Origin of the sequence: Paraburkholderia phytofirmans, assembly GCF_046028095.1 — a bacterium.
Classification (GTDB): domain Bacteria; phylum Pseudomonadota; class Gammaproteobacteria; order Burkholderiales; family Burkholderiaceae; genus Paraburkholderia; species Paraburkholderia phytofirmans_A.
In genome coordinates this window covers 916,386-973,665 of sequence record NZ_JAQQDJ010000001.1, presented here as the reverse complement: position 1 = coordinate 973,665, position 57,280 = coordinate 916,386, and the positions used below count along the sequence as shown (strand labels likewise).

General features: G+C 63.2%; 52 protein-coding genes, 1 tRNA gene, 1 pseudogene and 1 riboswitch (2 of these 55 only partly in view). Of the genes and pseudogenes, 31 read left to right on the top strand and 23 right to left on the bottom strand.

Going from position 1 to position 57,280, the window contains the following annotated elements:
- The 3 genes in view from fahA to PQR54_RS04425 are tightly spaced (at most 34 nt apart) and all read right to left on the bottom strand, a layout consistent with a single transcriptional unit that may run on beyond the window.
- Positions 1-766 carry the 5' portion of a fumarylacetoacetase gene (gene fahA / locus PQR54_RS04435; protein WP_408244222.1) on the bottom strand. 545 nt of this gene lie to the left of the window's left edge, so the window shows 766 of its 1,311 coding nt (coding positions 1-766); its start codon is at positions 764-766; its stop codon lies off the left edge, out of view.
- Positions 763-2,109 (bottom strand): homogentisate 1,2-dioxygenase, encoded by a 1,347-nt coding sequence (gene hmgA / locus PQR54_RS04430; protein ID WP_408244221.1) that lies wholly within the window; start codon positions 2,107-2,109, stop codon positions 763-765. The genes fahA and hmgA overlap by 4 nt, the downstream gene beginning before the upstream one ends.
- Before the next feature lie 34 nt (positions 2,110-2,143).
- Entirely contained in the window at positions 2,144-3,508 is a 1,365-nt protein-coding gene (locus PQR54_RS04425) for an MFS transporter (protein ID WP_408244220.1), read from the bottom strand.
- 357 nt (positions 3,509-3,865) lie between these two features.
- On the opposite strand from PQR54_RS04425, the gene PQR54_RS04420 reads away from it, so the two are divergent.
- Positions 3,866-4,699, top strand: a complete 834-nt coding sequence (locus tag PQR54_RS04420; RefSeq protein ID WP_408244255.1) for a diguanylate phosphodiesterase — start codon at positions 3,866-3,868, stop codon at positions 4,697-4,699.
- 44 nt (positions 4,700-4,743) lie between these two features.
- Here the strand turns inward: PQR54_RS04420 and PQR54_RS04415 are convergent, their stop codons facing one another.
- Positions 4,744-5,529, bottom strand: coding sequence for an IclR family transcriptional regulator (locus PQR54_RS04415; RefSeq protein ID WP_408244219.1), 786 nt, complete (start codon positions 5,527-5,529; stop codon positions 4,744-4,746).
- 104 nt (positions 5,530-5,633) lie between these two features.
- On the opposite strand from PQR54_RS04415, the gene PQR54_RS04410 reads away from it, so the two are divergent.
- Positions 5,634-6,824: an acyl-CoA dehydrogenase gene (locus PQR54_RS04410; RefSeq protein ID WP_408244218.1), complete on the top strand. Its 1,191-nt coding sequence runs from the start codon at positions 5,634-5,636 to the stop codon at positions 6,822-6,824.
- 150 nt (positions 6,825-6,974) lie between these two features.
- Here PQR54_RS04410 and PQR54_RS04405 read toward each other — a convergent pair whose 3' ends face one another.
- On the bottom strand, positions 6,975-7,613 hold the full coding sequence (locus PQR54_RS04405) for a peroxiredoxin (RefSeq protein ID WP_116119029.1): 639 nt from the start codon (positions 7,611-7,613) through the stop codon (positions 6,975-6,977).
- 340 nt (positions 7,614-7,953) lie between these two features.
- On the opposite strand from PQR54_RS04405, the gene PQR54_RS04400 reads away from it, so the two are divergent.
- The 3 genes from PQR54_RS04400 to PQR54_RS04390 all read left to right on the top strand — a co-directional run bounded on the left by PQR54_RS04400 (position 7,954) and on the right by PQR54_RS04390 (position 9,378).
- Entirely contained in the window at positions 7,954-8,256 is a 303-nt protein-coding gene (locus tag PQR54_RS04400; protein ID WP_011486909.1) for an ElaB/YgaM/YqjD family protein, read from the top strand.
- 134 nt (positions 8,257-8,390) lie between these two features.
- Positions 8,391-8,777 (top strand): phage holin family protein, encoded by a 387-nt coding sequence (locus PQR54_RS04395; protein ID WP_408244217.1) that lies wholly within the window; start codon positions 8,391-8,393, stop codon positions 8,775-8,777.
- Positions 8,778-8,898: 121 nt separating this feature from the next.
- Positions 8,899-9,378, top strand: a complete 480-nt coding sequence (locus PQR54_RS04390) for a DUF3318 domain-containing protein (RefSeq protein WP_408244216.1) — start codon at positions 8,899-8,901, stop codon at positions 9,376-9,378.
- Positions 9,379-9,442: 64 nt separating this feature from the next.
- On the opposite strand, the gene PQR54_RS04385 is transcribed toward PQR54_RS04390, so the two are convergent.
- From PQR54_RS04385 to glyA, 7 genes are all read right to left on the bottom strand, one after another.
- Positions 9,443-9,871 (bottom strand): type IV pilin protein, encoded by a 429-nt coding sequence (locus PQR54_RS04385; protein ID WP_408244215.1) that lies wholly within the window; start codon positions 9,869-9,871, stop codon positions 9,443-9,445.
- 10 nt (positions 9,872-9,881) lie between these two features.
- Positions 9,882-10,361: a pilus assembly PilX family protein gene (locus PQR54_RS04380; protein ID WP_408244214.1), complete on the bottom strand. Its 480-nt coding sequence runs from the start codon at positions 10,359-10,361 to the stop codon at positions 9,882-9,884.
- A gap of 137 nt (positions 10,362-10,498) precedes the next feature.
- A complete protein-coding gene (locus PQR54_RS04375; protein ID WP_408244213.1) occupies positions 10,499-11,311 on the bottom strand; it encodes a PilW family protein in 813 nt (270 codons plus the stop codon).
- Positions 11,308-11,754: a type IV pilus modification PilV family protein gene (locus tag PQR54_RS04370; protein WP_408244212.1), complete on the bottom strand. Its 447-nt coding sequence runs from the start codon at positions 11,752-11,754 to the stop codon at positions 11,308-11,310. Before PQR54_RS04370 ends, PQR54_RS04375 begins: the two co-directional genes overlap by 4 nt.
- The gene (locus PQR54_RS04365) at positions 11,751-12,311 is read right to left on the bottom strand and encodes a GspH/FimT family pseudopilin (RefSeq protein WP_408244211.1); all 561 of its coding nucleotides are present in this window, start codon (positions 12,309-12,311) and stop codon (positions 11,751-11,753) included. Before PQR54_RS04365 ends, PQR54_RS04370 begins: the two co-directional genes overlap by 4 nt.
- A gap of 204 nt (positions 12,312-12,515) precedes the next feature.
- Positions 12,516-12,998 (bottom strand): transcriptional regulator NrdR, encoded by a 483-nt coding sequence (gene nrdR / locus PQR54_RS04360; protein ID WP_012431825.1) that lies wholly within the window; start codon positions 12,996-12,998, stop codon positions 12,516-12,518.
- Between the two features lie 6 nt (positions 12,999-13,004).
- Positions 13,005-14,252, bottom strand: a complete 1,248-nt coding sequence (gene glyA, locus PQR54_RS04355) for a serine hydroxymethyltransferase (protein ID WP_012431824.1) — start codon at positions 14,250-14,252, stop codon at positions 13,005-13,007.
- Positions 14,253-14,418: 166 nt separating this feature from the next.
- Positions 14,419-14,527, bottom strand: a riboswitch (ZMP/ZTP riboswitch).
- A 241-nt stretch (positions 14,528-14,768) separates the two neighbouring features.
- Here glyA and ydfG point away from each other — a divergent pair.
- The 11 genes from ydfG to PQR54_RS04300 all read left to right on the top strand — a co-directional run bounded on the left by ydfG (position 14,769) and on the right by PQR54_RS04300 (position 23,244).
- Entirely contained in the window at positions 14,769-15,515 is a 747-nt protein-coding gene (gene ydfG, locus PQR54_RS04350) for a bifunctional NADP-dependent 3-hydroxy acid dehydrogenase/3-hydroxypropionate dehydrogenase YdfG (RefSeq protein ID WP_408244210.1), read from the top strand.
- 81 nt (positions 15,516-15,596) lie between these two features.
- The gene (gene ybgC / locus PQR54_RS04345; protein ID WP_408244254.1) at positions 15,597-16,076 is read left to right on the top strand and encodes a tol-pal system-associated acyl-CoA thioesterase; all 480 of its coding nucleotides are present in this window, start codon (positions 15,597-15,599) and stop codon (positions 16,074-16,076) included.
- Positions 16,077-16,231: 155 nt separating this feature from the next.
- Positions 16,232-16,909 carry a protein TolQ gene (gene tolQ, locus PQR54_RS04340; protein ID WP_012431821.1) on the top strand — a complete coding sequence of 226 codons (678 nt, stop codon included), beginning with the start codon at positions 16,232-16,234 and terminating at the stop codon, positions 16,907-16,909.
- A 10-nt stretch (positions 16,910-16,919) separates the two neighbouring features.
- A complete protein-coding gene (tolR, locus tag PQR54_RS04335) occupies positions 16,920-17,366 on the top strand; it encodes a protein TolR (protein WP_012431820.1) in 447 nt (148 codons plus the stop codon).
- On the top strand, positions 17,363-18,382 hold the full coding sequence (gene tolA / locus PQR54_RS04330; RefSeq protein ID WP_408244209.1) for a cell envelope integrity protein TolA: 1,020 nt from the start codon (positions 17,363-17,365) through the stop codon (positions 18,380-18,382). The genes tolR and tolA overlap by 4 nt, the downstream gene beginning before the upstream one ends.
- 140 nt (positions 18,383-18,522) lie before the next feature.
- A complete protein-coding gene (tolB, locus tag PQR54_RS04325) occupies positions 18,523-19,815 on the top strand; it encodes a Tol-Pal system beta propeller repeat protein TolB (RefSeq protein WP_408244208.1) in 1,293 nt (430 codons plus the stop codon).
- 32 nt (positions 19,816-19,847) lie between these two features.
- The gene (gene pal, locus PQR54_RS04320; RefSeq protein ID WP_408244207.1) at positions 19,848-20,357 is read left to right on the top strand and encodes a peptidoglycan-associated lipoprotein Pal; all 510 of its coding nucleotides are present in this window, start codon (positions 19,848-19,850) and stop codon (positions 20,355-20,357) included.
- Positions 20,358-20,376: 19 nt separating this feature from the next.
- Positions 20,377-21,126, top strand: coding sequence for a tol-pal system protein YbgF (ybgF, locus tag PQR54_RS04315; RefSeq protein ID WP_408227155.1), 750 nt, complete (start codon positions 20,377-20,379; stop codon positions 21,124-21,126).
- Positions 21,127-21,311: 185 nt separating this feature from the next.
- Positions 21,312-21,387, top strand: a tRNA-Lys gene (locus tag PQR54_RS04310).
- A 351-nt stretch (positions 21,388-21,738) separates the two neighbouring features.
- Positions 21,739-22,197: a hypothetical protein gene (locus PQR54_RS04305; RefSeq protein ID WP_408244206.1), complete on the top strand. Its 459-nt coding sequence runs from the start codon at positions 21,739-21,741 to the stop codon at positions 22,195-22,197.
- 234 nt (positions 22,198-22,431) lie between these two features.
- Positions 22,432-23,244, top strand: a complete 813-nt coding sequence (locus PQR54_RS04300) for a mechanosensitive ion channel family protein (protein WP_408244205.1) — start codon at positions 22,432-22,434, stop codon at positions 23,242-23,244.
- Between the two features lie 129 nt (positions 23,245-23,373).
- On the opposite strand, the gene PQR54_RS04295 is transcribed toward PQR54_RS04300, so the two are convergent.
- The gene (locus PQR54_RS04295; RefSeq protein WP_408244204.1) at positions 23,374-24,045 is read right to left on the bottom strand and encodes a DedA family protein; all 672 of its coding nucleotides are present in this window, start codon (positions 24,043-24,045) and stop codon (positions 23,374-23,376) included.
- A 206-nt stretch (positions 24,046-24,251) separates the two neighbouring features.
- Here PQR54_RS04295 and mutL point away from each other — a divergent pair, with 206 nt between their 5' ends.
- The gene (gene mutL, locus PQR54_RS04290; protein WP_408244203.1) at positions 24,252-26,327 is read left to right on the top strand and encodes a DNA mismatch repair endonuclease MutL; all 2,076 of its coding nucleotides are present in this window, start codon (positions 24,252-24,254) and stop codon (positions 26,325-26,327) included.
- Positions 26,328-26,360: 33 nt separating this feature from the next.
- Positions 26,361-27,320 carry a tRNA (adenosine(37)-N6)-dimethylallyltransferase MiaA gene (gene miaA, locus PQR54_RS04285; protein ID WP_408244202.1) on the top strand — a complete coding sequence of 320 codons (960 nt, stop codon included), beginning with the start codon at positions 26,361-26,363 and terminating at the stop codon, positions 27,318-27,320.
- A 71-nt stretch (positions 27,321-27,391) separates the two neighbouring features.
- Here miaA and purM read toward each other — a convergent pair whose 3' ends face one another.
- Entirely contained in the window at positions 27,392-28,459 is a 1,068-nt protein-coding gene (gene purM / locus PQR54_RS04280; RefSeq protein WP_408244201.1) for a phosphoribosylformylglycinamidine cyclo-ligase, read from the bottom strand.
- 160 nt (positions 28,460-28,619) lie between these two features.
- On the opposite strand from purM, the gene PQR54_RS04275 reads away from it, so the two are divergent.
- The 8 genes from PQR54_RS04275 to PQR54_RS04240 all read left to right on the top strand — a co-directional run bounded on the left by PQR54_RS04275 (position 28,620) and on the right by PQR54_RS04240 (position 35,208).
- Positions 28,620-29,696, top strand: coding sequence for an AI-2E family transporter (locus PQR54_RS04275; protein ID WP_408244200.1), 1,077 nt, complete (start codon positions 28,620-28,622; stop codon positions 29,694-29,696).
- A gap of 72 nt (positions 29,697-29,768) precedes the next feature.
- On the top strand, positions 29,769-30,539 hold the full coding sequence (hda, locus tag PQR54_RS04270; RefSeq protein WP_408244199.1) for a DnaA regulatory inactivator Hda: 771 nt from the start codon (positions 29,769-29,771) through the stop codon (positions 30,537-30,539).
- Positions 30,532-31,218 carry a histidinol-phosphatase gene (locus tag PQR54_RS04265; protein ID WP_408244198.1) on the top strand — a complete coding sequence of 229 codons (687 nt, stop codon included), beginning with the start codon at positions 30,532-30,534 and terminating at the stop codon, positions 31,216-31,218. The genes hda and PQR54_RS04265 overlap by 8 nt, the downstream gene beginning before the upstream one ends.
- On the top strand, positions 31,215-32,804 hold the full coding sequence (gene pcnB, locus PQR54_RS04260) for a polynucleotide adenylyltransferase PcnB (protein ID WP_408244197.1): 1,590 nt from the start codon (positions 31,215-31,217) through the stop codon (positions 32,802-32,804). Before PQR54_RS04265 ends, pcnB begins: the two co-directional genes overlap by 4 nt.
- A gap of 48 nt (positions 32,805-32,852) precedes the next feature.
- A complete protein-coding gene (gene folK, locus PQR54_RS04255) occupies positions 32,853-33,401 on the top strand; it encodes a 2-amino-4-hydroxy-6-hydroxymethyldihydropteridine diphosphokinase (protein WP_408244196.1) in 549 nt (182 codons plus the stop codon).
- A complete protein-coding gene (locus PQR54_RS04250) occupies positions 33,398-34,078 on the top strand; it encodes a deoxynucleoside kinase (protein WP_408244195.1) in 681 nt (226 codons plus the stop codon). The genes folK and PQR54_RS04250 overlap by 4 nt, the downstream gene beginning before the upstream one ends.
- Positions 34,079-34,117: 39 nt before the next feature.
- Positions 34,118-34,933, top strand: a complete 816-nt coding sequence (panB, locus tag PQR54_RS04245; protein WP_012431801.1) for a 3-methyl-2-oxobutanoate hydroxymethyltransferase — start codon at positions 34,118-34,120, stop codon at positions 34,931-34,933.
- A 140-nt stretch (positions 34,934-35,073) separates the two neighbouring features.
- Positions 35,074-35,208: a hypothetical protein gene (locus tag PQR54_RS04240; protein WP_408244194.1), complete on the top strand. Its 135-nt coding sequence runs from the start codon at positions 35,074-35,076 to the stop codon at positions 35,206-35,208.
- A 64-nt stretch (positions 35,209-35,272) separates the two neighbouring features.
- On the opposite strand, the gene pabB is transcribed toward PQR54_RS04240, so the two are convergent.
- From pabB to hrcA, 8 genes and pseudogenes are all read right to left on the bottom strand, one after another.
- Entirely contained in the window at positions 35,273-37,189 is a 1,917-nt protein-coding gene (gene pabB / locus PQR54_RS04235) for an aminodeoxychorismate synthase component I (RefSeq protein WP_408244193.1), read from the bottom strand.
- Between the two features lie 25 nt (positions 37,190-37,214).
- Positions 37,215-38,354, bottom strand: a complete 1,140-nt coding sequence (gene dnaJ, locus PQR54_RS04230; RefSeq protein ID WP_408244192.1) for a molecular chaperone DnaJ — start codon at positions 38,352-38,354, stop codon at positions 37,215-37,217.
- 280 nt (positions 38,355-38,634) lie between these two features.
- A complete protein-coding gene (gene dnaK, locus PQR54_RS04225; protein WP_408244191.1) occupies positions 38,635-40,587 on the bottom strand; it encodes a molecular chaperone DnaK in 1,953 nt (650 codons plus the stop codon).
- A 153-nt stretch (positions 40,588-40,740) separates the two neighbouring features.
- Positions 40,741-40,992 (bottom strand): annotated as a pseudogene (locus tag PQR54_RS04220) (thioredoxin family protein); the annotation flags it as partial.
- A gap of 86 nt (positions 40,993-41,078) precedes the next feature.
- A complete protein-coding gene (gene grpE, locus PQR54_RS04215) occupies positions 41,079-41,663 on the bottom strand; it encodes a nucleotide exchange factor GrpE (RefSeq protein WP_408244253.1) in 585 nt (194 codons plus the stop codon).
- 524 nt (positions 41,664-42,187) lie between these two features.
- The gene (locus PQR54_RS04210; protein ID WP_408244190.1) at positions 42,188-42,595 is read right to left on the bottom strand and encodes an RNA-binding S4 domain-containing protein; all 408 of its coding nucleotides are present in this window, start codon (positions 42,593-42,595) and stop codon (positions 42,188-42,190) included.
- A gap of 8 nt (positions 42,596-42,603) precedes the next feature.
- A complete protein-coding gene (hemH, locus tag PQR54_RS04205; RefSeq protein ID WP_116119013.1) occupies positions 42,604-43,674 on the bottom strand; it encodes a ferrochelatase in 1,071 nt (356 codons plus the stop codon).
- 185 nt (positions 43,675-43,859) lie between these two features.
- Positions 43,860-44,879: a heat-inducible transcriptional repressor HrcA gene (gene hrcA, locus PQR54_RS04200; RefSeq protein ID WP_106284494.1), complete on the bottom strand. Its 1,020-nt coding sequence runs from the start codon at positions 44,877-44,879 to the stop codon at positions 43,860-43,862.
- 330 nt (positions 44,880-45,209) lie between these two features.
- On the opposite strand from hrcA, the gene PQR54_RS04195 reads away from it, so the two are divergent.
- Positions 45,210-46,112 (top strand): NAD kinase, encoded by a 903-nt coding sequence (locus PQR54_RS04195; RefSeq protein WP_408244189.1) that lies wholly within the window; start codon positions 45,210-45,212, stop codon positions 46,110-46,112.
- Between the two features lie 71 nt (positions 46,113-46,183).
- A complete protein-coding gene (recN, locus tag PQR54_RS04190; RefSeq protein ID WP_408244188.1) occupies positions 46,184-47,854 on the top strand; it encodes a DNA repair protein RecN in 1,671 nt (556 codons plus the stop codon).
- A gap of 292 nt (positions 47,855-48,146) precedes the next feature.
- Here the strand turns inward: recN and glnE are convergent, their stop codons facing one another.
- Entirely contained in the window at positions 48,147-50,939 is a 2,793-nt protein-coding gene (gene glnE, locus PQR54_RS04185) for a bifunctional [glutamate--ammonia ligase]-adenylyl-L-tyrosine phosphorylase/[glutamate--ammonia-ligase] adenylyltransferase (protein WP_408244187.1), read from the bottom strand.
- Between the two features lie 186 nt (positions 50,940-51,125).
- Here glnE and PQR54_RS04180 point away from each other — a divergent pair, with 186 nt between their 5' ends.
- From PQR54_RS04180 to tldD, 3 genes are all read left to right on the top strand, one after another.
- Positions 51,126-55,313 (top strand): YhdP family protein, encoded by a 4,188-nt coding sequence (locus PQR54_RS04180; RefSeq protein WP_408244186.1) that lies wholly within the window; start codon positions 51,126-51,128, stop codon positions 55,311-55,313.
- 128 nt (positions 55,314-55,441) lie between these two features.
- The gene (locus PQR54_RS04175; protein ID WP_106284499.1) at positions 55,442-56,293 is read left to right on the top strand and encodes a carbon-nitrogen hydrolase family protein; all 852 of its coding nucleotides are present in this window, start codon (positions 55,442-55,444) and stop codon (positions 56,291-56,293) included.
- Positions 56,294-56,401: 108 nt separating this feature from the next.
- A protein-coding gene (tldD, locus tag PQR54_RS04170; protein WP_106284500.1) for a metalloprotease TldD crosses the window boundary here: on the top strand, positions 56,402-57,280 show its 5' portion. Its footprint extends 588 nt past the window's final position; the window shows 879 of its 1,467 coding nt (coding positions 1-879); its start codon is at positions 56,402-56,404; its stop codon lies off the right edge, out of view.

Sequence of the window (57,280 nt, the reverse complement as noted above, 5' to 3'; positions counted from 1 at the left end):
GCGCACTCCAGTCGTTCAGCAGCACCATGCCGAAGATATGCGCTTCCGCATCTGCGCACGCAACCGGCTCGCCCAAGGCATTGCCGGCGCCGATCACGAAGCCCGTTTCCAGTTCGATATCCAGCTTGCGGCACGCGCCGAACACAGGACGATCCTGATCCGGCAGCTTCAACTGTCCATTTGGACGACGCACCGGCGTGCCGCTCACCACCACCGACGACGCCCTCCCGTTGTATCCGATCGGCATCTCCGACCAGTTCGGCAGCAGCGCATTCTTTGGATCGCGGAACATGGAGCCGACGTTCGTCGCGTGCTCCTTCGACGAATAGAAATCGGTGTAGCCGGGAATCTGCACCGGTAGATGCAATTGCGCATCCGCCTGGCGGATCAGTGCGCGACTGCGGAGTTCGACATCGTCGCGCAACGTCGCGTTATCGCGTGACAGCAGCTTGCTCAACTGAATGCGCACGCCGCGCCATGCGTCACGACCGAGTGCGATGAAATCGTTCAACGCGTCGCGCACGAACACGCTGTTGCCCACAGCCGATGAAGGCACGCTCAGCAGCCCCGCGCTTTCGAGCGCGGCCAGATCGACGATGCTGTCGCCTATCGCGACACCCACGCGGCGAGTCGCATTCAGGTGGTCGCTAAAAACGCCGAACGGCAGATTCTGAATCGAAAAATCGCTCGCTGAATGGTTGGCCGACTCGACCCAACTCTTGCGCGACGGATCGAGCGTCGCCTGAAGATCGCTCAATGCGTTCATCGTTGCTCCGGGTTGAAGTGTTTCGTGAGACCTTGCCAGCACTCATAGTAATGCGCCTGCAATTGCGCCGTTTCGAGCGCGAAGCGGGTCGGCTTGATCAGCGTGCGCGTCTCGAACATGAAGGCCATCGTGTCGCCGACTTTCTTCGGCGTCGACGTATCGCTGTGCGAGGCTTTCTCGAACGTCTCCGCATCGGGTCCATGACCCGACATGCAGTTATGCAACGACGCGCCGCCCGGGACGAAACCTTCGGCCTTGGCGTCGTACACGCCGTGCACGAGGCCCATGAACTCGCTTGCCACATTGCGATGGAACCAGGGCGGGCGGAAGGTATTTTCGGCGGCGAGCCAGCGCGGCGGGAAGATCACGAAGTCTATGCTATCGACGCCCGGCGTATCGGTTTGCGATTGCAGCACAAGAAAGATCGACGGATCCGGATGGTCGAAGCTGATCGAGCCGATCGTGTTGAAGCGGCGCAGATCGTACTTGTATGGCGCGTAATTGCCGTGCCATGCGACCACGTCGAGCGGCGAGTGGCCGATGTCCGCGCGCCACAGGTTGCCGTTCATCTTGGCGACGAGTTCGAAGTCGCCTTCACGGTCTTCATAGGCCGCATGCGGCGTGAGGAAATCACGCGGATTGGCGAGACCGTTCGAGCCGATCGGACCAAGGTCCGGCAAACGCAGCAACGCCCCGAAGTTCTCGCAGATGTAGCCGCGCGCCACGCCGTCCGGCAGGCTCACCGCGAAGCGCACGCCGCGCGGAATCACCGCGATTTCGAACGGCTCGACGTCGAGCTTGCCGAGTTCGGTGGCGATGTGCAGGCGCCCTTCCTGAGGCACGATCAGCAATTCGCCGTCGGCGGTATAGAAGAAGCGGTCCTGCATCGAGCGGTTCGCCGCGTACAGGTGAATCGCGCAGCCGGTCATCGACTCGGCCGCGCCGTTGCCCGCCATCGTCACCCAGCCGTCGATAAAGTCGGTCGGCTCGGCCGGCATCGGCAACGCGTCCCAGCGCAACTGGTTGGGCGGCGTCGGCGGCACCTCGGCGAAGTTGGCGACGAGCCGCTCCGAAGGCAGTTGCGTGAACGGCATATGCACCGCCGCCGGCCGAATCCGGTACAACCACGAGCGGCGATTATGGCCGCGCGGCGCGGTGAACGCCGTGCCCGACAGTTGTTCGGCGTACAGACCATAAGCCGCGCGCTGCGGCGAATTGCGGCCTTCCGGCAACGCGCCCGGCAAGGCCTCGGTGGCGAATTCGTTCGCGAAGCCCGACTGATAGCCGGGCTCGATTTCGAGCCGCGATCTGCCAGTGTTCGGCGTACGGGTTGGGGTATCCATGTCAGGTTCTCCGTTGATACTCGATCTCGTCATTTCATGCGGTCCGCGGCTCCGACGGCTGGCCGCGTTGGCGCGTCGCGGCGGCCAGCGCGATCACCAGCAGCGCGGAGCACAGCACCGGCAGGGCCGCCGCATGAAACAGCGCGGCATTCGACCAGTTCAGCGCGATCAGCTGACCGCCGATCAGCGGCCCGATCACCGAACCGATCCGGCCGATGCCGAGGCTCCAGCCGATGCCGGTCGAACGCAGCGTGGTCGGATAAAAATGACCGGCCAGCGCGTTGACCGCCGGTTGTCCGCCGACCACGCAGAAGCCGCCCGCGAACACCACTAGCAGCAGCCACGGCAGTAGGTGCGCCACCGTACCGATCGTGCCGACCGCCAGCGCCGCGCCCGCGAAACACACGAACAGCACGCGCACAAAACCAAAACGTTCGATGAACCAGCCGAGCAGCAAGGTGCCGACCACGCCGCCCGTCTGCAACACCGTGCCGACGATCACCGCCGTGCTCGGCGAATAGCCGGCGTCGCGCATCACGGTGGGCAGCCAGTTCGACAGGAAGTACAGATCGATCAGGTTCATGAAGCTGATCGCCCACAAAATCAAGGTTACCGGACCGCGGCCGGCGCGGAACAGTTCGGCGACCGGCGCGCCGCCGTTGCCCTTCTCACGCACGACGAGCCGCGTGTTCGCATCGATCGGCAGCGCTGGGTTGAACTTCGCGAGCCAGCGCAACGCGCGCTCGCTGCGGCCTTTGAGAACGAGGAATTGCAGCGACTCCGGCAACGCAACAAGCATCGCCAAAGCAAGCAGCAGCGGCACGGCGCCGCCAACCCAGAACACCGCGCGCCAGCCATAAGCCGGAATCAGCGCGGCGCTGATAAAGCCGCCGAGCGCCGCGCCCAACGTGAAGCCGCACGACACCAGCATCATGCGCTTGACGCGATGCGCGGGGGTCGAGAATTCGCCGACCAGCGCCATCGCGTTCGGCATGATGCAGCCGAGCCCGAGGCCGGTGATGAAGCGCAGCGCGATCAGCGCGGGGATCGTGGTGACGAAGGGCGTGGCCAGCATGGACAGCGCGAAGAAGAAGGTCGAGCCGATCAAAACCGGACGGCGTCCGATACGGTCCGCCAGCACCGACAACCCGAGCGCGCCGAGCAGCATGCCGAACAGGCTCGCGCTGAACACTGGGCCGAGCGCCGCCTTCGAGACATGCCATTCGCCGATCACGCTCGGCGCGACGTAGCCCATCGCCTGCGCGTCGAAGCCGTCGATCACGAGGCACAGCCCGCATAGCGCGAGCAGCAACAACTGAAATGCCGGGTGATGCGTCTCGGCGAGCACGTGCTCGACTTCGATCACATTGGCGGCGGCCACGGCCGGTTTCGCGCTCATTGGGTCGTCTCCTGATGCTGGCTGAATGGATTGTTCGTTGGTTGCGATGGGGCTGAACACTGCCAGAGAAGCGCCTGTGATCGGCGCTCGGGCTGCATGCACGGCACAGGCCATCCGCGATCACTGCTCGATCGCAATTTACGTATAGTAAAACGAATTACGAATAGTGAAATTAACGTAAACCCTGAAAAATCGTCTGAAATCTCCGGGCGGCCCGTCGGCACAAGCGTTCGCCGGATAACGTTATGAGCAATTTGTTCATGTGAGCGCGGTGCGGACTGCTACCATCAATGGATGCGGCAATCGCGTCGCGTTGCCGCGCGCCGAGCGCATCACTATCGCCATCCATACGTCTACATGATTCCGCCGACCATCCCCAACCTCATAGCCCGCTCCGCCGATCATCCGTTTCTCGGCGAGCATCTGGTGATGGGGCAAGGCTTGCATCACGACGTCGCGCTGGCGCAATTCGACGGCTTCGAACTCGCCAGTGCCTATGAGCCGATCTTCGATATCAGCGTGCATGCGTTGGCGCAGTCGCTTTCGTCGGGGGTCGAAGGAGTGGACCGTTTCGGCGATGAACTCGGCTTCCAGGCCGTCACGCACCAGGTCGACGCGGCGCCGTTCGATGTGTTCGATCCGTTCGACCGCATCGCCGACGATCAGGAATTGGTCGCGCTCGATCGCATGTCGCGTGCGCTGCACGCCATCAATTTCTTCGGAGCGCAGCGGCATGGACTGCTATTTCTGCGCGTGCACGAACGGCTGCTCAAGAGCGTGAAGTACGACCACGGGCGGCATTTTTCGAGTGTGCTGGTGTCGTTCGGATTGAACCCGTCGCGGGTGGTGATCGAGTTGCCGGCGGCGGCGGTCGCGCATAAGACGTTTCTCGGCTATCTGACCAAGAGCTACCAGCACTACGGCTTCAAGGTGGCGGGCAATCTGTCCAACGCGGGGCAGATTCTGTCGGTGTCGGAGACCGCGCGACTCGACTTCATCAAGATGGATGCCGGCACCGCTTTGCGCGATGCCACGGTTAAACCGCTAGTGGGTTATGCAGGCCGGTTGCGGATCCCGCTGATTTTCAACAACGTGGTGGATGAAACGCAGTTCGAGGCTTTGCAGCAGTACGACGTGCGCTTCGTGCAAGGGCCGTTGTTCAATGCGCATTATCACGACCGGGCAGTTTGAGCAGCAGGTTGCCCTGATGCATTGACGAACGCGCACCGCCCGCTTCAACCGGTATCGCCCAGACGCCGCGCAAGCGCCTTTAGCCGTGGCGCGACGTTGTCACGAAACACATCCTCTCCCATCGACGACGCCGGCCCGCTGCAACTCAGCACCAGCCAGCGCCCTTCGCGCGGCTCGCGAAACGGCACGGCGACCGCGTTCACGTCGTCGTGCCACGCGCGGAACGAATAGCAGCAGCGCTGCTCGCCGAAAGCGGCGATTTCTTGCTCGGCGTCGGCGACCAGTTCGGCGCCTGCCTTGCCGGCCGCTTTTTTCAGTTCCACCAGTAATGCGGCGCGCACGTCGAACGGTTGCACGGCCAGATAGGCGCGGCCCATCGAACTCGTCAGCATCGACAGTTTCGAACCGGACGCCAGCCCAAGCGTCAACGCGGTTTCGCTGCGGATCGTCTCCAGATAAATCATGTCGAGTCCGTCGCGGCAACCGAGCGAAACTGCCGCGCCTACGTCGCGTGCGAATACGCGCATGTGCGGGCGCGCGAGTTCGAGCGTGTCCGTACCCGAAAGCAGCGCGAAACCGAGCGACAACACACCGGCGTCGAGCGCGTATTTGCCCAGCGTTTCGTCGAGCCGCAGATAACCGAGCACAGTCAGCGTATAGGCAAGACGGTTGACGGTTGCCTTGGGCAAACCCGTTCGTTCGACGAAATCGCGATTGCCGAGCATCGTTTCGCCCGGCTTGAACGCGCGCAGCAAATCCAGCCCGCGCGCCAGAGCGACGACAAATTTGCGCTCGTCGAGCGGTTCGGTTGGAGTAGATGTTGGCGTCATGGGGTGATACACTCGGACGTGGTTTGCAAAACATTGTTTCGCATAGCGGAACTCAAGTCAAGCGCAAACACGTTTCCGTCAAGCAAGGAATCAGGAGATAAGCCATGGCCGAGGCCGCGCAGTTTCACTGGGAAGACCCGTTGCTGCTGGATCAGCAGCTCACCGAAGACGAACGCATGGTGCGCGACGCCGCCGCCGCTTACTCGCAGGACAAGCTGCAGCCGCGCGTGCTCGAAGCATTCCGTCATGAGAAGACCGACATCGAGATCTTTCGCGAGATGGGCGAACTCGGACTGCTCGGCCCGACCATTCCTGAGCAATACGGCGGCCCCGGTCTGAACTACGTGGCGTACGGCTTGATCGCGCGTGAAGTGGAGCGCGTCGATTCCGGCTACCGGTCGATGATGTCGGTGCAGTCGTCGCTGGTCATGGTGCCGATCTACGAATTCGGCTCGGAGGCGCAGAAGCAGAAGTACCTGCCGAAGCTCGCCACCGGCGAATGGATCGGCTGCTTTGGTCTGACCGAACCGAATCACGGCTCCGATCCGGGCAGCATGGTCACGCGGGCCAAGAAGGTCGACGGCGGCTATTCGCTGTCGGGCTCGAAGATGTGGATCACCAATTCGCCGATCGCCGATGTGTTCGTCGTGTGGGCGAAGCTCGAAGAAGATGGCAAGGACTCGATCCGCGGCTTCATTCTCGAGAAGGGCTGGAAAGGATTGTCGGCGCCGACCATCCACAGCAAGGTGGGTCTGCGCGCGTCGATCACCGGCGAGATCGTGCTCGACGAAGTGTTCGTGCCGGAAGAGAACCGCTTTCCGGAAGTCAGCGGCTTGCGCGGTCCGTTCACGTGCCTCAACTCGGCGCGCTACGGCATCGCCTGGGGCGCGCTCGGCGCGGCTGAATCATGCTGGCACACCGCGCGTCAGTACGTGCTGGATCGCAAGCAGTTCGGCCGGCCGCTCGCCGCGAACCAGTTGATCCAGAAGAAGCTCGCCGACATGCAAACCGAAATCACGCTCGGTCTGCAAGGCGTGCTGCGCCTTGGCCGCATGAAGGACGAAGGCACGGCGGCCGTCGAGATCACTTCGATCATGAAGCGCAATTCATGCGGAAAGGCACTGGACATTGCACGGCTCGCACGCGACATGCTCGGCGGCAACGGCATCTCGGACGAGTTCGGCATTGCGCGGCATCTGGTGAATCTGGAAGTGGTGAACACCTACGAAGGCACGCACGACATCCACGCTTTGATTCTCGGGCGCGCGCAAACGGGTATTCAGGCTTTTTTCTGAAGGTTTTCTGAAGCGCGAATCGCGCGGGTTGCTCCGATTGCGGCAGGTTTGCGCATCACGACAAAAAAAGCCAGTTCATTGCTGAACTGGCTTTTTTCTTTCGATTCAGAGCACCGCGGCTAGCGATCCGCTTTGTGGCGCATCAGCCGCTTACTTGTTCGGCTGCGGCGTCATGCGCAGATACGGACGCAGCGCCTTGTAGCCCTTCGGGAATTTCTGCTTGATGACTTCCTCGTCCTTCAGCGACGGGACGATCACCACGTCATCACCCTGCTTCCAGTTGCCCGGTGTGGCGACCGAGTGGCTGTCGGTGAGCTGCAGCGAATCGATCACGCGCAGCACTTCGTCGAAGTTGCGGCCGGTGCTCGCCGGATAGGTGATGATCAGGCGCACCTTCTTCTTCGGGTCGATCACGAACAGCGAGCGCACCGTGAGCGTCTCGTTGGCGTTCGGGTGAATCATGTCGTACAACTCGGCGACCTTGCGATCGCCGTCCGCGAGAATCGGGAAGCCGACATTGGCGGCTTGAGTCTCGTTAATGTCTTTGATCCACTCTTTGTGCGACTCGGCGCTGTCCACCGACAACGCGATGGTCTTCACATTGCGCTTGTCGAATTCGTCGGCCAGCTTGGCGGTCAAGCCGAGTTCGGTCGTGCAGACCGGCGTGAAGTCGGCGGGATGCGAGAACAACACGCCCCAGCTATCGCCCAGCCATTCGTGGAATTTGATCGGGCCGACACTCGACTGCTGTTCGAAATCCGGCGCGATATCGCCAAGACGTAGACTCATTGTGCATCTCCTGTAGGTTTGGACATTGCCGCACGAGCATTCACGCGGCGCCCCGCAACGATAAAGCATACGGGAGTGACGGTGTATGTCGAACCAACATCGCGTCACTACTTTATGCGTTTTTGTAATTTTCACCGATTTAGTGGAAACTTTGCGGGACAGATCAACTCCATCTTAAGCAAACTTTGTCTGCACGTTGTGCGGCGGCGGCGTTGTTTGTGGCTATGCTTCAAGCGGGAACGGTTCGTGCGTTGTTGTGAACCAACCGAGCCCTGCGCTCGCCAGCGGCCGTTTCTTTGGTTACGATTCACGCGTGGCGTGAGACGAAGGGGAGCTGTCAATGTCGGAAATCAACAAGGAGAGATTGATGTCGGATATCAAAACCGTCCTCGCGGACGCTGAAGATCTGCTGAAACAGGCCGCGAGCGCCACTGGCGAGCGCGCTTCGGAACTGCGTGAAACGGCGCTGACGCGCCTGAAGCAAGCCAGGGAAAAGGCGGCCGACGTTCAGGTCGTGGTGGTCGAAAAAGGCAAGAAGGCGGCCCGCGCCACCGACGACTACGTGCACGAGCATCCGTGGGCATCCATCGGCATTGCCGCTGGCGCCGGCGTGCTGCTTGGGCTGTTGATCAACCGCAAGTAAAACACTGGCAATGTCGCCGGGCGTGTCTTGTCCGGCGCACCAGCGAATCGAGTTGACCGGCGCACGCCTGGCCGGTCCGCTTCTTCTGGCGCGCGCGCGCGCCGGTTAGGCCTTCACGCGCAACGCCCACAGCCATGACGATCGAAACACAATCGCAGCGCGGAGAACATAGTCCGTTGCGCCGCATAATCGGTTCCGTGTTTGCCATTCTGCAGACGCGGCTGGAACTAGTCGGCATCGAACTCGCCGAAGAGAAGGACCGTTTGCTCGCCGTGCTGTTCCTCGGCCTTGCCGCCATGATGCTCGCCACCATGGCCTTGATCGCGCTGACTGCGCTGATCGCCATCGCGTTCTGGGACACCTACCGCTGGCAGGCGCTGGCAGGCATCACCGCGGTTTATGCGGTTGCGGGATTAGCCTGTGCACTAAAAGCGCGCAGCGGTTTGCGCAATGCGCCAATGGTGTTCGAAGCGACCCTCGCCGAGTTTGAAAAAGACCGCGACGTGTTCCGCAAACCGTGACCCGGAAAACGCAACGGCGAGGCATTCGCGCCCTGCGTTTTTGGTCCTGCGTTTTGCTTAACAAATTCGCGCGATTTGCAGCGCCGTTCCACTGCTCCACCTTCACTGCCGCCGACACGCCATGAGCCAGATCCATTCCGATACCGCGTTCCGCAACAAACGCCACCAGGCCAAAGATCTGAGCGCGCCGCATTTGCGCGCACTGCGCAAGGAGCTGCTGCTGGTGCGCGCGGATGTCGAGCGCATGGAACTCGCTCAGGCGACCATCGAGTTGCGGCAGGCGGTTACGCACTTCAGTTGGCTCAAATTTATTCTGCCGGGCTTCGGCGGCATGCGCGTCGGTAAAGGCTCGACTGCGAGTTTTCTCAACGCGGGCAGCATTGGCGCTTTGCTCAAACAGTATCCGCTCATCAGCTCGATCGCCTCGATCGTGCTTGCCAAGCCGCTGCGCACAACGGTCGCAGCCGGCGCCAAACCCGTGCTCAAGTGGGGCAGCCTTGGGCTTGCCGCGTGGGAAGCCTATCGGATCTGGCAGCAGATGAAACGGGATTCGGCGACGCCATCGGGCAACAAGGTTGAGTCGACGGATAGTGGGTACTGAAAGACGACGCGGCGTGCCGTCTCGCCTTGTTTCAGTCCGATTCGGTTCCGTCAGATCCGGTTCGCTAGCTCGTATTCCAGCAGTCGTTGGTTGCGGCGCTCGAACCGGTTGCGCCGTTTTTGTTGCCGCGTAATCCTGTCGCATCGAGCGTGAAAATGCCGCATGTGTCGTCGTGCATCGGGCCGGACTCGCTCGGCGTTGCCTCGATCGCATAGCCACCGTTTGCATCGTCCGCGGGCAGTACATGCAAGCGATAGACAGCCGTGCCGAATTGCGGCGCCTGATCGAGGCCGGGGGGCAATGTCGGTGCGCTGTCGTTTGTCGCTCCCTCGATGAATTGAGCCGCGCGATAAAGCGCGGACGCGGCGTCGATTCGATGAGTTCGCGCGACATGGCTGCGATACGAAGGCACGGCAAAGACGGCCAGCGTGGCGGCAATCGCCAGCGTGATCATCAGCTCGAGCAGCGTGAATCCGGATGCATGCGGCTTCATGTCGCCTCCGTCAAAATGGCCTGGCGGCAACGCGGCGCCAATGACGTTCGATCTTCTCTCCATCGACCACCAGTTCCATCTGAAGCCATACCTGCGACTCGCTGGTGCGGCCGAAACCTCGCGACGTCAATAGATACGCCTTAGCATCGGCACGAGTGGCGAGACGCCACGCCTCGATCAGACATTGCGGCGCGCGAGGCGATCCTGGCCATTGCGCCACGGGCGTGACGGCCCCTGCTTCGAATGCGGCTGCGAGTTTCCATTGCGCCGGCGCGCCGGATGCGACCGGCAGCGGTGCAGCGGACTGCGTGCTTGCAGCCGCGATGACGCTGCGGGCGCATAAGGTCAGCGCCGAATCCGCGGCGTGAAAGGCCTGCAAGTACTCGCGGACGTTGGTGGTGCCATGCGCTGCCGCCAGTGACGTTTCAAACCAGGCTGCGGAAGTGACCAGCATCATTGTTGAAATCAGCAGGACGATCGGCAGGACCATACCGTGTTGCCTGGTGAGTCGCACGTTGCACCGCGTTCGACTGAGGCCTCCCAGGTTTGCCGGGTTTGCCATCTGACCGTGAAGTCTCATGCACTTCCCCTCCGTACGGCACCGCTGCTTTTCCTTTCGTGGTTTCGTCACAGCGAATCCTCCACGTGATTGCGTATTGCCACACGCCGCCAGAACGCCTGACGCGGTCGTGAATCCGCACCGAGAGCGCTTACGCCATCGCAATCGACATAGCGCGAACGCTGTTGCCCCAGTGGCGCGCCGCGTACAAGCACGCAAAGATCGACGGCGACGATCTTCGCCCATTGATCGGCCATCACGGCCGAAGCGTCGATCGCTGCCAGCCCACCGGCTAGCCAGTACTTGATCCGCAAGCGCTCGATGCCTTCGACCAGCGGCTGCGCGGATCCCGCCTTACCGTTGCCCTCGCAGTAAAGTTCCGGCTCACCGGTCGAACCGCTAACCCTCGCGAAGTACCGGTTGACGACCGCCACGCCCTGGTCGCCGAGTGCGGCGCTGCTGCCGGACACGGCCTGTCCGAGGCAGTCGGTTGTTTGCCCGCTGGCCGATGGCCACGTGGAGACGTTGTCACCGACATAACGGACCGCGACGCCGTCCGAGTGACTGGGCAAGGTCTCGCAGGCGAGGCTATCGTCCGCGCCGGTCGGGCGGCCTCCCGAGCATCCGAACATCGGCGGTGGACTGTTGTACCGCGCGATGTCGGCGGGTACGAAGCCTGCCATTTGCAATTGCTGGCCAATCAGCGTCAGCGCAGTCAGACCGGCTTCGCGAATCCGCATCGCATCGCTCGCGCGTTCGAATGCGCTCCGCTGCGTCGTATAGAGCGAGACAGCACCCGCGGTCACTAGCAGCCCCAGCGCCATGGCGATCACGAATTCGACCAGTGTGTGGCCGCGAGCAGAATTCGAACGCCGCGTCATTTCGCAAACGCCAGCACGACGCATGAAGAGCCCACGGGCAGATCCGCTCCGCCGCAGGGCGCGGGCTTGTCGATCACGTCGTCGGAACGTGGCAAGTCACGTAGTGAGGTCCATGTCACACGCGCAGCGGACACACCGCTGCTGTCACCTACCGAGGCTTCGCCATGCGGTAAAAGTGTCGCTGCCCGTGCGCTCCATTGTCTGATTGCGGAGTCGCCCGAAGTGGGAGCGCACATCGCCTCCGCGACGGAATCGGCTATCCAGGCAGCATGTTCGCGCTGGGACATCGCGCGGGCTTCACGCGCGGTCCACAATTGACCGGCGATCAAGCCAAGCGCGGTGACCGCCATTAAGGCGACAGCCAGCATGACTTCGATCAACGAGTCGCCGCCACACCTGGAATCGCAGCAGCGCGAGCGCGGACTCTGCGAATATCGTCTCATGACGCTACTCCGCATGCGCCCTCGACGATCCGCGCGCGGCCGCCCGCTGCGATGCGAATGCAGCGTCGCCACTTGTCCCCTTGCGTCACCCTCGACGGCGTACGCGGCGCGATATCAAAACTGCGAAACGTACCGATCAATTGCCCGGCCGGCGGCGTGAACGTGAGATTCGTCTGCGTGCCAGTGATACTCACGGCCGCAAGCAAAGGTTGCGCACGCAATAGCGATAGCGTGCCGCCACGGTCGGCCAGAACGGCCCAACCGCACGACCAGTCAGCGACGCCGTTGCCGCACGGCTGCCCCGCCGCAAGACAATGCCGCGCGGCGTCGGTCCGGCACACGGTGACGCGTGCGCCTCGACGTAACGCTTCACTGCGCGCATAAGCGAGCGTCGAGGCAAGCGCCTTCGCGCGGGCGTCGACCTGGTCTCGCACGTGCCACGCTACGAACGACGGCGTAGCCATCACAGCGACCACGGCCAGTAGCGCAATAACGGCCAGCGTTTCGACAAGCGTGAAGCCGCGGTATCGCGGCGGACGGACTGCATTCCAATTCATCTGCATCCCTGATCGATTCGAAGAATGCAGCCAATCTAGCGATTTGCAGATCGCCCAACAATCGGCCGAACGGCCAGGTGGCACTCAGACGCTATCCCGCGCAAAAATGCACGCGACGAACCATAACGGCAGCGGGAGATACGGATGGACGAAACAACGCGGAAGAAAACGGCGACTCAAACGCAACGCGCGATGCGACTGCGTTCAGCGTTTGCGGGAAGGCTTGGGAGGAGAAGAGGCGCGGCGAAATTCTTCAATCACGTCTTCGAATTCGGAGACGTCTTCGAAGCGCCGGTAGACGGAAGCAAAACGAACGTAGGCAATGGTATCGAGCGCACGCAATTCGTTCATCACGAGTTCGCCGAGGCGCTCGCTGCGCACTTCGCGCTCGCCGCTGCCGAGCAGCAGATACTCGATGCGGGCAACCGCGGCGTCGATCGCGTCCGCTGCCACCGGGCGCTTGCGCAGCGCCAGTTGCATGCTCGCGACGATCTTGCGGCGGTCGAACTCGGTGCGGCTACCGTCCTTCTTGACGACCGACGGCAACGCCAGCTCGACCCGCTCATACGTCGTGAAACGTTTGTCGCAGGCCGGGCAGCGGCGGCGCCGGCGAATCGTCGCGCCGTCTTCGGATACGCGCGAGTCGACCACTTGCGTATCGGCGTGACGGCAGAAGGGGCAGTGCATGGCGGCTTAGCGGTAAACCGGGAAGCGCTGGGTCAGCTCAGCGACCTGGCCGCGCACACGTTCGATCGTGGCGGCGTCTTCCGGGTTGTCCAGCACGTCGGCGATCAGGTTACCCACCTGCTCGGCTTCCTTGACGCCGAAGCCACGCGTGGTCATGGCCGGCGAGCCGAGGCGCACGCCGCTCGTCACGAACGGCTTTTCCGGATCGTTCGGAATCGCATTCTTGTTGACCGTGATGTGAGCGGCGCCCAGCGCGGCTTCCGCAGCCTTGCCGGTGATCTTCTTCGCGCGCAGGTCGACGAGCATCACGTGACTTTCGGTGCGGCCCGACACGATGCGCAGACCGCGCTTCACCAGCGTCTCAGCCAGCACGCGCGCGTTCTCGACGACCTGTTGCTGATATGCCTTGAATTCCGGCGACAGTGCTTCCTTGAACGCGACAGCCTTGCCGGCGATCACATGCATGAGCGGACCGCCCTGAATGCCCGGGAAGATTGCCGAGTTGATCTGTTTTTCGAATTCGGCCTTCATCAGGATCACACCGCCGCGCGGGCCACGCAGGCTCTTGTGCGTGGTGGTGGTGACGAAATCGGCGTGCGGCACCGGGTTCGGATAGACGCCCGCGGCGATCAGACCGGCGTAATGCGCCATGTCGACCATGAAGTACGCGCCAACCGACTTGGCGATCTTCGACATGCGTTCGAAATCGATACGCAGCGAGAACGCGGAGGCGCCCGCCACGATCAGCTTCGGCTTGTGTTCCTGAGCGAGCTTCTCGGCAGCGTCGTAGTCGATGTCTTCGGCTTCGTTCAGGCCATAGCTGACCACGTTGAACCACTTGCCCGACATGTTGACCGGCGAACCGTGCGTGAGGTGGCCACCGTGCGCGAGGCTCATGCCCATGATCGTGTCGCCCGGCTTGAGCATGGCGAAGAACACGCCCTGGTTGGCCTGCGAGCCGGAGTTCGGCTGCACGTTCGCGGCTTCGGCGCCGAACAGTTGCTTCACACGATCGATCGCCAGCTGCTCGGCGACGTCGACGTACTCACAGCCGCCGTAATAGCGCTTGCCCGGATACCCTTCAGCGTACTTGTTCGTGAGTTGCGAGCCTTGCGCAGCCATGACAGCCGGGCTCGTGTAGTTTTCCGACGCGATCAGTTCGATATGCTCTTCCTGACGGCGGTTTTCCTGCTCGATGACCTTCCAGAGTTCAGGATCGACGTTGGCGATGGTGCTTTGGGCTCTGTCAAACATACGGATTCCGTTGAATGTGTTCAGGTTGACCGGATCGTGCGCCGAATCTTGCGTAGAGGGTACGCAGCGCTGCTGGCGGCTGGGCCAGCCCTGACGTGGCGGATGGAGAGTCGCCGCACACGCGAGGCAGGACAGCCACCGTCAGCGCAGATCAATGCGCGCGGATCACGGCTGCCCAGGCGAACGGCAAAACGGCACCCTGCGCTTCACGGTGGGTTGTTCCACCTTGAATCCGGTTGCTTGAACCGGTTCTATCGCCAGTCACGCAGGGATGAGCGCGTTAGTTTATTGGAAGCGGATCGAATAGGCAACCGGCTTCCGGCCGCTCCCGCAGACGCCCGTCGGGCGGGCCACAGAGCAGTCTTATGCGGCGCACAAACGTCTGAGGAAAATCCTACGGAAACTCGCGGCGCATCCCTGCCACGGCCTCTCGTGCGGTTGGTTCATCCTTGCCGCAGCGCCGCAATGGAAGTAGGCTTGGGGCCTTTCTCTCTTACCAGCCTGGGAACCACTGCAATGATCGTGTTCGTCACCGGAGCGTCCGCGGGATTCGGCGCCGCCATCGCTCGCGCCTTCGTCAAAGGCGGCCATCGCGTCGTCGCCACCGCTCGCCGCAAGGACCGCCTGCAAGAGCTCGCCGACGAACTCGGCGACGCGCTTCTGCCGTACGAGCTCGACGTGCGCGACCGTGCCGCCGTCGAGGCCGTGCCGGCCTCGCTGCCGGCCGATTTCGCCGCAATCGACGTGCTGGTCAACAATGCCGGCCTCGCGCTCGGCATCGAACCGGCGCAGAAAGCGAGTCTCGACGAATGGAACACCATGATCGAGACCAACTGCACAGGGCTCGTTCAAGTCACGCACGCGCTCCTTCCCGGCATGGTGGAACGCAATCGCGGCCATATTTTCAATCTCGGCTCGGCAGCCGGCAGCTGGCCTTACGCGGGCGGCAACGTCTACGGGGCCACCAAGGCGTTCGTGCATCAGTTCAGCCTGAATCTGCGCGCCGATGTAGCCGGCACCGCGCTGCGGGTGACGAACGTCGAGCCCGGCCTGTGCGGCGGCACCGAGTTCTCGAACGTGCGTTTTCGCGGCGACGACGTCAAAGCCGGCAAAATGTACGAAAACGTGCAGCCGCTGACGCCTGAAGACATCGCCGACTCGATCTACTGGATCGCCACGCGCCCGGCGCACGTCAACGTCAACACGATCGAACTGATGCCGGTGGCTCAATCGTTCGCCGCCTTGTCCGTCCATCGCGGCTGAAATCGGGCTGAAATCCCGGCTGAAGCCCGCCGGACGGGGCACACATCTTGAAACAGACCTGCGGGTGTGCGTTCCGGTAAAATGCGCCGCATGAATCTGTCGACCAGCCAGCCCGGCACGGAAATCGGCTACACGTGGCCGATCCGCGTGTACTACGAAGATACCGACGCCGGCGGCATCGTGTTTTACGCGAATTACCTGAAGTTTTTTGAACGGGCGCGGACCGAATGGCTGCGCGCGTGCGGTGTCGACCAGAATCGGCTCGCGGACGAAGCGGGCGCGATTTTCATCGTCCGCAGCACCGCGGTCGATTATCGGGCGCCGGCCCGACTGGACGACGTGGTCAACGTGGTCAGCCGGATCGAGCGGGTCGGCCGAGCGTCGGTCGATTTCGCACAGGAAGCGTGGCGGGACGGCACGCTGCTTGCTACCGGTTCCATCCGGATCGGCTGCGTGGACCGCACTGCGCTGCGGCCGGCCGCGATTCCTCCGCCGGTTCTCGCCGCCTTACGGCGCGGGCCGGGCGTGAGCGAGCCCGGCGTGTCAACGGACAAAGACTGAGCCCCGTTGTTACGGGGCCAGTGAACTCGTAACGATCAAGCAACACAAAGCATGGTTCGGCTTGCAATATCGCCGATGCTTCCGTTTTGCTCACGGCAAGCTTCGAGCGGCCTTGCAGCCGGACGCCCCCTTCCGGGACGTTAAAACGAACCTTTATGAACACTACACAAGATCTGTCGATCGTTTCACTCGTACTCAACGCAAGCCTGCTGGCGCAGGCTGTCATGGCTCTACTGCTGTTGCTATCGCTGTTGTCGTGGACTTTCATTTTCCGCAAGTGGTTTGCGATCCGCCGGGCGCGCGCGCAAACTGAGCGTTTCGAACGCGATTTCTGGTCGGGCGGCGACCTGCAGGCGCTGTATCAGAGCGCCGCGAACAACCGTCACACGATCGGCGCACTGGAACGGATTTTCGAATCCGGCATGCGCGAATTCCTGAAAGGCAAGGAAAAGCGCCTGAACGATTCGGGCGCGATTCTCGACGGCGCACGGCGCGCCATGCGTGCCGCGTTCCAGCGTGAAATGGACGTGCTCGAAGCCAACCTCGCGTTTCTCGCGTCGGTCGGCTCGGTCAGTCCGTATATCGGTCTGTTCGGCACGGTGTGGGGGATCATGAATGCGTTCCGCGGCCTCGCCAACGTGCAGCAGGCCACGCTGGCCAACGTCGCGCCGGGCATTGCCGAAGCGCTGACCGCCACCGCGATCGGTCTGTTCGCCGCGATTCCGGCCGTGGTTGCCTACAACCGCTACGCGCACGACATCGACCGTCTGGCAATCCGCTTCGAGACTTTCATCGAAGAATTCTCGAACATCCTGCAGCGCCAGGCACAGTAAGGAGTCCACGATGGCAGGCTCTCGCTCCTCCAGCATGCGCGGCAGCCGCTCGCGCCGCGCGATGGCCGACATCAATGTCGTGCCGTACATCGACGTGATGCTCGTGCTGCTCGTGATCTTCATGGTGACCGCGCCGCTCGTGGCCCCGTCGATCGTCAATCTGCCGACCGTCGGCGGCGCCGCGCCGCAACAGCAAACGCCGCCCGTGATCGTCAACATTCGCGCGGACGGCAACATGAGCGTCAAGTACAAGGACGATTCGGGCGCGCAACAGCAGGAGAACATGACGAAAGCCGATCTGAACGGCTTCATCGCCGATCGCGCGCAATCGCATCCTGATCAGCCCGTCGTGATCGCCGCCGACAAGACCGTCAAGTACGAAGTCGTGATGAACGTGATGTCCGAACTGAAAGCTCGCGGCGTCAAGCGCGTTGGATTGCTCGTCAAATCGCAATGATCCGCAAGAATTCCGAATACCCGCTCCAGCCACCGCGTGAACGCGGCACCGGGCGAGCCTTTGCGTTCGCGCTGGTGATGCACGCGCTGCTCGGGTTCTTCCTGTATCACGGCATTCAGTGGCAAAACAGTACGCCGGAAGGCGCGGAAGCGGAGTTGTGGACCGAGGTGCCGGATACGGCGATCCCTCGTCCCGTTCCGCCGCCGCCCGCTCCGGTCGTGGCCCCTCCTCCGCCGGTGCGCGACGAACAGGCAGACATCGCGCTGCAGGAAAAGAAGCGTCAGCAGCAGCAAGCGGCTCGCGAGGCGCAATTAGCTGAACAGCAACGACAGCAGAAGCTGCAGGCGCAACAGGAAGCCGAGGCGAAGCGTCAGCAGCAACTTGCTGCTGACCAGGCGGCGCAACTCGCCGCGCAGAAAGCTGCGGCAGCCAAACAGAAGCAGCAGCAACAGCAGGCTGACAAGCAGAAGCAACAGCAATTGGCCGAGCAGCAAAAGCAGCAGCAGTTGAAAGAACAGCAGCAGGAACAGCAGCAGAAGCAAGCCGAGGCTGAAGCGCAGAAGAAGGCCGACGCTCAGAAGGCAGCGAAAGCCAAGGCTCAAGCCGAAGCCGCGGCGCAAGCGAAGAAAGCGGATGCCGAGCATCGCGCGCGCGTTGCGCAAATGATGCAAGGTTCGGCTGGCGGCACCAGTTCGAACAGCGACGGGCTTGGCAAGAGTGGCACGGGCAGCGGCTCGGGTGGCACGGCGACATCGCCGGGGTACTCCGACAAGGTGCGTCGTGCGGTGCGCCCGAATATCTCGTGGGGCGGCGAAACGAGCGGTCTCGAGACAGTGGTCTCCGTACGCTGCTCACCGACGGGTACCTTGCTTGGCGCATCGATTTCGCGCAGCAGCGGCAACGCGGCGTGGGACGATGCCGCACTGCGCGCCGTCCAGCGTACCGATCCGATGCCTCAGGACATCAATGGCAAGACACCGACCAGCTTCCTGATTACGTTGCGCCCGGCCGGTTGATTCACAGTAGTTCGACAGTCAGTTGACAGTAGACTCCGCGCCCTGCCCACCGGGGCGCGCTCGGGAACGAATTAGTTCTTTTCGGGTCTGTCTGCTGTCTTGAAGCGTTAGTAAAACCGTTTTTGGGGAATCCATACAGCATGAGTTTGATGACCAAGCTAGGCCTGCGAACACTTGTAGCGTCGTGCCTGATCGCCGTCGGCGGCGCCGCCCACGCACAACTCAACGTCCTCGTGACAGGCGTCGGGTCCACCCAGTTTCCGATCGCAACGGCGAATTTCGCCAACGAAGCGAACTCGCCGCAGCAAGTCAGCACGATCGTGCGTCAGGATCTGCAACGCAGCGGCAAATTCACGAACATCGACGCGGGCTCCACGCCGGTTGCCGAAACGGATTCCGTCGACCTCGGCAGCTGGAAGGCCAAGGGCGCCAACGCGTTCGTGTCGGGCAGCGTGAACCGCTTGCCGAACGGCCAGTACGAAGTGCGCTTCAAGCTGTACGACACCGTCAAGGGCGAAAGCCTCGGCGGCCTCGTGCTGGTGAGCCCGGAAAGCGGCCTGCGCATGAGCGCGCACAAGGTCGCGGACTACATCTACGCGAAGCTGATGGGCGGTCGCGGCGTGTTCGCCACGCGCCTGTCGTACGTCATCAAGACGGGCGGCCGTTATCAATTGCAGATCTCCGATTCGGACGGCCAGGACGCGCACATCGCGCTGTCGAGCCCCGAGCCGATCATCTCGCCGGCATGGTCGCCTGACGGCACCAAAGTCGCTTACGTTTCGTTCGAAAAGAAGAAGCCGATCGTCTATATCCACGATCTGCCTACGGGCCGTCGCGTGGTCGTTTCGGACCAGAAGGGCAACAATAGCGCGCCGGCGTGGTCGCCGGACGGACGCACGCTGGCCGTCGCGCTCTCGCGCACCGGCAACACGCAGATTTTCGCCGTCAATGCGGACGGCAGCGGCCTGCGCCGTCTCACGCAAGGCAGCTCGATCGACACCGAACCGTGCTTCTCGCCTGACGGCCAGTCGATCTATTTCACCAGCGACCGTGGTGGTCAGCCGCAGATCTACAGGATGTCGGCGCAAGGTGAAAACGCCGGCGCCGCGCAACGCGTCACGTTCACTGGCAGCTACAACACCAGCCCGCGCGTGAGCCCGGACGGCAAACAGCTCGCTTATATCTCGCGCGTCGGCGGCGGGTTCAAGCTGTATATCCAGGACCTGCAAGGCAACACCGCCACAGGCCTGACGGACACGACACATGACGAATCGCCGAGCTTCGCGGCGAACGGTCAGTACATTCTTTACGCCACACAGGTGAACGGCCGTGGCGTGTTGGCCGCAGTATCGACCGACGGTCGCACTCGGCAGGTCCTGTCCGTTCAGGGTGGCAGCGTACGCGAGCCATCCTGGGGCCCGTTTATGCAATAACGTTGATGCAATAACACAAGGAGAGTACTCAAATGATGTCAAAACTTCGCTTCGCTTTCGCCGTACTGATGCTCGGTGCGCTGGCCGCATGTCACTCGGGCGTCAAGCTCGATGAAAACGCTAACAAGGGTGGTACGGTTTCGGCACAGCCGAACCCGAACGATGTGGCAACGGTCAATGTCGACCCGCTGAACGATCCGAACAGCCCGCTGGCCAAGCGCAGCATTTACTTCGACTTCGACAGCTACTCGGTCAAGGACGACTACCAATCGCTGCTGCAACAACACGCGCAATACCTGAAAAGTCATCCGCAACGCCACGTCCTGATCCAGGGCAACACCGACGAACGCGGCACCAGCGAGTACAACCTGGCACTCGGCCAGAAGCGTGCTGAAGCTGTGCGCCGTTCGCTGTCGCTGATGGGCGTGACGGACTCGCAAATGGAAGCCGTGAGCCTCGGCAAGGAAAAGCCGCAAGCTACGGGTCATGACGAATCGTCGTGGGCACAAAACCGCCGCGCCGACCTCGTGTACCAACAGTAAGTAACGGGTGATGAGCCGAATGACGCATCGTTTCTCCTGGCTGCGGTTTGCCGCAGCGGCCTGCGTCGCAGGCACGGCCTTCGCGGCCGTGCCCGCCCATGCGGGCATTTTCGACGACGATCAGGCCCGTCAGGCTATTCTCGATCTGCGTTCGAAGACCGATAGCCTGTCGAGTCAGTTGTCGGCCGCGCAGCGCACCATCCTCGATCAGTCCAACCGTCTCGACCAGCTGAATCAGCAGGTCGCCACGCTGCGTGGACAGAACGAGGACATGGCCAACCAGCTCGCCACGGTGCAAAAGCAGCAAAAGGACTACTACACCGATCTGGACACACGCCTGAAGAAATTCGAGCCGCAGCAGCAGACGGTGGACGGCGTCCAGGGCGAGGTGCAGCCGGGTGAGACGGAGTCGTTCAACGCGGCTTCACAGCAGTTCCGCAACGGCGACTTCAAGAATGCGGCGGCGTCGTTCCGCACTTTCATCTCCAAGTTCCCGAATAGCCCTTACCAGCCGACCGCGCAGTACTGGCTCGGCAACGCGTTGTATGCACTGCGCGACTACAAGGGTTCGACGGCGACCTGGCAGGGTGTGGTGCAGAAATATCCGCAGCATCCGCGGGCGCCGGAAGCGCTGCTGGCAATTGCTAACAATCAGCTCGAGCAAGGTCAGAAGGCTGCGGCCAAGAAGACGCTGGAGCAGATCGTCGCGCAATACGGCGGCTCGGACGTCGCACAGTCGGCGCAGAGCAAGCTATCGCAGATCAAGTAGTTGTGGTATTGCTCAAGTAGTTGGCAGTAACGCGCAGTGACCGACGTCATAGCCACGCGCGCCTCTCGCTGGAAAGCCCGGGTAGCGATGCCCGGGCTTTTCACTATCTGAAGTGCCGATCGCTCGGATGGCCGCGATGGGTTGACAGCGCAGCGAGGCTATCGCTATAATTTCGCTTCTCTTTTGGGTCGTTAGCTCAGCTGGTAGAGCAGCGGACTTTTAATCCGTTGGTCACAGGTTCGAATCCCGTACGGCCTACCAAAAGATTCAAGGGCTTGCACGCGTTAGCGTGCGAGCCCTTTTCTTTTTGCGGCTCAGGTTGCGCGATGCAACCCCGCGTGGCGCTGCTGCCGTCACCGGCAAAAGTGGCATTCACGCCGACCTCTCCAACCCCTCCGCTCGCGCGCACCGACACCCAGAAAGTCACGCAAAAACGCTCGCGAAATTTATATCACAGCTACATATAACTGCCGATTACGTTGCGGACATTTCCCGCAGCACTCGCCACCATTTCCCACAACACAACCGGCGTTTTCCCGCGCCAACGCTATCGGTACAGACAGGAAACAACGGACTCCGAACCGGACATTTATTGAGACATAAAGACGTGCAATGATCGCCGCCGGTCCAGCGACACACACTGCGACTCTGCGTGAGCAGACGCTTTGCCAACGCCGCAGCCTCCTGCGCTTTCACTACACCGATATGACTAATTTTCTGTTCGACCTGTTCTCGAACTTCGCTCTGCTTGCCTTTGTGCTGGCAGCCTGTCAGCTGTGCAATCGCTTCGTCCCCGGCGCGGCACTCAATGGCTCGCATATATTCGCCGCGCTGGCATCAGCCGCATTCCTGCTCGATGCAGCGCTGACCTTTTTAGTGTTTGCCGACTCGCAGAGCCGCTACGGTCAGTTCAGCACATCGACTGCATTTTTTGAGCGCGGCGGCGCATACCTGCTCGCGATCATCGCCGCTCTCACCTGGCGTCGTACCGCACGCCGCGCAAAAGTCAGCGCCGGCAAAACGCTCGTCATCCACACTTCGCCGTATTCGAAATCGAATCTGCCGATGTGAGGCACGGCAAGCGCCAACACACCGAAAGCGTCCGCCGAACCGCCTGCTTTTCCCGCCAGACATGGCCTATGAGCAACTGGAACGGTCCTTGCGGATGCCCGCGCCGTCGCCTATAACTTCCGAAGACCGAGTGTTACCCCGAGTTACCGTTTGCGCCCGCCGCCGGGCATTTGCCGCTGTATTGCACCACCGCTGTCCAATCAGTCGAAGGCAACTCACCCAGCGAGGAACATCTTGGATCTCGAAACTGTACGCGTCTTCATCATGACCCGAGGCATCGACCTCGGCACCAAGGTCGTCGGGGCGATCGTCCTTTGGATCGTCGGCCGTTGGCTCATCGGCATGATCACCGGACTACTGCGCAAAGTGCTGGCGCGCAACGGCCGGGTCGATCCCACGCTGGCGCATTATCTCGGGTCGATTCTCGGCGCACTGCTGAACCTGCTGCTGATACTCGCGATCCTGCAGGTGTTCGGTGTACAGACGACGTCGTTTGCCGCGTTGCTCGCCGGCCTGGGCCTCGCGATCGGCACTGCCTGGGGCGGCCTGCTTGCCCACTTCGCGGCGGGCGTGTTCATGCAGGTATTGCGGCCGTTCAAGGTCGGCGATTTCGTCACCGCGGGCGGCGTTACCGGCACAGTTTCGGAGTTGGGTCTGTTCGGCACGACCATCGTGACGCCGGACAACGTGACGACCATCGTCGGCAATAACAAGATCTTTTCCGACACCATCTCGAACTACAGCATCCTTCCGGTGCGGCGCGTCGAGCTGACGGCGAAGATCGCCAACGGCGTGGATCCGACGGACGCGATGAACCGGTTGAAGGCGGCCGTCACGCAGATTCCGAACGTGGCCGAGAGTCCCGCGCCGGACATCGAAGTGCTGACCTTCACGCCGGAAGGCCCCCTGCTTTGCGTGCGGCCTTACACGAGCAATGAGCACTATTGGCAGGTCTACTTCGACACCAATCGCGCGATCATCCAGACGTTCAAGGAAGCAGGCTACCCGACGCCGGAAACGCCGCTGGCGCCGCGTGCGGTGACCTGAGCATCGTCGTGAGACGCGGATGTTTCGCGTCGTCAATTGTCAAATCCACGAGATCGGAAGACCAAAAGAAAACGGCGTCGCGAGATTCGCGACGCCGCTTTTCATCTGGATACCTCTACGGCGAAAACCTCAGCGGTTGTTCGCACTCGACGTGGTCTTGCGCATCATCTTCCACAACGCTCCGAGCAGGACAGGCACAACCGCCGCGCCAATACCCACCAGCACGATCACATTCAGATACTGACGGATAAACGGAATGTTGCCGAAGAAGTAGCCGAGCAACGTCAGCAGCAACACCCAGAAAAAAGCGCCGGCAAAGTTGAACAACTGGAACCGGCTCACCGTCATTTCCGATGCGCCCGCAACGAACGGCGCGAAGGTCCGCACCACCGGAATGAAACGCGCCAGCACGATGGTTTTGCCGCCATGCTTCTCGTAGAAGTTGTGCGTCTTCTGCAGTGCGCGGCGATCGAGAAAGCGTTCGAGAAAAGGAATGTGCGAATTGAATACCCGCGGCCCGATGGCCCGCCCGATCATATAGTTGACGGTATTGCCGGCGATGGCCGCCACGAGCAGCAACACGATCAGCAACCCTATGTTCATTTCGCCAGTCGCGCAAAAAGCCCCGCCGATGAACAGCAGCGAATCGCCCGGCAGAAACGGCAGGATCACGAGCCCGGTTTCGCAGAACACGATCAGAAACAGCACCGCGTAGACCCAGGCGCCGTACACATGAATGAAGTCTCCGAGGAACTTGTCGATATGCAACACAAGGTTGACGAAATGTAGCAACGTGTCCAAAGAGAATCCTTTATGAAGCGAATATGACGATGGCAAGAACAGCCGTGTGAACAGGCCTGTTGGCGATGGCGGCGAGCGCTCACTCGCCGCCGGAAATTGACCGCGTCATGATACAGAAAGTGCCCGGCCACAATTAAAAATCTCCCGCACGTGGGTGTGCTTGCGCGCGCTGCGGGCTTGCCGCGCCGAATCGCTATAATTTCGCCATGTCCGAATTCTCCGAAACGCCTGCCGGCCTCGACGCCGCGACCGCGGTTTCCGCCGCCGCGCCCGCCCCACGCCCGTTACGCGCGATCCAGCCCCTTCCCGATCAGTTGATCAGCCAGATCGCCGCCGGTGAGGTGGTCGAGCGACCGGCCTCGGTCGTCAAGGAACTGCTGGAAAATGCGCTCGATGCGGGCGCGCAGTCGCTGCGCATCCTGCTCGACGAAGGCGGCGTCAAGCGCATCTCGATCACCGACGACGGCTGCGGCATCCCCGAAAACGAACTCGTGCTCGCGCTGATGCGCCACGCCACCAGCAAAATCCGCTCGCTTGCCGAGCTGGAAGCGGTGGCCACGCTGGGGTTCCGCGGCGAGGCGCTGGCCTCGATTGCCTCGGTCGCGCAGATGACCATTACGAGCCGCACGGCCGAGGCGGCGCACGCGGTGCGGGTGGACGCGGACACCGGCGTGCTAAGCCCGGCGGCGGGCACTCAGGGCACCACAATCGAAGTCCGCGAGTTGTATTTCAACACGCCGGCGCGCCGTAAGTTTCTGAAGAGCGAGCAGACCGAACTCGGCCATTGTCTCGAACAGATTCGCCGCGCGGCGCTGGCGCGGCCGGATGTCGCGATTTCGGTGCTGCATAACGGCAAGGCGGTCGAACACTGGAACGCCAGCGAGCCGCCAGTGCGGGTCGCGAAGATTCTCGGCGAGACGTTCGCGACGGCCCATCTGCCGCTAGACGAATCCGCGGGACCGCTGGCCGTCTACGGTTGCGCGGGTCTGCCGACCGCGAGCCGTGGGCGGGCCGATCAGCAGTATTTTTTCGTCAACGGCCGCTTTGTGCGCGACAAACTGCTCACCCACGCCGTGCGCGCCGCTTATGAAGATGTCTTGCACGGCGAGCGCTATCCGTCCTACGTGCTGTTCCTCGATCTGCCGCCTGAAGCGGTCGATGTGAACGTGCATCCGTCGAAGATCGAAGTGCGGTTCCGCGATTCGCGCTCGATACACCAGTTCGTCTTTCACGCCGTGCAGCGCGCGCTGGCGCGGCATGCGGGCGCATCGCCGGAAACGACGGCCGGCGGGCATGCGGCGCATCTGGAGCCCGCGGCCGGCGGACCGGTTTCGTTTGGCGCAACGCCGTTGGGCGGCGCGGGCATTGGCGGCGGCGCTTTCGGTGCGGGCAATGGCGCAGGCGGCCTCGGCGGCGGACTGGGTGGCGGCTTCGGTGGCGCATCGGGCGGCGGCTTCGGCTCGTCGCAGCCGGGCCAGCCAGGCAACACGTGGATGCGCCAGGCTCGCATGACGCAGGGCACGCTGCCGGTCGCACAACCGCTCGCGTTTTACGACGCGCTGTTCGGCCGCAGGGACACCAACCCCGGCACGGCAGAAGGCGCCACGCTGTTCGAAGCGCGCGACTCGGCAGCCGAATCGCCGTCGCCGTACAACACGTCCGCACCCTACCCGGCGCCCGCTTTCCACGCCGCCGACGAACAACCGCTCGGCTTCGCGCTCGGTCAGATCCACGGCATCTACGTGCTGGCGCAGAACGCGCACGGACTGGTGATCGTCGACATGCACGCCGCGCACGAGCGCATTCTGTACGAGCAGTTCAAAAACGCGCTGGCCGATCGCACGATTGCCGTGCAGCCGCTGCTGATCCCGCAGTCCATGCAGGCAGACCCGATCGAAATCGGCACCGTGGAAGAAGAGCGCGACACGCTCGACGCGCTCGGCTTCGACCTCGCCGTGCTGTCGCCCACCACGCTCGCGATCCGCGCCGTGCCGGCGCTGCTGAAAGACGCCGATCTGCAGGCGCTGGCGCGCGCGGTCCTCTCCGATCTGCATGCGTTCGGCGGCTCGCGCGTGTTGACCGAACGTCAGCACGAGATGCTCGGCACGCTCGCCTGCCATCACGCGGTGCGCGCGAATCGTCGTCTGACGCTCGATGAAATGAACGCGCTGCTGCGCCAGATGGAAGCCACCGAGCGCGCCGATCAATGCAATCACGGGCGTCCCACGTGGTATCAGTTGACGCTGTCCGATCTCGATCGGCTGTTCATGCGCGGGCAATGACGTGACGCTGCTTCGACGCGCACCCGCTTGCCCATGACCGCGCACACGACGTCGCGCATACCCACGGTCGTCCCGTGCCTGCTCGGCCCGACCGCATCCGGCAAAACCGCTGCCGCGCTGGCGCTCGCCGCGCGCCGCCCGGTGGAAATCATCAGTGTCGATTCAGCGCTGGTCTATCGCGAGATGGATATCGGCACGGCCAAGCCGACCGCTGAAGAACGCGCGGTGGCGCCGCATCATCTGATCGATATCGTCGATCCCACCGACGCCTATTCCGCCGCGCAATTCCGCGCCGACACTTTACGGCTGACCGCCGAGATCCACGCGCGCGGGCGGCTGCCGTTGCTGGTCGGCGGGACCATGCTGTACTACAAGGCGCTCACGCAAGGGCTCAACGATCTGCCCGCCGCCGACCCGGATGTGCGCGCCACGCTCGACGCCGACGCCGCACGCGAAGGCTGGCCGGCCCTGCATGCGCGGCTTGCCGCGCTCGACCCCATAACGGCTGCGCGGTTGGCGCCGAACGATTCGCAGCGGATTCAGCGGGCGCTTGAAATTTTCATGCTGACCGGACAGGCGATGTCCGCGTTGCTGGCTGCGCCCACCAGGCAAGACGACTCCGCGGCCGCATGGCGCTTCGTGCCGGTCGCACTGGAGCCGTCCGAGCGCAGCGTGCTCCATGCGCGCATCGAGAAGCGCTTCGATGCGATGCTGGCCGGCGGTTTCATCGATGAAGTGGTGAAGCTGCGCGAACGCGGCGACTTATTGCCCGAGATGGCGTCCATGCGTTGCGTGGGCTACCGGCAAGTCTGGGAGTATCTGGACGGCGCGGTCGATTATTCGACCATGCGCGACAAGGGCGTCTTCGCGACGCGGCAGTTGTGCAAGCGACAGCTCACATGGCTGCGAAGCATGCCAGAGCGGGTGGTGGTGGATTGCTGCGATCCGCACGCGACGGCGCGGGTGCTTGAAGCGATTGAAGCGTTGCTTTGAGATTGCTGCGAAGTTTTGAACCCGCGAGGTGAAGGTATTCTCACACCACGCGGGTCCCAAAAGCTTTGACTTTAGATCACCACAGTTTGAGCTTCACCGGCCGCGCTTTCGCGAATCACGCCGATTTTCCAGACTTGCTCGCCGGCAGCCGACAGCAGACCGATTGCCGCATCGGCATCAGCAGCCGACACGACCACCGCCATACCGATACCGCAGTTGAACACGCGATGCATTTCCGCATCCGCCACGCCGCCATGCTTTTGCAGCCACGAGAACAGCGGCGGCAACGGCCAGCCACGATGATCCAGTTCGGCCGTCAGGCCTTCACGCAACACGCGCGGAATATTCTCGACGAGGCCACCACCGGTGATGTGCGCCATGCCCTTGACGGCGATCTGCTGCATCAACGCCAGCAGCGGCTTCACATAAATATGCGTGGGCGCCATCAGCGCATCAGCCAGCGAGCGGCCGTCGAAATCCGCGTTCAGATCAGGCTGCGCGCGCTCGATGATCTTGCGCACCAGCGAAAACCCGTTCGAATGGATGCCGCTCGAAGCCAGACCCAGCACGATGTCGCCGGGGGCAATCGTGCTGCCGTCGATAATCTTGCTTTTTTCAACCGCGCCGACCGCGAAGCCGGCCAGATCGTACTCGCCGTCGGGGTACATGCCCGGCATTTCCGCGGTCTCGCCGCCGATCAACGCGCAACCCGACAGTTCACAGCCATGCGCGATGCCCTTCACGACCGTTGCCGCCGTGGCGACGTCCAGCTTGCCGCAGGCGAAATAGTCGAGGAAGAACAGCGGCTCGGCGCCCTGCACGAGAATGTCGTTCACGCTCATCGCCACCAGATCCTGGCCGACGGTGTCGTGTTTGTTCAGTTGAAACGCGAGACGCAGCTTGGTGCCGACGCCGTCGGTGCCTGACACCAGCACCGGCTCCTTGTACTTCTTCGGCACTTCGAACAGCGCGCCGAACCCGCCGATGCCACCCAGCACGCCGTCGCGCATCGTCTTTTTGGCAAAGGGCTTGATCGCGTCGACCAGGGCGTCGCCCGCGTCGATGTCCACGCCGGCGTCGCGATACGACAGACCTTGGGCCGAATCAGTTGAATTCGGGGCGGATTTCGGTTGATTCATGGGGAAGAGCTCGAAGGTCGGTAAAATGCGATTTTACCCGATGCCGACCAGAGTTGGCGCTTCAGCGCTTACTCTGGTCCCATACAGAGTTGCGGGCCGACTGGCTGGAATTTGCATCATCCTGAATGATCCGGTCGCGACGACACCTGGAAAAACAACCTTGCAAGAGAACTCTTCGATACTGACGCCTGTTCAGCGCCGCGCCTTCATCTGGCTGGCTATCGCGCTGGGCGTCGGCATTCTGCTCTGGCTGCTGAGTCCGGTTCTCACGCCGTTTCTGCTCGGCGCGATTCTCGCGTACATTCTGCAGCCGGGCGTGGCGTGGATGGTGCGCCGGCGCGTGCCGCGCAGTCTGGCCGCCTTGCTGATGATGCTGCTGTTCACGCTCGTAATGACGCTGCTCGTGCTGCTGGTTCTGGCTGTCATCCAGAAAGAAGCGCCGCAACTCAAGCAACAGGTGCCTGTATTCTTTGCACACGTGAACGCCTGGCTGCAACCCAAGCTGGCCATGCTGGGACTCGCCGATTCGCTCGATTTCGCCAGCATTCGCGATCTCGTCATGGGACAACTGGAAGGCAGCGCGCAAACCGTTGCGGTTTACGCGTGGACCTATATCCGCACGAGCGGCAACGTGATGGTGACCGTGGTCGGCAACGTCGTGCTGGTGCCGCTCGTGCTGTTCTACCTGCTGTACGACTGGAACCGCATGCTCGCGCGTGCGCAGATCGTCGTGCCGCGCCGCTGGCTCGACAAGACGCTGCAACTCGCCCGTGACATGGACCAGATGCTGTCGCAATACCTGCGCGGCCAGTTGCTCGTGATGGGCGTGCTGGCGGTGTTTTACGCGGTGGCGCTGACTATCGCGCGCTTCGAGATCGCCTTGCCGGTCGGTATTTTTACGGGGCTCGCGGTGTTCATCCCGTACATCGGTTTCGCAACCGGCCTCGCGCTGGCGCTGCTCGCGGCGCTGCTGCAATTCGGCGACTGGTACGGCTTCGGCGCGGTCGCGGTGATTTACGGTGTCGGCCAGATCCTGGAGAGCTTTTTTCTCACGCCGCGGCTGGTGGGCGAACGGATCGGCCTGCACCCGCTCGCGGTGATTTTCGCGTTGCTCGCGTTCGGGCAGCTGTTCGGCTTTTTCGGTGTATTGCTGGCGTTGCCGGTCAGCGCGATTCTGTCGGTCGCCGTGCGCGAGTTGCGGCAAAGCTATCTGACGAGCACGCTCTATAACAACTGACTGCTCCTTGACTATTTCGGCCCGTCATACGGCCATTTGCGGCCCAAGCCTCATTTTCGGCATTCACCTACTGTGCTTCGTCAACTGACGCTCGATCTCGGCACCCCGCCGCCATCGACATTCGACAATTTCTTCGCCGGCGCCAACGCCGAGCTGGTCACGCGCCTGCGCGAGCTCGAGAACGCGCTCGCCGCCGGGCCGGTCGCCGATCGCACGTTCTACCTGTGGGGCGAGTCCGGCAGCGGCCGCACGCACCTGTTGCAGGCGCTCGTGCACGAAGCATCGCCGGGGCATGCGCGTTTTGCCGGCCCGCAGAGCAGTCTCGCCGCGTTCAGCTTCGACCCGCGCGTCGCGCTCTATGCAATCGACGATTGCGACGCCTTGTCGGCCGCGCAGCAGATCGCCGTCTTCAACCTGTTCAACGAAGTGCGCGCGCATCCCACCAGCGCACTGGTCGCCGCGGGCAACGCGCCGCCCATCGGCATGACGGTGCGCGAGGATTTGCGCACGCGCCTCGGCTGGGGGCTCGTGTTCCATCTCGCGCCGCTGCCCGACGAAGGCAAGGCCGCAGTGCTGAAACACGCGGCGCGCGAGCGCGGCCTCATGCTCGCCGACGACGTGCCGGCCTACCTGCTCACGCATTTTCGCCGCGACATGCCCAGTCTGATGGCGCTGCTCGACGCGCTCGACCGCTTCTCGCTCGAACAGAAACGCGCGGTCACGCTGCCGCTGTTGCGTACCATGCTGGCTTCCCCCGACGCCGAAGAACGGCGCGGCGCGCCGAGCTCGGCGGCCTCATCCGCGTCATCCGCCGCTTCAAGTAAAATAGGCCCCCATGGCTAACCTTGCACTCTTCGATCTCGACCACACGCTCATCCCCACCGACAGCGACCACGAATGGGGCCGCTTCATGGTGAAACACGGCATGGTCGACGCCGAAAATTTCGCCCGTGAAAACGACCGCTTTTTCGCCGATTACAAAGCCGGCAAGCTCGACATTCACGCCTATCTGATCGCGATGCTCACGCCGCTGTCGAAGTACACGCGCGCGCAACTCGCCGACTTTCACGCGCAGTACATGCACGAAGTCATCAAGCCGGCGATCTTTCCCGTCGCACTGGAACTGGTGAAGCAGCACCGCGAAGCCTGCGACCTGTGTTGCGTGGTCACCGCCACCAACGAATTCATCACCCGCCCGATCGCTCAGGCATTCGGCGTCGACGCGCTGATCGCCTGCGAAGCGGAAACCGTCGACGGCGAGCCGCATTCGCCGTACACCGGCCGCCCCACCGGCACGCCGAGCTACAAGGAAGGCAAGATCGTGCGCACCGAAGCGTGGCTCGCCTCGCTCGGCAAGACGTGGAGCGACTTCGAGCACAGCTATTTTTATAGCGATTCGCACAACGACATTCCACTGCTCGAAAAAGTTACAGACCCGATCGCGACCAATCCCGACGACACATTGCGCGCCCATGCGCAGGCCAAAGGCTGGCGCATCCTCGAACTCTTCCAACCCTCGTGATCAAAAAATTTATCCGCAAGCTATTCGGCCAGGACGCGGCACCCGCTGACGACACCCTGCCCGCCGAAGCCGAAACAGACGAAACCGGCAGCGCGCCCGCGCGCACTCCGTCAGGCGCGAGCAAAGCGCGCCGCAAACCCGCCCGTTCCAGCGCGCCCGTCAAGACCGTGCGCGATCCGGACGTGCCGGTCATCATTCCGCACGACGTGCACGGCATCGACCAGGCGCTGATCTCGAGGAACGCGATTCGCGTGACCGAAGGTCTGCAACAGGCGGGGCACCGCGCGTTCATCGTCGGCGGGGCGGTGCGCGATCTGCTGCTCGGCATCAAGCCGAAAGACTTCGACGTCGCCACGGACGCCACGCCCGAACAGGTGCAAAAGCTGTTCCGCCGCGCGCGCATCATCGGCCGGCGGTTTCAGATCGTGCACGTGCAGTTCGGTCAGGAAATCATCGAGACCTCGACGTTCCGCGCGCTGGTCGATCCGCCCGCGGCCGACGCGCCTCCGGCTCGCCGCCTGAAACGTGACGAACTCGACCGCCGCACCCACGCGGTGGACGCGAGCGGCCGCGTGCTGCGCGACAACGTGTGGGGCGAGCAGCACGAAGACGCCACGCGCCGCGACTTCACGATCAACGCGATGTATTACGATCCGGCCACGCAAACCGTGCTGGACTATCACAACGGCATGGCCGACATGCGCGCGCGTTTGCTGCGCATGATCGGCGACCCGGCCACGCGTTATCGCGAAGATCCGGTGCGCATGCTGCGCGTGGTGCGTTTCGCGGCGAAGCTCGACTTCGAGATCGAGGACAGCACCCGCGAGCCGATCGCCAACATGGCCGATCTGATCAACAACGTGCCCGCCGCACGTCTGTTCGACGAGATGCTCAAGCTGATGCTGTCGGGCCATGCGCTCGCGTGCTTGAAGCGCCTGCGCCAGGAAGGCCTGCATCATGGCCTGCTGCCTTTGCTCGACGTGGTGCTCGAGCAGCCCATCGGCGAAAAATTCATCACGCTCGCGCTGAACAATACGGATGCCCGCGTGCGCGCCGGCAAGCCGGTGTCGCCGGGCTTCCTGTTCGCCACGCTGTTGTGGCACGACGTGCAGCAGCGCTGGCAAAAATTTGAAGCGAACGGCGAATATCCAGTGCCCGCGCTGCATCGCGCGATGGACGACGTCCTCGACATGCAAACGGAGAAACTCGCGATCCACAAACGCTTCTCGTCGGATATGCGCGAGATCTGGGGCCTGCAATTGCGCCTCGAAAAACGCTCCGGAAGAAGCGCGCTGAAGCTGCTGGAACACCAAAGATTTAGAGCGGGGTATGATTTCCTCCTGTTGCGCTGCGAATCGGGCGAACTCGACGAGTCGGTCGGTGCGTGGTGGACGGAGTTCATAGAAGGAGACATCGCCGCGCGTGAGGCATTGCTCACGCAAGGCGGGAAGGACCGAAGCCCCAGAAAACGACGGCGGCGCAGCAGCGGCGGTAGAAACCGCAAGCCGGGGGACGGATTGGAGGGCGGCACGCCAGCCGAACGCACAGCCGACGACGCGAGCCAAGACGGCCCGCACGAAGACTGACACAGCGTTGGCTGTTGCCGTCGAACGATAGTTGCAGGAAGTTATGCCATGACGGTTGCTTATCTCGGCCTCGGCGCGAATCTCGGGGACGCGCGCCAGACCCTGAAAGACGCAGTGGTGTGCCTCGCACAACAGCACACCATCTCCGTGCTCGCCAAGTCGAGCCTGTATCGCACTGCCCCGATCGACGCGGGCGGTGACGATTATTTCAACTGCGTCGTGAAGATCGATACGACGCTCCCCGTGCGGCATCTGCTGGCGCTCTGTCACAAGATCGAGCATCAGTTCGGCCGCGAGCGGCCGTTTCGCAATGCACCGCGCACGCTCGATCTGGACATCCTGCTATTCGGCGATCAATCGATCGATGAAGCCGATCTGATCGTGCCGCATCCACGTCTGGTCGAACGGGCATTCGCGCTGGTGCCGCTCGTCGAGATCGATCCTTCGCTCGTCATCCCGCAACACGGCCGCGCCGAAGCGCTGCTCAGCGGTGTGACCGATCAGCGCATCGAGAAAGTGAAGGGGCCTTGCCAGTGCCCTATGCTCAATGCATTGGCCGCAGGTGAAAGCGCCACCCCTAAAGGCGGTTGCGAATGAATTCAACGCCGCTTACCGTCACGGCGCCGCAACTGCGGCCTCCGTTCGGCTATCTCGCGATCGAAGGACCGATCGGCGTCGGCAAGACCTCGCTCGCACGGCGCCTCGCGCAACGCTGGTCGATGCAGGAACTGTTCGAACGGCCGCAGGACAATCCTTTCCTCGAACGCTTTTATCGCGACACTGCGCGTTACGCGCTGCCTACGCAATTGCACTTCGCCTTGCAGCGCGCGCAGCAGGCTCAGGACGTGAGCGCGGCACACGTGTCGGGCACACCGCTGGTCGCCGATTTCATGACGCAGAAGAACGACATCTTCGCGCGTCTGACGCTGCAGGAAGACGAGTGGCAGTTGTATCGCGCGCTCGCCGCGCGCATCGACGTCAATGCGCCGGCACCGGACTTCGTGGTCTATCTTCAGGCGAGCCCGGAAGTGTTGTTCGCGCGAATCCAGAAGCGCGCGGTGCCGATGGAGCTGCAGATTTCCGACGCGTATCTGCACGCCCTGTGCGACGCGTACAACGAGTTTTTCTATCACTACGACCGCACGCCCGTGCTGACGGTCAATGCCGAACATCTGAATCCGCTCGACTCGGACGCGGACCTTGCGCTACTCGCCGAACGCATCGAAACCATGCGTGGCCGCAAGGAATTCTTTGTCAAAGGCACGTCGCTGTAAGCGGCGCGGCCACCTCTCTTTTCTCAACGGATTGACCCCATGACCTATTTGCAGGAAGCGAGCCGGAACGCCATCACCGTGCCGAAACTGCAGGCAATGCGCGATGCCGGCGAAAAAATCGCCATGCTCACCTGCTACGACGCGAGCTTCGCCGCGCTGCTGGACCGCGCGGGCGTCGACGTGTTGCTGATCGGCGATTCGCTCGGCAATGTGCTGCAAGGCCAGACGACCACCCTGCCCGTGTCGCTCGCCGACATCGCGTATCACACGGCTAGCGTGGCGCGCGCGCGGCCCGCGGCGCTGATCGTGGCCGACTTGCCGTTCGGCACCTACGGCACGCCGGAGGACGCGTTCAGAAGCTCCGTGGAATTGATGCGCGCCGGCGCGCAGATGGTGAAGCTCGAAGGTGGAGAATGGCTGGCGGACACGGTGCGCTTCCTGGTGGAGCGCTCGATTCCTGTATGCGCGCACGTCGGTCTGACGCCGCAATCCGTGCATGCGTTCGGTGGCTTCAAGGTGCAGGGCAAGACCGAAGCAGGCGCGACGCAGTTGATGCGCGACTCGCTCGCCGTGCAGCAGGCCGGCGCGCAATTGATCGTGATGGAAGCGATTCCGACGCTGCTCGCCAGCGACGTCACGAAGCAGTTGCGTATTCCGACGATCGGCATCGGCGCGGGCCTGGATTGCTCGGGTCAGGTGCTGGTGCTGCACGACATGCTGGGCATTTTCCCCGGCAAACGCCCGCGCTTCGTGAAGGATTTCATGCATGGACAGCCGAGTATTCTGGCGGCGGTCGAAGCGTATGTAGCGGCGGTGAAGGACGGTTCGTTTCCTGGGCCGGAGCACACGTTCTGAGTTTCAAATCGATCGAGTTTGCGGCAAAGCGGGCGGCTTCGTGCCCGTTTTGAGATCGATCCGATATTGCATGCAAAGCCGGTTGTCTATCTTCGTCTTCCTGTTTATGCGGCCTCGCCGCGAGCCGAGGAGAGACCGCCATGAGCCCATTCTGCCTGATCGACGTAGCGGGAATCCGCGATCACGCCACCGTGCCGCATGACGTGCGCGAGTCGGGTTTGCATGCGAGCTTGAGCGCCTGGATGATTCGGCTGCTGCGTGTATTTCGCGGTTGAGGCGTGGGCGGCGGCCCCGCTTCGCATTGATTGCCGCAGTTAGCGGCTTGCGCTCTCACCTCTATCAGCCCACGATCCGCGCCGGTACCGCGCCTCGCAGTGCATTGCACACCATTAGCGCTTCGGCGTTTTGCAGATCGGTCCGCGTCAGCACACGTTCGCCCGCCTGCAGTTCCGACGCGTCCTCAAGCAAAACGCTACGCATCACGCCGGGCAGCACGCCCGATGCGAGCGGCGGCGTCCACCAGCGTCCAGCCAGTTTCACAAACACATTCGAGCGGCCGCCTTCGGTCAACTCGCCTTGCGCGTTGAAGAACAGCGTGTCGAATGCGCCCTTCGCTTCGGCTTCGCGCCAGCCGCGATCGTATTCGGCGCGGCGCGTGGTTTTGTGGTGCAGCAGCGGGTCGGCGGCGTCGGTTGCCGGGAATGCGTGATCGGGTCCAAGCAGCACGCCGGCGGTCGGTTCGGCTAGCGGCGTCAACACTGCAGCCGTGATCTGAATCGTGCCGTTTTTGCTCAGCGCAAGCCGCATGCGATGCGGCGTATGCGCGGGCAGCGACGCGCATTTCGTAGCGATCTCTGAGCTAATGGCGTTTGCGTCGTCGAACTTGAAGCCGAGCGTCGCGGCGCTCGATGACAGTCGCGCGAGATGGCGAGACAGGTGCCGTACGCCCTCTTCGCGCGTCGCATACATCGTTTCGAATAGCTCGAAACCGGGCTCGGCGCCGGTCAGAAAGCTGGCCTTCAATTGGCACTCCGCATATTCGTCGGCGGCGACGCTGTCGAGCACGATGCCCGCGCCGACGCCCATCTTGCCCTCCAGACGACCGGTTTGCGTCGACGGGCTCAACGTCAGTGTGCGGATCGCGACGGACAAGCAGAAGTCGCCGCAATCGGTCTGGTTTGCATCGCGCGTGGTCGCCGCCGCGGTGTCAGCGCACGATGAAGGCGCGTCCAGCCAACCAATCGCGCCGGTGTAGAGTCCGCGCGGCGTGCTCTCGAGTTCATCGATCAACTGCATCGTGCGATGCTTCGGCGCGCCGGTGATCGAGCCACAGGGAAACAGCGCGCGCAACGTCTGAGCGAACGACGTGGCGGGCTTTAGCGTTGCCTCCACTGTCGAGGTCATTTGCCACACCGACGCATATGGCTCGACCGAGAACAGCGCCGGCACCTTGACCGAACCCGTTTGCGCCACCCGCGACAGATCATTGCGCAACAGGTCGACGATCATCACGTTTTCGGCGCGATTTTTCGGATCGTTGCCGAGGAATTCGGCGGCGCGCCGATCCGCCGCCGGATCGTCCGAGCGCGGGGCCGTGCCTTTCATCGGCCGCGCACGCAACGTCGCGCTCTGCTTCTCGATGAAGAGTTCCGGCGAACACGACAGCACCCACTGTCCACCGGGCAATGCAATCAGCGCGCCATACGGCACCGGCTGACGCGCCCTCAACCGTCGATACAGCGCGGTGGGCGAGCCGAATACATCGAAACCGAGCCGGTACGTGTAGTTGACCTGATAGGAATCGCCGGCGCGCAGAGCCGAGTGAATCGCATCGATCGCCGCGTCGAACTGCGCCGGGTCGACGCTCGCGCGCACGTTCACCGTGCCCGCCACCGATGGCTCGGCCGCGCCTTCATCGCGCGCCATGAGCCACGCGTCGACCTCTTCACGACTGAGCTTCTCGCAACGTTCGAACAATAAAAAACGCAGCGTGGCATCGCCACGCTGCGTTTTCAAAGACCGGTTCAAATCTCCGTCGAGAAGATTCCGGCCGAACTCATAGTCGGCGAGCACGACGGCATGCAAACCACGCTGCGTCTGCGCGGCCACGGTTTCGCACACGGCTTCGAGCTGCGCGGCGTCCGCACATACCCGTTCATGCACAAAACCCGCGTACAGACGACTCGACCGGCGCGCCGCCGTCGCGTCGCAATCGTCGAGCAACGCGAACACTGCGCCGCGCTCATCTGCCGTCATACCTACCGCCAACTTCAAACCGCCATTAATCGAAGAAGCTCTTCACCCGGTCGAACCAGCTCTTGCTTTGCGGGCTATGCCGCGAGCCGCCTTCAACCAGCGCCTTTTCGAACTGCTTGAGCAGATCGCGCTGCGGCTCGGTGAGTTTGACCGGCGTTTCGACTTGCACGTGCACGTACAGATCGCCGGCAATGCTCGAACGCAGCCCCTTGATGCCCTTGCCACGCAAACGGAACGTCTTGCCCGACTGCGTGCCTTCCGGCACGGTGAAGCTGGCGCGGCCCGCGAGCGTCGGCACTTCGATTTCGCCGCCGAGTGCCGCGGTGGTGAACGGAATCGGCATCTGGCAATGCAGGTCGTCGCCGTCGCGTTCGAACACCGAGTGCTGCTTGATGTGAATCTCGACGTACAGATCGCCCGACGGGCCGCCGTTGATACCCGGTTCGCCGTTGCCGGCGGAACGAATCCGCATGCCGTCGTCGATACCTGCCGGGATCTTTACTTCCAGCGTCTTGGTTTCCTTCACCTTGCCCGCGCCGTGGCAGTGCGCGCACGGGTCAGGAATGTAGGTGCCGGTGCCGTGACACTTCGGGCAGGTTTGCTGAATGCTGAAAAAACCTTGCGACATCCGCACCGAACCCGAACCGCTACAGGTCGGGCAGGTTTCCGGCTTGGTGCCGGGCTTGGCGCCCGAACCATGACAGATTTCGCACGAGACCCAGCTCGGCACGCGAATCTGCGTGTCGTAGCCGTGCGCGGCCTGTTCCAGCGTGATTTCCATGCTGTAGCGCAAGTCGGCGCCGCGGTACACCTGCGGACCGGCGCGGCCGCCGCCGCGTGCGGCGCCACCGGCCGCCTGGCCGAAGATGTCGCCGAAAATATCGCCGAATGCGTCGGCAAAGCCGCCGAAGCCTTGCGCCCCGGCACCGCCCATGTTCGGATCGACGCCTGCGTGGCCGTACTGATCGTACGCGGCACGCTTTTGCGAGTCCGAGAGCATTTCATAGGCTTCCTTCACCTCTTTGAAATGCCCTTCCGCATCCTTGTTGCCCGGATTGCGGTCGGGGTGGTGCTTCATCGCCAGCTTGCGATAAGCCTTCTTGATTTCGTCGTCGCTCGCGTTCTTTGCGACGCCCAGAACCTCGTAGTAATCCCGTTTCGCCATATCGGTTCAACGCCACTCGCGCAATGCGCACGGTGGCTCCTCTTGAATGCTGGAGTCTCACGACTCGTCCGGCCGCTGTTTCATGCCGCCTGAATGCGGCTCAAAACAACGCCCTCCATAAAACAAATGTGCCCGGAGAGCCTAAAAGGCTCGCCAGGCGAGATAACCGCTCTTGCACGTTTGCTGTCCCGCTGTCTGACAAGACGGGGGCGCAGTCTCTGGTGCAGCCGGGCCGCACACAGGGTTGTGTGCGGCTTTACGGTCGAAACGCGACCTGGCTTTAGTCTTTCTTGACTTCCTTGAACTCGGCGTCGACCACGTCGTCCTGCTGCTGGCTCGCGCCACCCGCCGTTGCACCCGGACCTGCCGCGCCGGCTGCCGCAGCTTCGGCACCTTGCGCCGCCTGCATGTCGGCGTACATCTTCTCGCCCATCTTCTGCGAGGCGGTGGCCACCACTTCGATCTTGGCTTCGATCGCGGCCTTGTCGCTCGAACCGCTCTTCAGCGTTTCTTCGAGGTCCTTCAGCGCGGCTTCGATCTTTTCCTTCTCGGCAGCTTCCAGCTTGTCGCCGTATTCGGTCAGCGCCTTCTTCGTGCTGTGGACCAGCGCGTCGCCCTGGTTGCGAGCATCGGCCAGTTCACGCAGCTTGTGATCTTCCTCAGCGTTAGCTTCGGCGTCCTTCACCATCTTCTCGATTTCGGCTTCGGACAGACCCGAGTTTGCCTTGATCGTGATGCGGTTTTCCTTGCCGGTCGCCTTGTCTTTCGCGCCGACGTGCAGAATGCCGTTCGCGTCGATGTCGAAGCTCACCTCGATCTGCGGCGTGCCGCGCGGTGCCGGCGGAATGCCTTCGAGGTTGAACTCGCCCAGCAGCTTGTTGCCGGCTGCCATTTCGCGTTCGCCCTGGAACACCTTGATCGTCACGGCGCCCTGATTGTCGTCAGCCGTCGAGTAGACCTGTGCGTGCTTGGTCGGGATCGTGGTGTTCTTGTTGATCATCTTCGTCATCACGCCGCCGAGCGTTTCGATGCCGAGCGACAGCGGGGTCACGTCGAGCAGCAGAACGTCTTTGCGGTCGCCCGACAGAACCTGGCCTTGAATCGCGGCGCCCACGGCCACGGCTTCGTCCGGGTTCACGTCACGGCGCGGATCCTTGCCGAAGAACTCTTTGACCTTTTCCTGCACCTTCGGCATGCGGGTCATACCGCCGACCAGAATCACGTCGTCGATTTCGCCGACCTTCACGCCCGCGTCCTTGATCGCCACGCGGCACGGCTCGATCGTGCGTTCGATCAGCTCTTCAACCAGCGCTTCCAGCTTGGCGCGCGTGATTTTCAGGTTCAAGTGCTTCGGACCCGACGCGTCGGCCGTGATGTACGGCAGGTTGATTTCGGTTTGCTGGCTCGACGACAGTTCGATCTTCGCCTTTTCAGCCGATTCCTTCAGGCGTTGCAGCGCGAGCACGTCTTTCGACAGATCGACGCCCTGTTCCTTCTTGAACTCGGCAATGATGTAGTCGATGATGCGCTGGTCGAAGTCTTCACCGCCCAGGAACGTATCGCCGTTCGTGGACAGCACTTCAAACTGCATTTCACCGTCCACATCTGCGATTTCGATGATCGACACGTCGAACGTACCGCCGCCCAGGTCATACACCGCGATCTTGCGGTCGCCCTTTTCGGCCTTGTCCAGACCGAATGCCAGAGCGGCTGCGGTCGGTTCGTTGATGATCCGCTTCACTTCCAGACCGGCGATGCGGCCTGCATCTTTGGTGGCCTGACGCTGGCTGTCGTTGAAGTACGCGGGAACCGTGATCACGGCTTCCGTGACCGGCTCGCCGAGATAGTCTTCAGCGGTCTTCTTCATCTTGCGCAGCGTTTCCGCCGAGATTTGCGGCGGCGCGAGCTTCTGATCGCGCACTTCGATCCATGCGTCGCCGTTGTCGGCCTTCATGATCTTGTACGGCATCAGCGCGATGTCTTTCTGAACTTCTTTTTCTTCGAAGCGGCGGCCGATCAGGCGCTTGACCGCGTACAGCGTGTTCTTCGGGTTCGTGACCGACTGACGCTTCGCAGGCGCGCCGACGAGAATCTCGCCGTCTTCCATATAAGCGATGATCGACGGCGTGGTGCGCGCGCCTTCCGAGTTCTCGATCACCTTGACCGAATTGCCTTCCATGATCGCCACGCACGAGTTGGTCGTGCCGAGGTCGATACCGATGATTTTGCCCATTTTTACTATTCTCCTAACTTTGATCGCTGCGGGAAGCGCCTTGTTTGCCCTGCCGGCGGTAAGGCGATCCGCTCTCAATTCCTACCTGCACTCAACATAAGTGCGTCCGCATCGTTTTCAAGACCTCTTTTACGATGCGGTCTTTAATTTTTTTCAATCGGGCGAACTTTTGCCCGAAATTGTTCTATCGGCCTGAGCGCCGCTTGCGGCGTCGGCCATTTTGCCCGCTTGGGCTGCCCGAATCTTCTCCCGTGCGGCGGTGACCGCGGCCGCAGCTTTGATTTGCTCAAGGCCTTACTAGCCGAGTCGTTTGCCGCGGTAGAAGAAGAGCCATGTGGGCACGCCATGCACTATGAAGCGCCGGCCCGGTTCGCGATGCCCGTCAACGTTGCTGTGAAACCATTGAGGCCGAGCGTGGAGGCATTAACGGAAAGCTCAGCCATGGCACCGCGCTGCCCGCCGGACGAAATGCCTTACCGGACCTTCTGCGCTTACTTCGGTGCGGCGACGGTCACGAGTGCCGGACGCAGCACGCGATCGGCGATCACGAAGCCCTTTTGCAGCACGGCTACCACGGTGTTCGGCTCCTGCTCGGCCGGCACCATGGAAATGGCCTGATGACGGTGCGGATCGAACTTCTCGCCAACCGGATTCAGGGCAACGACGCGACCCTTTTCCAGCGCGCCGGTAAGCTGGCGCAGCGTGAGCTCGACCCCTTCGCGCACCTTCTGCAGGTCGTCGGACGAGTGGGCAACGGCTGCCTCGAGACTGTCGACCACCGGCAGCAGATGCTCGGCGAAGCTCTCGATTGCAAACTTGTGCGCTTTGGCGACATCTTCCTGAGCGCGGCGGCGGACGTTTTCGGTCTCAGCCTTGGCCCGCAGGAAGCTCTCCTGCAGTTCGGCGATCTTCGCTTCAGCTTCGGCCAAAGCCGTCTGCTCTGCGGTGACCGGCGAGTCGGTTGCGGCGTTGGCCGCCGCTTCCTGCTGAGGTGCCGCGGCCTCGGCGGCCTGGCGCGCGGTTTCGTCGGCGGGCGTGGGATTCTGGCTCGTCGGGTTCTCTTGCGTGTTTTCCATGTCGCTGAAAGTCGTTAAATAGGTGAAAGCGAGGTAAAAGCCAACGGTGGCAGGCAACACATCAAACCTGGCGCGGTTTGTGCGTTGCAAAATCGCGACAGACAACTTCGCGAGTCACCGTAAATCAAAACGGCAGATGAGGCCGGGAACAACCATTTCAAGCGGTTCTCCCGGATCTTTTCGCACCGCGGACGCGCCGCAGAAATGCCCAGTTACAACCATTATTGCTGCGCAATCAGATTGAGATTGAGTGCTGCTGACAAGTGGCCTATGCTCCACTTAAGCATCGGAAAAGACGCGTTAACCCTAATCTGACGTAAACCTTTCCGATTTATTGCAATTCCCACCCGATTCGCCCGTCTTTATCCTGAACCTTCCCGAGGGGAGTACCGTGAAACTGACCTTTGCAATCTCGGTGGTCGCATTGGTTCTGATTGCGGGCACCACGACCATCTGCATGTCCGGGGCTGTCAACGACCACACTACCGAATACGGCGGTGTGCACGCGACCATGGAACAGCTGTTCAACCCCCACCTGAAAGTTTGTCGATAGTGCGCCTGTCGCGTTTGGTCGGCCGGCCGTGCAATGCGGCCGCCGGCTCGCGATACGTCTTGCGCCGCTCCTGTTCGACCTGCCGCTTGACCTTGCTCTCTTCGGTTTCCGCATAAAGCGTTTGCGCGACGCTCGCCGGGCCGCGCACGTCGCATACGCCCAGCACTTCCACCTGCCACACAATCCGCTCGATCTCGATCTCGACCAGGTCGCCGACCCGCACGTCTTTAGCCGGCTTGACGCTGGCACCGCCAATCCGCACGTGTCCTTTTTCGACCGCGTCCGCCGCGAGCGAGCGCGTCTTGAAGAAGCGCGCCGCCCAGAGCCATTTGTCGATGCGCAGCTTCGCGCCCGCGTCAGTTGCAATCCTGTAGTTCATGAGCCTGTTCAAGCTCCCGTCGTATGCGGCACCGGCAGCGCCTGCACGGGCCAGCCCTGCAGATTCTGCGCAACGATTTCGCCCAGCGCGGCAATCCACGCCTGCGAGGCATTCAGGCAGGGAATCCGATGGAAATCCTTGCCGCCCGCATGGAGGAATTCGTCGCGCACTTCCATGCCGATTTCCTCGATGGTTTCAAGGCAGTCGGCTGTAAAGCCCGGACAGAACACGTCGGCGCGCCGTACGCCCGCCGCGCCCAATTCCTTCAACGTGGGCGCCGTGTACGGCTGCAACCATTCGGCCTTGCCGAAACGCGACTGGAACGTGATCCGGCATTCCACCTGCGTCAGTTCGAGCGCCTGCATCAGCAGCGCGCCGGTTTGCTGGCATTGCTCGTGGTACGGGTCGCCGAGATCCAGCGTGCGCTTGGGCACCCCGTGGAAACTCAGCACCAGCTTGTCGCCCGCGGCGAAATCCGGCCGGCCATGCTGATGCCAATAGTGATGCACCTGCGCGGCAAGCGCCGCAATGTAGGCCGGGTGATCGGCGTACTGGCGCACTGTGCGGATTTCCGGCTGATTGCGCATGCGCTTGAGCGCCGAAAAGGCGTCGTCGAACGCGGTGGCGGTGGTCGACGACGAGTACTGCGGATACATAGGCATCAACAGCACGCGTTCGGCGCCCGCCAACTTCAGCTGGTTCAGCATGGCCGGGATGCCCGGCGTGCCGTAGCGCATCGCGTAATCGACCAGCACCGTGTAGTCGTTCAGTTGCAACAGATGGCGCAGGCCTTCCACCTGCTTCTCCGTGTGGACGCGCAGCGGTGAGCCTTCGGGCATCCACACTGCAGCGTACTTCTTGGCGGAAGCGACGCCCCGAATCGGCAAAATCAGCAAGCGCAGGATGATCTGCCAGAGCAGCGCCGGAATTTCGACTACCCGCGGATCGGACAGAAACTGCGCGAGATAGCGGCGGACCGCGCGCGGCGTCGGCGCGTCGGGCGTGCCGAGATTGATCAGCAGCACGGCGACACGATGTGACGTGGCGTTCTGGGAGGGCCGCTCGAGGTCGAAGCGCATAGGCAGCAAAGTACCGGTGTTGGCGGAGAGTCGGTTGAGGTGGGGTTCATTATAGCGGCGCGGTTCATGCACCGGTCCGCCGCACACCCCTGGCCATTCGGCCAATTGGCAAGCCGCGCGCCGTCACGCATTATTTGCGGCAGGAGTAGGAGCCAAGCGCGGCTGCGGCCAGGTGTCGAAGCCGCCTACTGCTGGCTGAGAGTCAGCGAAAGCAGGCGCGCGGTGATATCCACAATCGGGATCACGCGGTTGTAGGCCATGCGGGTCGGCCCAATCACGCCGAGCGTGCCGACGATCTTGCCGTTCACCTCGTACGGCGCGGTGACCACGCTCATTTCCTCGATCGGTACGAGATTCGACTCGCCGCCGATGAAAATCTGCACGCCCGCCGCGTGACTCGATACGTCGAGCAACTGAAGGAGACTGGTCTTTTGATCGAACACATCGAACAGCTTGCGCAAGCGCGCCATGTCCGACGAAAGGTCGGCCACTTCGAGCAGGTTGCGCTCGCCGGAAATCAGCACGGTTTCGCCCGTGTCCGATTCGTCCGTGCTGGCCGTGACGGCGGCGTGCATCAGCGTGGTCATGTCGCCGCGCAGCTCGTCGATCTCTTCGCGCAGGCGGCGCCGCACGTCGTCGAACGAAAGGCCCGCGAAGTGCGCGTTGATGTAGTTGGAAGCTTCGACCAGTTGCGAGGGCGAGAAGTCGCGCTGAGTCGCCATGATGCGGTTCTGCACGTCGCCTTCCGGCGTGACGATGATCAGCAGAATGCGCTTGTCCGACAAACGCATGAACTCGATCTGCTTGAACACGTGGCTGCGCCGCGGCGTGAGCACCACACCGGCGAACTGCGACAGGTTGGACAGCACGCTGGCCGCCGCCGCAACGATTTTCTGCGGCTCGCCTGCCTGCAGCGTAGTCTTGACGGTACGCGTCACAGCTTCTTCATCAGCGGCGGACTCCACTGTGAGCATGGTGTCCACGAACAGGCGGTAACCGCGCGGTGTGGGAATGCGGCCCGCGGAAGTATGCGGACTGATCACGAGCCCCAGGTCCTCGAGGTCGGACATCACGTTGCGGATCGTTGCTGGACTCAGTTCGAGGCCCGAATAGCGCGACAACGTGCGCGAGCCGACCGGCTGACCTTCGGCGATGTAGCGCTCGATCAGCGTTTTGAGGAGGGTTTGTGCGCGAGGATCTAGCATGAGGGAAAATTTTAGCTCAATGGCACGACTACCGCGAGCGCTAGGGGCGCCCATCCCTGACGAACGCGCCGCCGTTTGCGAGGGCGGCGCACTGCCTTCGGTCCGGCCCGCGAGCCGGCGTTCCGCCCGGCGCTTTACGGACCGCCTTGCGAGCCGCCTTCTGGGCGGTCCGGCTGCCGGCACCCCGCCGCACTTTAACCGGCGCACATGTCATCAAGGCTTCACCATTCTAACGATAATCGCGAGATGCGCTTACGGCCCGCGCGCGCCGGCCCGCTACCGGGTCTGTCTGCGGTTCTTTTCAGGCCCTACCTATGGTGTAATGCCGGCATGCAAGTGACCAGCCAGTTCAAGACCGTCGCGCTCGTCGGGCGCAACAATACGCCGGGCATCGCCGAGCCGTTGACCGAGCTCGCCTCGTGCATCGCGAAGCGCGGCTTCGAGGTCGTATTCGAAGCCGACACCGCCGCCGAGATCGGCGTTACCGACTACCCGGCGCTGCGTCCCGCCGAGATCGGCGCGCGCGCCGACGTTGCGGTCGTACTGGGCGGCGACGGCACCATGCTCGGCATCGGCCGCCAGCTCGCGCCGTATCGCACGCCGCTGATCGGCATCAACCACGGGCGGCTCGGCTTCATTACAGACATTCCGATCTCCGACATGCGCGAGATCGTGCCGCAAATGCTGTTGGGCAATTTCGAGCGCGAGGAGCGCGTGCTGCTCGAAGCGCGCATCATGCGCGGCGGCAATCCGATCTATCACGCATTGGCCTTCAACGACGTGGTGGTCAACCGCAGCGGCTTCTCGGGTATGGCGGAGCTGCATGTCTCGGTGGACGGCCGCTTCATGTACAACCAGCGCTCGGACGGTCTGATCGTGGCCACGCCCACCGGCTCGACCGCCTACGCGCTGTCGTCGCAAGGGCCGATTCTGCATCCGCAATTGCAGGGCATCGTGCTGGTGCCGATCGCGCCGCACGCGCTCTCCAACCGGCCGATCGTGCTGCCGGACGACTCGAAGGTGAGCATCCAGATCGTTTCGGGCCGCGAAGTGAACGTCAATTTCGACATGCAGTCGTTCACCTCGCTCGAACTGGGCGACACGATCGAAGTGCGCCGCTCGCGTCACACGGTGCCGATGCTGCACCCGGTCGGCTACAGTTTCTTCACCACGCTGCGCAAGAAACTGCACTGGAACGAATACCCGTCGCACGAAGAAGACCCCAAGCCCTGAGCGGCAAGCACACCGGAACGCGAACGCCGCCGCTGCCGAAACCCGAACATCAAGCTCACCAGACGACCTCCATGCTTCGCCACCTCTCGATACGCGACTTCGTCATCGTCGCCGCGCTCGACCTCGAATTCGACAGCGGCTTTACTGTTTTCTCCGGCGAAACCGGCGCCGGCAAGTCGATCCTGATCGACGCGCTGGCGCTCGCGCTCGGCGCCCGCGCCGATGCGAACGTCGTGCGCACCGGCGAAAGCCGCGCGGACCTCACTGCTGAGTTCGAGACCCATGCGCAGGTCGAGCAATGGCTCGACGAGCAGGCGCTCGGCACGACCGGCGACGATGGCCATCACGGCGGCACGGTAATGCTGCGGCGCGTGGTGGATGCCAACGGCCGCTCGCGCGCCTTTATCAACGGCACCGCGGCCACGCTCGCGCAGTTGCGCGAGGTCGGTGAAATGCTGGTGGATATTCATGGCCAGCACGCGCACCAATTGCTGATGCGTCCCGACGCGCAACGCGAACTGTTCGACACGCACGCGGGCCTGTCGGACAACGCGGCAAGCGTCACGCGGGCATGGCGCACGTGGCGCGAGAAGGTTCAGGCGGTCGAGCACGCGCAATCGCGTGACCGTGAACTGCAACTCGAACGCGAGCGTCTCGCCTGGCAACTCACCGAACTGGACAAGCTCGCGCCGCAACCGGGCGAATGGGAAGAGGTCAACGCCGAGCATCGGCGGCTGTCGCATTCGGCCAATCTGATCGACGGCGTGCAAGCCGCGCTCGGCGCACTGTCCGAATCGGATGAGGCCATGATCACGCATCTGTCCTCGATCGTCTCGAAGGTGCGCGATCTGGCGGAAATCGACCCGGCTTTGAACGACGTGCTGGCCTCGCTGGAGCCCGCCGAAATCCAACTGCAGGAAGCGGCTTATTCGCTGAGCCATTACGCGCAAAAGCTCGAACTCGATCCGGACCGGCTGGCACAAGTCGAAAAACGCCTCGACGCGTTGCATTCCGCCGCGCGCAAATTCCGTCTGCAGCCGGAAACGCTGCCTGAGGAACACGAGGCGCGTCGAGCGCAACTAGCCGCGCTCGACGCGGCCGCCGACCTCGACAGCCTGCACGCCGCCGAAGCCAAGGCCAAAGAAAGCTTCCTGACCGAAGCGAAGAAACTCTCGAAGGCGCGCGCCAAGGCCGGCAAGGCTCTGGGCGCGGCGGTCACCACCGGCATGCAGGAACTGTCGATGAAAGGCGGCAGCTTCGAAGTCGCACTGGTGCCGCTGCCCGAAGGCGGCGCGCATGGGCTCGAACAGGTCGAGTTCCGCGTCGCGGGTCATGCCGGCGTGCCGCTGCGGCCGCTCGCGAAGGTTGCCTCAGGCGGGGAACTGGCGCGGATCAGCCTCGCGCTCGCGGTCATTGCCAGCGCCGCCAGCCCGACACCCACGCTGATCTTCGACGAAGTGGACACGGGCATTGGCGGCGGCGTCGCCGAAGTGGTCGGGCGGCTTTTGCATCAGCTTGGCCAGCAGCGCCAGGTACTGTGCGTGACGCACTTGCCGCAAGTCGCCGCGCGTGGCGACCATCACTTCCAGGTGGCGAAGGCGGGCAATGGCAAAGGCGGCACGGTCAGCAGCGTGACCTCGCTCGACAAGGCAAGCCGCGTCGAAGAAGTCGCGCGCATGCTCGGCGGGTTGGAGATTACGCCGACCACGCGGAAACACGCGAAGGAAATGCTGGCGGCGTAGTTGTTCGTTGGCTGTGAATGCCTTCGCCATCTGCGTCTCGCGCAGGAAAGTCAGCCGCCTGGTTGGCGGCCTGCAAACCAGCACCCACGCAGCTCGCAGACACAGTGCCCGCGGCGAACGATCGATCATAGGTGAGCCGGCGGCCTGACGTCTTGCACCGCCGCGCCTGACCTTGACCTAGCCACCCTTCAAGCCGCGTCGGAGAGCGAACGCCACGAGTTCGCTCACTCCGCCGTTCAATGCACCGACCTACCCAACCCGCTCGCGCAACCTGCGAGCATCCGGTCAACCCTCACCCAAACACGCGCTTCCACAGCGCGAGCACCGCTTCCCGCTCCTTAGCCACCAGCGCCGGCTCGACCCGCGCCTTCTCCATCCCATCCAGCCGCAACTGGTGCTGCAACTTGCGATACGTGCGATACGCCGCGCCCACCGTCTCCGCTTCCTCCTCGCTCATCAGGCCGAAGCGCGACACTTCCCGCAGCAACGCGATGTTGCCGGTATTGCGGATCAGTTCGGGATCGCTCGCCGCGTGCAACAACACCCAGTACTGCACGGTGAATTCGATATCCACCATGCCGCCGCTATCGTGCTTCAGGTCGAACAGCGCCGTATGGTTCGGATGCCCGGCTTCGACGCGCGCGCGCATCTCGACGATCTCCTTCATGAGCGGCGCCGCTTCGCGCGGCGTAGTCAGCACCTGTTCGCGGATGGCCTCGAACTTCGCGCCGATCTCGGCATCGCCCGCGCAGTAACGCGCGCGGCTCAATGCCTGGTGCTCCCAGACCCATGCCGTATTGGCCGCGTCGCCCTCGCGCAACTGGTAACGGCGGAACGCGTCCAGATCGGTGACGAGCAGGCCCGATTCGCCGTTCGGCCGCAGACGCAAGTCGACGTCGAACAGGGTGCCGGCGCCGGTCGCGGTCGTCAGCCAGGTGATCAGGCGGCGCGTGTACGTGGCGTAGACGTCGGCTGCGGCATCGTCGGGGTCGTCGTAGAGGAAGATCACGTCGAGGTCGGACGCGTAACCCAGTTCCTTGCCGCCCAGCTTGCCGTACGCGATCACCGCGAAACGCGGCACGTCGCGATGGCGTTTCGGCAACTGGTTCCAGACGGCCTGGAGCGTGACGTCTAGCACGGCGTCGGCGAGTTCGGACAGCCGGTCGCTCACATGTTCCACGCTCAGCTTGCCGGCCAGATCGATCAGCAAAATGCGAAACACTTCCGCCTGGTGGGCGTGGCGCAGCAGATCCATTTGCTGCTCGACGCCGTCCGCCGAAGCAAGACGCAGGCGCAGCGTGCGCTTGAACTCGGGCCAGTCGAACGGACTGTTGATCGCTTCATCGTCCAGCAATTCGTCCAGCAACTGCGGATGACGGATCAGATAGCCCGCCGCCCAACGCGAACCGCCGAGCACTGACAGCACACGATGCAGCGCTTGCGGATATTCGGTCAGCAGCGCCAGGTACGCGCCGCGCCGGCTCACCGCTTCGAGCAGGTCGAAGAAGCGCGCTACCGTATCGCCGCGGCGCTCCGCAGGTTCCAACGTGCGGGCGGCTTCGAGCGCCCGTTGCGCGACGATGTCGAAACGTTGCCGGCTGCGCTCGGCCAGCCCCGCATAACGCGACGACTGCCAGATCGCGCGCAGTCGCGCGACCAGTTCGCCCGGCTCCGCCACGCCGAGTTCGACGAGGCGCGACTGCAGGGCTTCGTCGGCGCTGTCGTCGGCGAGCGCGCTGCTCCAGACCCATGCGGCGGCGCCGTCTTCGGGTGCGCCACAGCCGTCGCGGCCGTTCACTTTGTCAGCGAAAATCTGGTCGAACTGCTGTTCGACGAATTCGCGATGGGCATCGAGCTTGGCCATCAGCGCGGCGTAGTCGTCGCAGCCCATCGCGTGGGCGAGCGCCGAACGGTCCTCCGGATCGACCGGCATCGCATGGGTCTGCGCATCGTTACGGTATTGCAGACGGTGCTCGAGTTCGCGCAGAAAGCGATACGCCTGCGAGAGCTTCACGCAGACCGACGTGTCGAGCAGCCCATGCGTGGCCGCGTGACGCAGCACCGCAAGCGTCGGCCGCACGCGGAAGCCCGCGTCCTGGCCGCCACGGATCAACTGGAACACCTGCGCGCTGAATTCGATTTCGCGGATGCCGCCCCGCCCGAGCTTGATGTCGTCGGCCTTGTCGGGCCGCATCGACGCGCGCCGCTGCGCCTCCTGGCGAATCTGCAGATGCAGCGCGCGAATCGCGCTGATCACGCCGAAGTCGAGATAGCGGCGATAGACGAACGGCGTGACGATCGCATCGAGCTGCTTCTGCAGCCGCTGCGCCGCATCGCTCGCGCCTTCGGACACGAGGCGCCCCTTGATCCACGCATAGCGCTCCCACTCGCGGCCTTGCACGTAGAAATACTCTTCGAGCATGCCGAGACTGCACACGAGCGGCCCCGAGTCGCCGTTCGGCCGCAGCCGCATATCGACACGGAACACGTAGCCGTCGCCGGTCACTTCGGCGAGCGCGCCGATCAGGCGCTTGCCGAGGCGCGTGAAAAAGTCCTGCGTGGCGATCGGCGAGCGCTGGCCGCCCGAGGTCTCGCCGTCCTCTTCATAAATGAAGATCAAGTCGATATCCGACGACACGTTCAGCTCTCGCCCGCCAAGCTTGCCCATGCCCACCACGCCCAGCGCGAGCCGTTCGCCTTGCGGCCCGCGCGGCTCGCCGTACAACGTTTCGAGTTCCGCCGACAGGACGGCGAGCGCGCGCTGGATCGTCGTCTCCGCAAGGTCGGTCATCGCGCCGGTGACTTCGGCAACATCCGCCTCGCCCGCCAGATCACGCTCCATCACGGCGCAAAAGACCTCGGTGCGCAATTGGCGCAAGGCCCGTTTGAGTGCATCTTCGTTCAATGGCGCGTCGGCTGCGCCGGCCGCCTCGGCGCACAAAGCGTCGAAACGGGCGTCGATACGCTCGCGCGTCAGCGGCCCGGACGCGAGCGCCGCCACCCGCGCCACGAGTTGCGGACGCGCAGCCGCAGCGCGCGCCGCGTAGTGTGAATAGTTGGAACTCAGTAGAGTGGCGTCAGTCATCAAGGGTCTGGCTCGCTCGTTGCTTGATCAGCGTGGTTCAGTTCGCAGTAGCACAGGGGTCAGGCCGCCTCCCGAAAGTCTCGAGACGGCATGCAGACAGGGTTTGCAGGAGGTCCGTCTACGCTTTCCCGTGTGTTACATTTCGTCGTTAATTCGCAAAACTACCATACGCCCACCCGCCGCAGCATGTCCGAGCGAAACGAATCCGCCGACCCGCACGAAACCGTGCAGATCCGGCCTGTGAGCGGAAGCGACCACATCGTGCTGCGTCGGATCCTGCACGTGGTCCTCGCCGTCGCGCTCGTCCTGTACTTCATTGCGATGGGTCTGTTTCTCGGCTTGCGCTACGTAGTGCTGCCGCGCGTGGACTCATTCCGGCCGCGCATCGAAGCCGCCATTTCGGAGAAGCTGCACGCGCAGTTCACGATCGGCAAACTGGCGCCGCATTGGAGCAGCTTCCAGCCGGGTCTGGACGTCACCAACCTGGTGATCCGCGATCACGACGGCAAAGCCGCGCTGACGATCCCGCACGCCACCGCCACGCTCTCGTGGCGCTCGCTCTGGCAATTTCATCCCGCGCTCTCCAGTCTGATCGTCGATCAGCCGGACGTGCTGGTGTCGCGCAGCAGCGACGGCGTGCTCTCGGTGGCGGGCGTGCCGGTGCCGACTCGTCACAGCGGCAACGACACGTTATCCACCTGGCTGCTGCGCCAGCAGGCGATCGTGGTGCGCGGCGGCGCGCTGCGTTGGCGCGATGCGCAGCATGACGCACCGGAACTGGCGCTGCGCGATATTCGTATCGCGATTCTCAACGACGGCTACGATCATCGCCTCGCACTGCAGGCGCCCCCCGACGGCCAGGTGCTGCACGGCCCGCTCGATTTCCGCACCCACTTCAAACACGCGCCGCTCTCCGCGATCGGCAAGCCGATCAATTGGACCGGCCAGGTGTACGTCTCGACCGGCCCGGTCGATCTCCCGACGCTCGCGCGCTACGTCAATTTCCCGATCGAGACGTTTGCCGGGCGTATCGACAACGCCATCTGGATCGACTTCACCGAGGGCCGCATGAAGTCGGCCGGCGGGCAATTGGCCGGCACCGACGTCGCCCTGCGGGTGCGTCCGACCCAGCCGAAGCTGCTCGTGCCAGTCGCCAATTTCTCGTGGCGCCTCGAAGCCGAAGAGGCCGACTACAAACTGCAACTGACCAATCTGCGCGCCGAACTCGGCCAGCCGCCGCTCGACGACGGCACGCCGCTCACCCGTACGCTCGCGTTCACCACGCTCAATGGCCGCTACCGGACCGCCTCGCAGCAACACGGACAACTCGTCAGCGTGAGCGGCGATCGTGTCGATCTGGGCATCCTCGCCGAATTCAGCCGCGCGTTGCCGCTGCCGCGACGCCTGCTGAACAATCTCGTACGCTTCAATCCACGCGGTCTGGTCGCCAACTATGTGATCGAAGTCGAGCGCGGCAAGCCGGAATCCGGCGAGGCAGGCAGCGACCGTTACCCGAGCGGCGCCGAACCGATCGAACATTATCGTTTCAAGGGCGATCTGCAGGGCATCAGCGTCGCCGCCCAGGAACCGCCGCCGGGGCTCACGCCGCTGAACCACCCGCGCGCGGGCATTCCCGGCATCGAGAATCTCTGGGGCAACGTGGATGCCGACGAGACCCGCGGTACCGCTCTGCTCGACACCTCCAATGTCGCCATCACGCTGCCGGGCGTGTTCGACGATCCGCGCCTGAAGCTCGACTATCTGCATGGCCGCGCCGACTGGACCATCACGCCGAAGAAACCGGGCGAAAACCGCCCTGCCTTCACCGTGAAGCTGGCCGATTTCAGCGTCTCGAACGCCGACGTCGCGGCCACCGCCTCCGCCGACTACAGCAACCCCGGCCACGGACGCGGCTCGCTCGATCTGAAAGCCGACTTCCAGCGCGCGCAGGTCACGCGCATCGTCCGTTATCTGCCGACCAGCATCAGCGAGAAGCTGCGCATCTATCTCGGCCACGGCTTGCAGGCCGGCATGTCGCACGGCGCGACCATCGAAATTCACGGCGATCTGACCAAGTTCCCCTACTCGCGCGATCCCAGCGCCGGGCTGTTCCATATCGTTGCGCCGTTCAAGGGCGGCAAGTTCGATCCGACGCCCTTCCCGCCGCGCAAGATGAGGAATGGCACGCCGAACGTGTGGCCGGCGCTCGACGGCATCGACGGCGTGTTCGAGCTCAAGCAGAACGTGCTGCGCTTCGACGTCGACCGGGCGCATTACAAGCAGGTCGCGCTCATGGGCGTCAGTGGCAGGATCGACGATCTCGGCACCAAGGCGTCGAGCCTCGTGATCAAGGGCGATGGCCACGGGCCGCTCGCCGACATGCTCGACTACGTGAACGCCAGTTCGCTCGGCATCATGGCGAAGCACGAAACCGAGAAGGTGCACGCCGAAGGGCCCGCGTCGCTCGCGCTGCAGCTCACGGTGCCGCGTACGCCGAAGCCGCACATCGCCGTGGAAGGCGCGGTCGGCTTCCAGAACAACCGCTTGAGCGTCGACAATGTGCCGCCGCTGTCGCAACTCAAGGGCAAGGTGCATTTCACCGAGCACACGGCGCAGGTGGACCGGCTCTCCGGACAATTCCTCGGCGGCGACGTGCACGCGAACGGCGGCCTGAAGCAGGACGGCACTTATGCGCTCGACCTCGGCGGCCATATCGCTGTCGATGCGGCGCGCGGTCTGAACCTGCACGGCCCGGCCGCGCAGGTGCTGACGCGCATGAGCGGCAGCGCGCCCTACGCGCTCAACGTGCGTGGCGCCAAGGGACGGCTGCCCGAAGTGAAAGCGAACTCCGATCTGACTGGCCTCGCGCTCGACTTTCCCGCACCGTTCAACAAGCCGGTCGGCACGCCGATGCCGCTGCGTTTCGCCGTCAGCCCGGCAGCCACGCCGGGCGAAGCGGGACTGCAGCGCGCCGATCTCACCTTCGGCCCAGTCGCCGCTACCTATCTGCTGCGCTATCAGCCGAAAACGGCGCCGACAGTCGTGCGCGGCGCGGTCGGCGTGAACAAGCCCGCCGACCTGCCGTCCGAAGGCGTGATCGCCGCCGTCGACCTGGACACATTCGACGCGGACGCGTGGCGCGCGCTGATCACGCAGATGCGCAGCAAAGAAGCGCCCGCCCCCGCCGCGGCGACGCCGGTCACGCCGAACCCGACCGTGACACAATTCCTGCCGAGCCGCTTCGCGCTGCACGTCGGCACGCTGACGCTGCTCAAGCGCCACTGGGACAGCGTGATCGTCGGCGCTTCCCATACGGACCGCACATGGCAGGCGAACATCGCTTCGAACCAGGTGTCGGGTCACGTGTCGTGGCTGCCGGGCGCGACGAAAGAATCGCCGGGCACGCTGCAGGCGCGCTTTGCCCGCGTGGTGATTCCGTCAGCCACCGACAAAGACCTGATCGGCCAGGCGATGTCGGCGCCGGCGCAGAACATGCCGTCCATCGATCTGGTGGTCAACGAGTTGATCGTGCGCGACCGCAACGTCGGCCGTCTCGAAGTCGATGCGCACAACTTCGACGAAAACGGCGTGCCGGTGTGGCAACTCGACAAGCTCGACATCACCAACCCCGCCGCCACGCTGACTGCCACCGCGAACTGGCGCACCTCGACCGGCGTCGGCAACAGCGCTGACGAAGCCACGCGCCGCACCGTGTTCGATTTCAAGCTCGATATCAAAGACGCCGGCGCCCTGCTGGAACGATTTGGCCAGCCGCGCACGATCAAGGCCGGCAGTGGTTCGTTGTCGGGCAAGGTGGTGTGGCAGGGCGGCCCGACCAGGATCGACTATCCGACGCTAAACGGCAACCTCGCCGTCGATCTGCGTCACGGCCAGATTCTCAAGGTCGACCCCGGCGTCGCCAAGCTGCTGGGCGTGCTCAGCCTGCAAAGCCTCGCGCGCTTCGCGACGCTGAATTTCCGCGACGTGATCGGCGAAGGCTTGCCGTTTGAACGCGTCACCGGCACCGCGCAGATTCACAACGGCATTGGCCGCACCGAGAACTTCGAAATGGTGACCGCGCCGGCGCGCGCCGAGATGAAAGGCTCGGTCGATCTTGCTCAGGAGACTCAGGATCTGCACGTCCAGGTCGTGCCGACGGTCAGCGCCGGGGCCGCCGTGATCGCCGCGACGGTGATCAATCCGCTGCTCGGACTCGGCGCGCTGGTGGCCGATGTCGCCTTCAGCCAGACCGTCTCGCACGCGTTCGCACGGGACTATGCCATCACCGGTTCGTGGTCGAAACCGCACGTCGAGCGGGTGAGGAGCGATCGCGGTAAGATGGACGCTCCGGCTTCGACCGTGGAAGCGAACTGAGCCTGTATCCGGCCCTTTGTCTGGTCGACAGGCGCCGTGGCGCACCAGCCGCCCTAGCCAGCCTTGAACGACGTACGCGGCGCCAGCGGTTCGCGCCGCCGCCTTGCCGGGAGTTTTTCGAAACGCTCATGAGCGAAACACACGTCTCTTCAACCGTCTCCAGCGGTTCTCTGGAAAGCGCCTTCCGGGTCGCCGCGCTGCAAATGGTGAGCACACCGGATCGCGAGCGCAATCTGGCCGAGGCCGGGCGCCTGATCGCCGAAGCCGCCGCCGACGGCGCGCAACTCGTCCTGCTGCCTGAATACTTCTGCTTCATGGGCTTCAAGGACACGGACAAGCTTGCCGTGCGCGAACCCTATCAGGACGGTCCGATCCAGCGCTTTCTCGCCGACGCCGCGCGTCGCCACCAGGTCTGGGTGATCGGCGGCACGCTGCCGTTGATGTCGCCCGAAGCCTCGCGCGTGCTGAACACCACGCTGGTGTTCGACCCGCAAGGCAACGAGGCTGCGCGCTACGACAAGATCCATCTGTTCAACTTCGAAAAGGGCGAGGAATCGTTCGACGAGGCGCGCACCATCTGCCCCGGCGGCGAGGTCCGCACCTTCGAGGCGCCGTTCGGCCGCGTCGGTCTGTCGGTCTGCTACGATCTGCGCTTTCCGGAGCTGTACCGGCGCATGGGCGACTGCGCGCTGATCGTGGTGCCGTCGGCGTTCACTTACACGACCGGCCGCGCGCATTGGGAAATGCTGCTGCGCGCCCGGGCGGTCGAAAACCAGTGTTACGTGCTGGCCGCGGCGCAAGGCGGCAAACATGAAAACGGCCGCCGCACGTGGGGCCACAGCATGCTGATCGACCCGTGGGGCGAAATCGTCGCGGTGCGCGACGAAGGCGCAGGCGTGGTCGCCGGCAATCTCGAGCGTGCCCGCATCGACGAAGTGCGACAGAGTCTGCCCGCCTGGCGTCATCGTGTGCTCAGTTGATCAACCCTATCCCATTCGCGTGACATTGAAACTGCGGCGCTTCCCTCTCATATAGAGTGTGACTGAAGCGCTAACCGAATCCTTCGTATCGAGCAGAACATACTTCGCATGAACATCATCGAACCCGGTATCCGTAATCTCGCCACCGCCAAGGACATCCTCCTGACGCCCTACGGTCTCGACGAAGCCCTGCTCACCCGCACGCTCGCCGAAATCTTCACGCACAAGATCGACTACGCCGACCTGTACTTCCAGTACACGCGCAGCGAAGCGTGGAGTCTCGAAGAAGGGATCGTGAAATCGGGCAGCTTCAGCATCGACCAGGGCGTCGGCGTGCGCGCCGTGTCGGGCGACCGCACGGCGTTCGCCTATTCGGACGACCTGTCGCCCGAAGCGATTCGCCAGGCGGCCATCGCCACGCGCGCCATCGGCAAGGCTGGCGGCGGCAAGCAGAAGATCAAGGTGGCGTCGTCGCTGACCGGCATTGCGGGACGCGATCTGTACCTGCCGGCCGATCCGCTGCATTCGCTCGACGCAACCGCGAAGGTCAAGCTGCTCGAGCGCATCGAAAAGATGGCGCGCGGTCGCGATCCGCGTATCCAGCAAGTCATGGCCGGCCTCGCCGGTGAATACGACGTGGTGCTGGTCGCGCGCAGCGACGGCGGCTTCGCGGCCGATATTCGTCCGCTGGTGCGCGTGTCGGTCACCGTGATCGCCGAGCAGAACGGCCGCCGCGAAATCGGCAGCGGCGGCGGCGGTGGCCGCTTCGACTACGGCTATTTCACCGACGACATACTGTCGGGCTATGTCGACGACGCCGTGCACGCCGCGCTGGTCAACCTCGACGCTCGTCCGGCACCGGCCGGCGCAATGACCGTCGTGCTTGGACCGGGCTGGCCCGGCGTGCTGCTGCACGAAGCGATCGGCCACGGTCTTGAAGGCGACTTCAACCGCAAGGGTTCGTCGGCGTTCGCGGGGCGCATTGGC

Coding starts and splice junctions, on each gene's coding strand:
- grpE (WP_408244253.1), bottom strand. CDS start 41,663: ATGGAAAACACGCAAGAGAACCCGACGAGCCAGAATCCCACGCCCGCC.
- PQR54_RS04425 (WP_408244220.1), bottom strand. CDS start 3,508: ATGAGCGCGAAACCGGCCGTGGCCGCCGCCAATGTGATCGAAGTCGAG.
- glnE (WP_408244187.1), bottom strand. CDS start 50,939: ATGACTGACGCCACTCTACTGAGTTCCAACTATTCACACTACGCGGCG.
- folK (WP_408244196.1), top strand. CDS start 32,853: ATGACGGTTGCTTATCTCGGCCTCGGCGCGAATCTCGGGGACGCGCGC.
- PQR54_RS04385 (WP_408244215.1), bottom strand. CDS start 9,871: ATGAAGCCGCATGCATCCGGATTCACGCTGCTCGAGCTGATGATCACG.
- hmgA (WP_408244221.1), bottom strand. CDS start 2,109: ATGGATACCCCAACCCGTACGCCGAACACTGGCAGATCGCGGCTCGAA.
- hrcA (WP_106284494.1), bottom strand. CDS start 44,879: ATGCTAGATCCTCGCGCACAAACCCTCCTCAAAACGCTGATCGAGCGC.
- PQR54_RS04175 (WP_106284499.1), top strand. CDS start 55,442: ATGAGCGAAACACACGTCTCTTCAACCGTCTCCAGCGGTTCTCTGGAA.
- PQR54_RS04370 (WP_408244212.1), bottom strand. CDS start 11,754: ATGAGACGATATTCGCAGAGTCCGCGCTCGCGCTGCTGCGATTCCAGG.
- miaA (WP_408244202.1), top strand. CDS start 26,361: ATGACCGCGCACACGACGTCGCGCATACCCACGGTCGTCCCGTGCCTG.
- PQR54_RS04365 (WP_408244211.1), bottom strand. CDS start 12,311: ATGAATTGGAATGCAGTCCGTCCGCCGCGATACCGCGGCTTCACGCTT.
- tolQ (WP_012431821.1), top strand. CDS start 16,232: ATGAACACTACACAAGATCTGTCGATCGTTTCACTCGTACTCAACGCA.
- pabB (WP_408244193.1), bottom strand. CDS start 37,189: ATGACGGCAGATGAGCGCGGCGCAGTGTTCGCGTTGCTCGACGATTGC.
- dnaJ (WP_408244192.1), bottom strand. CDS start 38,354: ATGGCGAAACGGGATTACTACGAGGTTCTGGGCGTCGCAAAGAACGCG.
- panB (WP_012431801.1), top strand. CDS start 34,118: ATGACCTATTTGCAGGAAGCGAGCCGGAACGCCATCACCGTGCCGAAA.
- ybgC (WP_408244254.1), top strand. CDS start 15,597: ATGCGCCGCATGAATCTGTCGACCAGCCAGCCCGGCACGGAAATCGGC.
- glyA (WP_012431824.1), bottom strand. CDS start 14,252: ATGTTTGACAGAGCCCAAAGCACCATCGCCAACGTCGATCCTGAACTC.
- PQR54_RS04180 (WP_408244186.1), top strand. CDS start 51,126: ATGTCCGAGCGAAACGAATCCGCCGACCCGCACGAAACCGTGCAGATC.
- PQR54_RS04305 (WP_408244206.1), top strand. CDS start 21,739: ATGATCGCCGCCGGTCCAGCGACACACACTGCGACTCTGCGTGAGCAG.
- purM (WP_408244201.1), bottom strand. CDS start 28,459: ATGAATCAACCGAAATCCGCCCCGAATTCAACTGATTCGGCCCAAGGT.
- PQR54_RS04240 (WP_408244194.1), top strand. CDS start 35,074: ATGAGCCCATTCTGCCTGATCGACGTAGCGGGAATCCGCGATCACGCC.
- PQR54_RS04390 (WP_408244216.1), top strand. CDS start 8,899: ATGAGCCAGATCCATTCCGATACCGCGTTCCGCAACAAACGCCACCAG.
- dnaK (WP_408244191.1), bottom strand. CDS start 40,587: ATGGGCAAAATCATCGGTATCGACCTCGGCACGACCAACTCGTGCGTG.
- pal (WP_408244207.1), top strand. CDS start 19,848: ATGATGTCAAAACTTCGCTTCGCTTTCGCCGTACTGATGCTCGGTGCG.
- recN (WP_408244188.1), top strand. CDS start 46,184: ATGCTTCGCCACCTCTCGATACGCGACTTCGTCATCGTCGCCGCGCTC.
- ybgF (WP_408227155.1), top strand. CDS start 20,377: ATGACGCATCGTTTCTCCTGGCTGCGGTTTGCCGCAGCGGCCTGCGTC.
- hemH (WP_116119013.1), bottom strand. CDS start 43,674: ATGCGCTTCGACCTCGAGCGGCCCTCCCAGAACGCCACGTCACATCGT.
- PQR54_RS04395 (WP_408244217.1), top strand. CDS start 8,391: ATGACGATCGAAACACAATCGCAGCGCGGAGAACATAGTCCGTTGCGC.
- nrdR (WP_012431825.1), bottom strand. CDS start 12,998: ATGCACTGCCCCTTCTGCCGTCACGCCGATACGCAAGTGGTCGACTCG.
- PQR54_RS04195 (WP_408244189.1), top strand. CDS start 45,210: ATGCAAGTGACCAGCCAGTTCAAGACCGTCGCGCTCGTCGGGCGCAAC.
- PQR54_RS04405 (WP_116119029.1), bottom strand. CDS start 7,613: ATGAGTCTACGTCTTGGCGATATCGCGCCGGATTTCGAACAGCAGTCG.
- PQR54_RS04410 (WP_408244218.1), top strand. CDS start 5,634: ATGGCCGAGGCCGCGCAGTTTCACTGGGAAGACCCGTTGCTGCTGGAT.
- PQR54_RS04420 (WP_408244255.1), top strand. CDS start 3,866: ATGATTCCGCCGACCATCCCCAACCTCATAGCCCGCTCCGCCGATCAT.
- tolB (WP_408244208.1), top strand. CDS start 18,523: ATGAGTTTGATGACCAAGCTAGGCCTGCGAACACTTGTAGCGTCGTGC.
- PQR54_RS04415 (WP_408244219.1), bottom strand. CDS start 5,529: ATGACGCCAACATCTACTCCAACCGAACCGCTCGACGAGCGCAAATTT.
- PQR54_RS04265 (WP_408244198.1), top strand. CDS start 30,532: ATGGCTAACCTTGCACTCTTCGATCTCGACCACACGCTCATCCCCACC.
- PQR54_RS04250 (WP_408244195.1), top strand. CDS start 33,398: ATGAATTCAACGCCGCTTACCGTCACGGCGCCGCAACTGCGGCCTCCG.
- PQR54_RS04210 (WP_408244190.1), bottom strand. CDS start 42,595: ATGAACTACAGGATTGCAACTGACGCGGGCGCGAAGCTGCGCATCGAC.
- tolR (WP_012431820.1), top strand. CDS start 16,920: ATGGCAGGCTCTCGCTCCTCCAGCATGCGCGGCAGCCGCTCGCGCCGC.
- tolA (WP_408244209.1), top strand. CDS start 17,363: ATGATCCGCAAGAATTCCGAATACCCGCTCCAGCCACCGCGTGAACGC.
- PQR54_RS04380 (WP_408244214.1), bottom strand. CDS start 10,361: ATGGTCCTGCCGATCGTCCTGCTGATTTCAACAATGATGCTGGTCACT.
- PQR54_RS04375 (WP_408244213.1), bottom strand. CDS start 11,311: ATGACGCGGCGTTCGAATTCTGCTCGCGGCCACACACTGGTCGAATTC.
- PQR54_RS04400 (WP_011486909.1), top strand. CDS start 7,954: ATGTCGGAAATCAACAAGGAGAGATTGATGTCGGATATCAAAACCGTC.
- ydfG (WP_408244210.1), top strand. CDS start 14,769: ATGATCGTGTTCGTCACCGGAGCGTCCGCGGGATTCGGCGCCGCCATC.
- mutL (WP_408244203.1), top strand. CDS start 24,252: ATGTCCGAATTCTCCGAAACGCCTGCCGGCCTCGACGCCGCGACCGCG.